The 57,671-nt window shown below is 47.9% G+C and carries 24 protein-coding genes and 12 pseudogenes (1 of these 36 only partly in view); 26 read left to right on the forward strand and 10 right to left on the reverse strand.

Going from position 1 to position 57,671, the window contains the following annotated elements:
- The 3 pseudogenes from JCM16496_RS04125 to JCM16496_RS04135 all read left to right on the forward strand — a co-directional run.
- A pseudogene (locus JCM16496_RS04125) lies at positions 1-1,695 on the forward strand (glycoside hydrolase family 127 protein) (it extends 311 nt beyond the left edge of the window).
- A 77-nt stretch (positions 1,696-1,772) separates the two neighbouring features.
- A pseudogene (locus JCM16496_RS04130) lies at positions 1,773-3,699 on the forward strand (alpha-L-arabinofuranosidase family protein).
- Between the two features lie 208 nt (positions 3,700-3,907).
- Positions 3,908-7,002, forward strand: a pseudogene (locus JCM16496_RS04135) (glycoside hydrolase family 2 TIM barrel-domain containing protein).
- 215 nt (positions 7,003-7,217) lie between these two features.
- On the opposite strand, the gene JCM16496_RS04140 reads toward JCM16496_RS04135, so the two are convergent.
- A complete protein-coding gene (locus tag JCM16496_RS04140) occupies positions 7,218-11,285 on the reverse strand; it encodes a hybrid sensor histidine kinase/response regulator transcription factor (RefSeq protein WP_025832494.1) in 4,068 nt (1,355 codons plus the stop codon).
- Between the two features lie 753 nt (positions 11,286-12,038).
- Between JCM16496_RS04140 and JCM16496_RS04145 the strand changes: the two genes are divergently transcribed.
- The 7 genes and pseudogenes from JCM16496_RS04145 to JCM16496_RS04175 all read left to right on the forward strand — a co-directional run bounded on the left by JCM16496_RS04145 (position 12,039) and on the right by JCM16496_RS04175 (position 24,611).
- Entirely contained in the window at positions 12,039-15,239 is a 3,201-nt protein-coding gene (locus JCM16496_RS04145) for a SusC/RagA family TonB-linked outer membrane protein (protein ID WP_244440237.1), read from the forward strand.
- Between the two features lie 12 nt (positions 15,240-15,251).
- Positions 15,252-17,236, forward strand: a pseudogene (locus tag JCM16496_RS04150) (RagB/SusD family nutrient uptake outer membrane protein).
- Positions 17,237-17,335: 99 nt separating this feature from the next.
- A complete protein-coding gene (locus tag JCM16496_RS04155) occupies positions 17,336-18,427 on the forward strand; it encodes a hypothetical protein (RefSeq protein WP_025832496.1) in 1,092 nt (363 codons plus the stop codon).
- Positions 18,428-18,451: 24 nt separating this feature from the next.
- A pseudogene (locus JCM16496_RS23455) lies at positions 18,452-19,576 on the forward strand (glycoside hydrolase family 88/105 protein); the annotation flags it as partial.
- 6 nt (positions 19,577-19,582) lie between these two features.
- Positions 19,583-20,580 (forward strand): annotated as a pseudogene (locus JCM16496_RS23040) (glycoside hydrolase family 43 protein); the annotation flags it as partial.
- 73 nt (positions 20,581-20,653) lie between these two features.
- Positions 20,654-23,113 carry a glycoside hydrolase family 2 TIM barrel-domain containing protein gene (locus tag JCM16496_RS04170; RefSeq protein ID WP_128809443.1) on the forward strand — a complete coding sequence of 820 codons (2,460 nt, stop codon included), beginning with the start codon at positions 20,654-20,656 and terminating at the stop codon, positions 23,111-23,113.
- 16 nt (positions 23,114-23,129) lie between these two features.
- Positions 23,130-24,611 (forward strand): glycoside hydrolase family 30 protein, encoded by a 1,482-nt coding sequence (locus JCM16496_RS04175; protein WP_025832500.1) that lies wholly within the window; start codon positions 23,130-23,132, stop codon positions 24,609-24,611.
- Positions 24,612-25,295: 684 nt separating this feature from the next.
- On the opposite strand, the gene JCM16496_RS04180 is transcribed toward JCM16496_RS04175, so the two are convergent.
- Positions 25,296-25,736: a DUF6078 family protein gene (locus tag JCM16496_RS04180; RefSeq protein WP_025832502.1), complete on the reverse strand. Its 441-nt coding sequence runs from the start codon at positions 25,734-25,736 to the stop codon at positions 25,296-25,298.
- A 142-nt stretch (positions 25,737-25,878) separates the two neighbouring features.
- On the opposite strand from JCM16496_RS04180, the pseudogene uxuA reads away from it, so the two are divergent.
- The 6 genes and pseudogenes from uxuA to JCM16496_RS04210 form a co-directional block, all read left to right on the forward strand.
- Positions 25,879-27,061: pseudogene (uxuA, locus tag JCM16496_RS04185) on the forward strand (mannonate dehydratase).
- 86 nt (positions 27,062-27,147) lie between these two features.
- A pseudogene (locus tag JCM16496_RS04190) lies at positions 27,148-31,268 on the forward strand (hybrid sensor histidine kinase/response regulator transcription factor).
- A 166-nt stretch (positions 31,269-31,434) separates the two neighbouring features.
- A complete protein-coding gene (locus JCM16496_RS04195) occupies positions 31,435-34,716 on the forward strand; it encodes a SusC/RagA family TonB-linked outer membrane protein (RefSeq protein WP_209441603.1) in 3,282 nt (1,093 codons plus the stop codon).
- A 23-nt stretch (positions 34,717-34,739) separates the two neighbouring features.
- Positions 34,740-36,797, forward strand: coding sequence for a RagB/SusD family nutrient uptake outer membrane protein (locus JCM16496_RS04200; protein ID WP_025832506.1), 2,058 nt, complete (start codon positions 34,740-34,742; stop codon positions 36,795-36,797).
- Positions 36,798-36,895: 98 nt separating this feature from the next.
- On the forward strand, positions 36,896-37,030 hold the full coding sequence (locus JCM16496_RS24565) for a hypothetical protein (RefSeq protein ID WP_262482754.1): 135 nt from the start codon (positions 36,896-36,898) through the stop codon (positions 37,028-37,030).
- Positions 37,015-38,037: pseudogene (locus tag JCM16496_RS04210) on the forward strand (glycoside hydrolase family 43 protein); the annotation flags it as partial. The gene JCM16496_RS24565 and the pseudogene JCM16496_RS04210, both read left to right, overlap by 16 nt.
- 87 nt (positions 38,038-38,124) lie before the next feature.
- Here JCM16496_RS04210 and JCM16496_RS04215 read toward each other — a convergent pair.
- The 3 genes and pseudogenes from JCM16496_RS04215 to JCM16496_RS04220 form a co-directional block, all read right to left on the reverse strand.
- Positions 38,125-40,449 carry a beta-galactosidase gene (locus JCM16496_RS04215; RefSeq protein ID WP_369346652.1) on the reverse strand — a complete coding sequence of 775 codons (2,325 nt, stop codon included), beginning with the start codon at positions 40,447-40,449 and terminating at the stop codon, positions 38,125-38,127.
- Positions 40,426-41,443: pseudogene (locus JCM16496_RS24855) on the reverse strand (glycoside hydrolase family 43 protein); the annotation flags it as partial. The gene JCM16496_RS04215 and the pseudogene JCM16496_RS24855, both read right to left, overlap by 24 nt.
- A gap of 148 nt (positions 41,444-41,591) precedes the next feature.
- Positions 41,592-43,361, reverse strand: coding sequence for a gamma-glutamyl-gamma-aminobutyrate hydrolase family protein (locus JCM16496_RS04220; RefSeq protein WP_025832511.1), 1,770 nt, complete (start codon positions 43,359-43,361; stop codon positions 41,592-41,594).
- 250 nt (positions 43,362-43,611) lie between these two features.
- Here JCM16496_RS04220 and fusA2 point away from each other — a divergent pair, with 250 nt between their 5' ends.
- From fusA2 to rprY, 3 genes are all read left to right on the forward strand, one after another.
- Positions 43,612-45,768 carry an elongation factor G2 gene (gene fusA2, locus JCM16496_RS04225; protein ID WP_025832513.1) on the forward strand — a complete coding sequence of 719 codons (2,157 nt, stop codon included), beginning with the start codon at positions 43,612-43,614 and terminating at the stop codon, positions 45,766-45,768.
- A 301-nt stretch (positions 45,769-46,069) separates the two neighbouring features.
- The gene (locus JCM16496_RS04230; RefSeq protein WP_025832515.1) at positions 46,070-47,614 is read left to right on the forward strand and encodes a sensor histidine kinase; all 1,545 of its coding nucleotides are present in this window, start codon (positions 46,070-46,072) and stop codon (positions 47,612-47,614) included.
- Positions 47,615-47,619: 5 nt separating this feature from the next.
- Positions 47,620-48,321: a response regulator transcription factor RprY gene (gene rprY / locus JCM16496_RS04235; RefSeq protein ID WP_025832517.1), complete on the forward strand. Its 702-nt coding sequence runs from the start codon at positions 47,620-47,622 to the stop codon at positions 48,319-48,321.
- Between the two features lie 89 nt (positions 48,322-48,410).
- Here rprY and JCM16496_RS22910 read toward each other — a convergent pair whose 3' ends face one another.
- The gene (locus JCM16496_RS22910) at positions 48,411-48,587 is read right to left on the reverse strand and encodes a hypothetical protein (RefSeq protein WP_165491355.1); all 177 of its coding nucleotides are present in this window, start codon (positions 48,585-48,587) and stop codon (positions 48,411-48,413) included.
- Between the two features lie 200 nt (positions 48,588-48,787).
- Complete coding sequence (locus JCM16496_RS04245) at positions 48,788-49,234, reverse strand: MarR family winged helix-turn-helix transcriptional regulator (protein ID WP_005830183.1); 447 nt, start codon at positions 49,232-49,234, stop codon at positions 48,788-48,790.
- A 159-nt stretch (positions 49,235-49,393) separates the two neighbouring features.
- Between JCM16496_RS04245 and rpsF the strand changes: the two genes are divergently transcribed.
- The 3 genes from rpsF to rplI are packed head-to-tail and all read left to right on the forward strand — an operon-like array spanning position 49,394 to position 50,478.
- Complete coding sequence (gene rpsF / locus JCM16496_RS04250; RefSeq protein WP_025832522.1) at positions 49,394-49,738, forward strand: 30S ribosomal protein S6; 345 nt, start codon at positions 49,394-49,396, stop codon at positions 49,736-49,738.
- 2 nt (positions 49,739-49,740) lie between these two features.
- Positions 49,741-50,013 (forward strand): 30S ribosomal protein S18, encoded by a 273-nt coding sequence (rpsR, locus tag JCM16496_RS04255; protein ID WP_004288442.1) that lies wholly within the window; start codon positions 49,741-49,743, stop codon positions 50,011-50,013.
- Positions 50,014-50,028: 15 nt separating this feature from the next.
- A complete protein-coding gene (rplI, locus tag JCM16496_RS04260; RefSeq protein WP_025832525.1) occupies positions 50,029-50,478 on the forward strand; it encodes a 50S ribosomal protein L9 in 450 nt (149 codons plus the stop codon).
- Between the two features lie 183 nt (positions 50,479-50,661).
- On the opposite strand, the gene rbp is transcribed toward rplI, so the two are convergent.
- The 3 genes from rbp to JCM16496_RS04275 form a co-directional block, all read right to left on the reverse strand.
- Positions 50,662-50,907: an RNA-binding regulator gene (gene rbp / locus JCM16496_RS04265; protein WP_005830186.1), complete on the reverse strand. Its 246-nt coding sequence runs from the start codon at positions 50,905-50,907 to the stop codon at positions 50,662-50,664.
- 333 nt (positions 50,908-51,240) lie between these two features.
- The gene (locus JCM16496_RS04270) at positions 51,241-51,453 is read right to left on the reverse strand and encodes a hypothetical protein (RefSeq protein WP_005833237.1); all 213 of its coding nucleotides are present in this window, start codon (positions 51,451-51,453) and stop codon (positions 51,241-51,243) included.
- Between the two features lie 157 nt (positions 51,454-51,610).
- Positions 51,611-53,284, reverse strand: a complete 1,674-nt coding sequence (locus JCM16496_RS04275) for a long-chain fatty acid--CoA ligase (protein WP_025832529.1) — start codon at positions 53,282-53,284, stop codon at positions 51,611-51,613.
- A gap of 85 nt (positions 53,285-53,369) precedes the next feature.
- Between JCM16496_RS04275 and mtaB the strand changes: the two genes are divergently transcribed.
- The 4 genes and pseudogenes from mtaB (at position 53,370) to JCM16496_RS04295 (ending at position 57,271) form a co-directional block, all read left to right on the forward strand.
- On the forward strand, positions 53,370-54,686 hold the full coding sequence (gene mtaB / locus JCM16496_RS04280) for a tRNA (N(6)-L-threonylcarbamoyladenosine(37)-C(2))-methylthiotransferase MtaB (RefSeq protein WP_025832531.1): 1,317 nt from the start codon (positions 53,370-53,372) through the stop codon (positions 54,684-54,686).
- A gap of 72 nt (positions 54,687-54,758) precedes the next feature.
- Positions 54,759-55,643, forward strand: coding sequence for a lysophospholipid acyltransferase family protein (locus JCM16496_RS04285; RefSeq protein WP_025832534.1), 885 nt, complete (start codon positions 54,759-54,761; stop codon positions 55,641-55,643).
- A gap of 48 nt (positions 55,644-55,691) precedes the next feature.
- Positions 55,692-56,707, forward strand: a pseudogene (locus tag JCM16496_RS04290) (glycosyltransferase family 2 protein).
- A 47-nt stretch (positions 56,708-56,754) separates the two neighbouring features.
- Positions 56,755-57,271 (forward strand): annotated as a pseudogene (locus tag JCM16496_RS04295) (methylglyoxal synthase).
- Positions 57,272-57,671 lie beyond the last annotated feature (400 nt).

Consider the following 57,671-nt stretch of genomic DNA (forward strand, 5'->3'; position numbering starts at 1 on the left):
CTACTCGCTCCAGACTTATCCCGACAAGAAGCTGGAACGTTACATAGACAGTGTGCTCGTAATCGTAGCCGCCGCCCAGGAGCCGGATGGGTACCTCTATACTGCCCGCACGATGAATCCGAAGCATCCGCACGAATGGTCGGGGCCGGAGCGCTGGAGCAAGGTGGAGGTGCTGAGCCATGAGTTCTACAACTTGGGACACATGGTAGAGGGTGCTGTGGCCCACTACCAGGCTACGGGTAAGCGCAACTTCCTCGACATTGCCATCCGCTATGCCGATTGTGTCTGCCGCAATATCGGTGAAGGGCCGGAGCAGAAGCGCCTCGTGCCGGGACACCAGATTGCCGAGATGGCGCTGGTGAAACTCTATACGGTGACGGGCGACCGCAAGTACCTGGACCAGGCGAAGTTTTTCCTCGATGCCCGCGGAACGACCGGCCGCAAGGATGCCTACAGCCAGGCACACAAGCCCGTGCTGGAGCAGGATGAAGCCGTGGGACATGCCGTGCGTGCGGAGTACATGTACTCGGGCATGGCCGACGTGGCTGCCATTACGGGAGACACATCCTATATCCATGCCATCGACCGCATCTGGGAGAACATCGTGAACAAGAAGATATACATTACCGGCGGTGTGGGAGCCCGTCATGCAGGCGAGGCCTTCGGCGACAACTATGAGCTGCCCAACCTGACGGCCTATAACGAGACGTGCGCCGCCATCGGCAATGTCTATACCAACTACCGTCTGTTCCTGCTGCACGGTGATGCCAAATACTTCGACGTGCTGGAGCGTTCGCTCTACAACGGTCTGATTTCCGGCGTTTCGCTGGACGGCGGACGCTTCTTCTACCCCAATCCACTGGCTTGCGACGGCAAGTACCGTTTCAATGCCGACCACACGATTACGCGCCAGCCGTGGTTCGGTTGCGCCTGCTGCCCCAGCAACATCAGTCGCTTCATCCTTCGCTGCCGGGCTATGTCTATGCGGTGAAGGATGACAAGGTGTATGTCAATCTGTTCCTCTCCAACCGGGCCGAGCTGAAGGTGAACGGGAAGAACGTGGTGCTGGAGCAGGAGACCTCTTATCCCTGGAACGGTGATATCCGCTTGACAGTGGCAAAGGGCAACCAGCCGTTCGTCATGAATGTCCGTATTCCGGGCTGGGTACGCGGCAGTGTGCTGCCGGGTGACTTGTATTCGTATGCCGACGGGCAGGAGCTTGCCTACCGCGTGTCTGTCAACGGTCAGGAGGTACGGGGCGAACTGCAGAACGGTTACCTCGGCATCGACCGCCGCTGGAAGAAAGGGGATGTGGTAGAGATTCATTTTGATATGCAGCCGCGTGTGGTGAAAGCCAATGACAAGGTTGCCGCCGACCGTGGCCGTGTGGCCATAGAGCGTGGTCCGCTGGTGTATTGCGCCGAGTGGCCGGACAATGATTTCAATATCTCCACCCTGCTGCTGAACCGGCATCCGAAGTTCCAACTGGTGGAGCGCCCCGACCTGCTTGGCGGTATCAACGAAATTACCACCCGTGCGCAAGCCTTGAGCTATGATGCCACGGGCCGCCTTGCCGCGAAGGATGTGAAGTTGACGTTGATTCCTTATTATGCTTGGGCGCATCGTGGTGAAGGCCGGATGGAAGTGTGGTTGCCGATAGAAGTGGGAGCCGCTTCGGCAGAACTGCAGGAATAAACGATGTATCTGCATCTAAGGATTTTATTATTTTTGTAAACTGTTTCCGCATTACTATAACATTTTACATTACTTATATGAAACAACTGATTACCACTCTTTTATTGTCTTGCGCCTTGGGTGCGCAGGCACAACATGTGATGACCGTCGACGTCGCCCGGCCTACGGCCAAGATACAGCCCACGATGTACGGCATCTTCTTCGAAGACATCAACTTCGGTGCCGACGGCGGACTCTACGCCGAGCTGGTGAAGAACCGCTCCTTTGAGTTCCCGCAGCCCTTCGTCGGCTGGATACCCTTCGGCAACGTCACGGTGCAGGACGCCGAGCCCTGCTTCGACCGCAATCCCCACTACGTGCGTATCGTCAATGACGGACGCCTGCTGCGTGCCGGACTCGACAATGAAGGCTATCGCGGCATCGGCCTGAAGCAGAGCGAGGAATACCGCTTCACCGCCTATACCCGTACTCCGGATGCCCGCCCCATGAAGCTATCCATCGAGCTGGTGAACTCGCGCGGTGAGAACCTGCTGAAGCGGGAAATCGAAATCAGCGGCAATAGCTGGCAAAAACAGACGGTTGTCCTCCAATCTCCTTTCACCGATGCCACTCGCGTCTGCGCGTGGTGTTGCTGACGGAGGGTACGGTAGACATGGACCACATCTCGCTCTTCCCCGTCAAGACCTGGAAGAACCGCGAGAACGGTCTGCGTGCCGACCTCGCCCAAGCGCTCTATGACCTCAATCCCGGCGTCTTCCGCTTCCCCGGCGGCTGCATCATCGAGGGTAACAGCCTTGCTACCCGCTACCAGTGGAAGCATTCCGTGGGCCCGGTGGAGAACCGTCCGCTGAACGAGAACCGTTGGAACTACACCTTCAAGCATAAGGCTTTTCCCGACTATTTCCAAAGCCTCGGTCTGGGCTACTACGAATACTTCCTGCTGAGTGAGGACCTCGGAGCCGAACCGCTTCCCGTCCTCAGTTGCGGCCTCTCCTGCCAGTACGAGAGCAACGAAGTGGTGCCCCTCGACGAGCTCGACCCCTACGTGCAGGATGCCCTCGACCTTATCGAATTCGCCAATGGTCCCGTTACTTCCACCTGGGGAAAGCTGCGTGCCGAAATGGGACATCCGGAGCCGTTCCACCTCAAGATGATTGGCATCGGCAACGAACAGTGGGATAAGGTATATACCGAGCGTCTGGAAGTCTTTACCAAAGCCATCCGCGCCCGCTATCCCGACATCAAGATTGTCGGCTCCTCCGGCCCCAACGCCGATGGTGACAAGTTCGACTACCTCTGGCCCGAGATGAAACGCATCGGTGTGGACCTGGTGGACGAGCACTACTACATGGCCCCCGACTGGTTCTTTGCCAATGCCGCCCGCTATGACAGCTACGACCGCCGAGGCCCCAAAGTCTTTGCCGGCGAGTATGCCTCCCACGATCACCCCACGGGCAAGGCCAACAATTTCCTGGCCGCCCTCTCCGAGGCCGCCTTCATGACCGGGCTGGAGCGCAACGCCGACGTGGTGCACCTTGCCACCTATGCCCCGCTCTTTGCCCATGTGGATGCCTGGCAGTGGAATCCGGACCTCATCTGGTTCGATAACCTCCGCATGATGCGCACCCCGAACTATTACGTCCAGCAGATGTATGGCATGAATGCTGGTACCGACGTTCTCCGTCTGCAGATGGACGGCAAGCCGGTGGCCGGGCAAGACAGCTCTATGCCACGGCCTCCCTCGATGCCCCTACGGGAGAAATTATCCTGAAGCTGGTCAACGCAGGCAGCACCCCGGTCCAAGTGCAAGTCAACTTCAACGGTTTGAAGAAACGCCAACTCATCGGCGGTTCGTGCACTTATCTGCAGAACTGCGACTGGCGTACGGTGAATACCTTGGAACAAGAAGCTCTCGCTCCCCGTATCCGCCCCGTGCAAGTCGGCGCGCAATCCCTTGACCTGGAGCTGCAGCCCCGTTCATTCAGCGTCTACCGCCTGCATTGACATCCTCTTCCGAAAGGCGGGGGAAGATGGTATACAATCCGTTTTCCCTCCCCTTTCCGGGGCATGAACCGTGGAAAATTGCTTCCGCGAGCAAATATTCATCCTTTTTGGGCTGATTCTCCTCTTGAAATAGCCCGATTTGCCTTATTTTTGTAACAGCATTCGGAGCATTCCCTATGCTGTTATTACTATTTTTAAACTAATCATCATGAAGAAACATCTCATTACCGGACTGTTTGCAGCCTTGGCCTTCTCTGCCAGCGCACAGTCCTTCAAAGAATGGCTCGATCCCGAGGTCAACGCCGTGAACCGTGCCCCCATGCACACCAACTACTTCGCTTATGAGTCGGCAGATGCCGCCACCCGGGGCTTGAAAGAACAATCGTCCCGTTTCATGACACTGAATGGCACCTGGAAGTTCTTCTGGGTGAAGGATGCCGATGCCCGCCCCACCGACTTCTGGCGTGTGGGCTACAATGACAAAGGTTGGAACGACATCCCCGTCCCCGGGGTGTGGGAGCTGAACGGCTTTGGCGACCCTATCTATGTGAATGTTGCTACGCCTGGCGCAACCAGTTCCAGAACAACCCACCGCAGGTGCCCGTCGAGAACAATCATGTAGGCTCTTACCGCCGCGAGATTACCGTGCCCGCCGACTGGAAGAACAAGGACATCATCGCCCATTTCGGCTCTGTCACCTCTAATATGTATCTGTGGGTGAACGGTCGTTATGTAGGTTATAGTGAAGACAGCAAGCTCGAAGCCGAATTCGACCTGACCCCTTACCTGAAGCCCGGCCAGAAGAATTTGATTGCTTTTCAGGTATTCCGCTGGTGCGACGGTACCTACCTCGAAGACCAGGACTTCTTCCGCTACAGCGGTGTAGGCCGTGATTGCTATCTTTATGCCCGCGACAAGAAACGCATTCAGGACATCCGCGTCACTCCCGACCTGGATGCCGACTACCGCAACGGTTCCTTGAGAGTGCAGCTCGATGTGAAGGGGGGCGGCAACGTCAGCCTTGAACTGCTGGATGCTGCCGGAAAGCAGGTGGCTACAGCTGCTGCCAAAGGCAGTGGCACTGTCCTGATAAATGTGGAGAATCCTCATAAATGGACGGCAGAAACACCCTACTTGTATACTCTGCATGCCACCCTGCAAGGCAGCAGTGAAGTGATTCCCGTTAAGGTAGGTTTCCGCAAGATAGAGCTGACAGGCAACCAGATTCTGGTCAACGGACAGCCTGTTCTCTTCAAGGGTGCCGATCGCCACGAACTGGACCCGGACGGCGGCTATGTCATCTCCCGTGAACGTATGCTGCAGGACATCCAGGTGATGAAGCAATTCAACTTAAACGCCGTGCGCACCTGCCACTATCCCGACAACAATCTTTGGTATGACCTTTGCGACCAGTACGGCATCTATGTAGTGGCAGAAGCGAATATCGAATCTCACGGGATGGGTTACGGAGAAGAAACCCTTGCCAAGCGTGATGATTATAGAAAAGCGCACTTGGAGCGCAACCAGCGCAACGTGCAGCGCAGTTTCAACCATCCCAGCATCATCTTCTGGTCACTCGGCAACGAAGCCGGCTATGGTCCTAACTTCGAGGCCGCCTACGACTGGGTGAAAGCCGAAGACCCCAGCCGTGCCTGCCAGTACGAGCAAGCCGGCAAGACAGGCAAGACTGACATTTACTGCCCCATGTACTATGGTTATGAGGGTTGCCGGAAGTATTGCGAGGATGCCTCCATGACGAAACCTCTCATTCAGTGCGAATACGCTCACGCCATGGGCAACTCCGAAGGAGGCTTCAAGGAGTACTGGGATTTGGTTCGCAAGTATCCCAAATACCAAGGTGGCTTTATCTGGGATTTCGTCGACCAGTCTCCCCGCTGGACGGGCAAGAACGGCAAGATGATTTATGCCTACGGCGGCGACTTCAACCGCTTCGACGCCAGTGACGGCAACTTCTGCGACAACGGCCTTATCAGCCCCGACCGTGTGCCCAACCCTCACATGTACGAAGTGGGGCGTATCTATCAGGACATCTGGACTACTCCGGCCGACTTGGAGAACGGTGAAATCAATGTGTTCAACGAGTACTTCTTCCGCGACCTCTCTGCCTACTACATGGAGTGGGAGGTGCTGAAAGGCGGCAAAGTGATGCGTACCGGTCGTGTGGACAATCTGAATGTAGCCCCCCGGCAGACTGCCAAAGTCAGACTGGACTTGGGCAAGACCTGCCAATGTACCGAATGGCTGCTAAACGTTTCCTACAAGCTGAAGAATCGCGAGGGGCTGCTTCCCGCCGGCCATGTGGTGGCCAAGGACCAGCTGACACTCAATCCCTACAAGGCTCCTTCCATGGAACTGAAGAACTGCGTGCAGAGCAATGTAGAGGTAGTGGCTCCCCAAGTGCAGGATAACGATTGGAAGTATCTTATCGTTTCCGGTGATGCGTTCCGGGTAGAAATCAACAAGCACAACGGTTACCTGACCAAGTACGAAGTGAACGGACAGAATATGATTAAGGACGGTGAGGCCCTGACGCCCAATTTCTGGCGTGCTCCGACCGACAATGATTTCGGTGCGGGCCTGCAACGCAAGTACATCGCTTGGAAGAATCCGGAAATCAAGCTGACTTCTTTCAACCAGCGTACGGAGAACAATCAGGTTATCGTAGAATCGGCTTATGACATGCCGGGTGTTTCCGCCAAGTTGGCCCTGACGTATGTCATCAACAACGCCGGTGCCATCAAGATAACCCAGAAGCTGACAGCCGACAAGAATGCCAAAGTATCGAACATGTTCCGTTTCGGTCTGCAGATGCCCATGCCCCGCAGTTTCGAAACAGTCGAATACTACGGACGCGGCCCGGTTGAGAACTATAGCGACCGTAACCACTGCACAGATTTAGGCATCTATCGCCAGAGCGTGACAGAGCAGTTCTATCCTTATATCCGTCCGCAGGAAAACGGAACAAAGACCGATATCCGCTGGTGGAAGATGTTGAATCAGTCCGGCAATGGCATCAAGATTGTGGCCGAAGCCCCCTTCTCCGCATCTGCCTTGCACTATACCATCGAGTCTTTGGACGAGGGTTTGGACAAGCAGCAGGGACACTCGCAAGAAGTGGAAGAGGCTGATTTGACTAATCTCTGTATCGACAAGGTACAAGCCGGTCTGGGTTGTGAGGACAGCTGGGGACGTATTGCACGTCCGGAGTACTTGGTGCCATACGCTGATTATGAGTTTACGTTCATCCTTTCTCCCGTGTGCCACAGCATCGGAATAGAATAACATTTACTGCGTACTGAGCCACTGGTTTCATAACATAGCAGCGGGTATGTCGAAACTGGTATTCACCACAGATTACACAGATTTGCACAGATAAGTATCTTTGATTATCAGTAGATTAATCTCATTCTGTGTTAATCTGTGTAATCTGTGGTGAATTCTGACACACCCGCTTTGCTATTGATACTTTACTTGCTTCGGCAATACCATGTGTCGTTTTATGTATTCTGTAGCTTCACATACTCCGACGGTGCCATTCCGAACTCACTCTTGAAACATTGTCTGAAATAGGTGACGCTACTGAATCCTATCATATAGGAGATTTCCGATATGGAGTATTTCCCGGAGAGTAACAGTCTCACCCCGTTCCTCATCTTTACCTTACGGATAAATTCGTTGGCAGACATATCCGCTACTCCCTTTATCTTCCGGTAGAGGGTGGAATGACTCATGCACATTTTATCGGCAATAAAGGCAATGTCCATCTTCTCCATTTCCAGGTTATCTTCGATGATTTGGGTGATGCGCTGCAAGAATTCGTTGTCCAATGGATTTAATATATCGGTGTTTTCTGTTGCCGGCTCCGTGGAATGTGGGATAACTGCCGTCAGGCTGGCTGCCAGTTTCTTGCGTGCTTCCAGCAGGTTGTTGATACGGCTGTGCAACAACTTGGCACTGAACGGCTTCGTCAGGTAGGAATCTGCACCGGCTGTATAGCCCTCTTCCTTATCATGCAGGGAGTCTTTGGCTGTCAGTAATATAATGGGGATATGACTGGTCCGTATATCATCTTTTACCGACCGGCAAAGTTGGATACCGTCCATCACCGGCATCATGATGTCGCTGACGATGATGCTGGGAATCCGCTCCTGCGCCAGTGTCCAGCCTTCACTGCCGTCTTCTGCCGTCAGTATATCGAAATCGTCGCTGAGGGAGTGGCGTATGTATTTACGTATGTCGGGGTTGTCTTCTACCACGAGTAGCAGTGGACGGGCATCTTCCGGTTGCTCTTCCGCTATCCGGTTCTCTTCCGTTGACGGGCTCTCTTCGGTTGCTGCCTTTGACGGATGTACATCGTTGTGCAGGGCATTGGGATAAATATTGTCTGTCAGGAGGCGTAATCTGAAGGTAGTACCTACTTCCAGCCGGCTGGTGACGTCGAGGGTGGCTTCGTGCAAGTCCGCCAGCCCTTTCACCAACGCCAGTCCGATGCCCGAACCGGAAGCCTGGTATTGGCTGTTGGCTTGGTAGTAGCGTTCGAAGATGTGCGGCAGGGCTTCCGGGGCTATTCCATGTCCGGTGTCGCTGACACTGATTTCCGTATACTTCACACCACTTTCTTCCACAGCGGCCAAGGTGAGCGTAATGTCACCTTCCGAGGTATATTTGGCTGCATTGGACAAGAGGTTGTTCAAAATAGTGGTCAGCATGTCCGCGTCATAGAAGAGTTGGGTTTCTTCTGTGTCGATGCAGACATGGAAGTTGACTTTGGGATTATGGTTCAGCTCTTTGTAACGCAATCCTATTTCCTGCACCAGCTCAGAGAGGTCACCCCGTGCCACGGATAATTTACGGTTTTGGGTTTCTGTTTTCCGGAACTCCAGTATGCCGTTGATAAGGTTCAGCAGACGGGCGGCACTGTCATGTATGATGCTGATTTTGTTGGCATGTTTGGGAGACAGGCTGTTGTCACTGAGCAAATTTTCCAGCGGCCCCAATATCAGCGTGAGGGGAGTGCGCAACTCGTGTGTGATGTTGGTATAGAAACGGAGGCGCTCGTCATTCAGTTCCTGCTTGTTCTGGCTGTTTTTACGTTCCACTTCAAGACTGCTCTCCAAGTCCAGCTTACGCTTATAGAAGCTGATTATGATATAGATAAAGGTAACGGCTATAAAGAGATATACCAATTTGGCATACCATGCCAGCCAGAAGGGAGGACGAATGGTGATGGGCAGGGTGGCTATCTTTTCCTCCCATTCCTGGTTGCGGAGCCGGGTCCTTACTTTGAAGCGGTATTTTCCGGGAGGAATGTTACGGAAAGTAACCTGATTCTCTCCTTGCGTACTATACCATACATCTTCCAGCCCTTCCATCATATAGGCGAATTCTACTTGTGGATTCTGGGTATAGTCCAGCACATTGAATGAAATCTTGAAAGTATTCGCGTCATACGGCAGTGCAATCTTCCCGGAGGCCAGTGGAAGTGATATTTCCACATCCTTGCTTTCCGTTTGTTTGCTATATACAAAGAAGCGAGTGATGGTGACGGGAGCTATGATTTGCGCGGCCGAGAGTGAGGACGGGTCGAAATGGCATGTGCCGTTTTGCGAACCGAAGTAAAGTTTGCCTTCAGCATCCCGTGCAGATGCTCCGTCCATGAAGTCGCCCAAGGGAATGCCGTCGCGGTGGTCGTAGTTATAGAACATCTTCTGACTTTCGTTCAGCCGGGATATACCGGCATTGGTGCTTATCCAGATATTACCGTCTCGGTCCTCGCAGACAGCACGTACTTGTGTATTTACCAGCCCTTCGGCATTGCTGAAGGTAAGATAGTCGTCGGGTGTCCGGGTATCTTGAAAGAGAATGGCACCTTCGCGTGTAGCTGCCCATACGCGTCCTTGCGAATCGTTTGTCAAGGAGTTGACTGCATTCGAAGGAAATCCGTTGTCTTTCTGATGATTCACCAGCCGCTTTCCTTGCGAGTCGAAGACGAAGATGCCTTTGCCGAAAGTCCCTACCCATAGTTTACCTTGTGAGTCGCGGCAGATGCCTTGTATGATATGGTCTCCCAACTGTTCGTTTACAGATTCTTCACGGGTCAGCTTTTCATTGTAGAAGGAGTATACCCCGTTTCGGCTGCCTATCCATAGCTTCCCGTCCGGTTCCTCATAAAAGCACCGTACGTCTGCAGGTTGTGAATCGCTGTCGTGGACTTGTATGAATTGTCTTTTTTCCGGTTCGTAGTAGAACAGTCCTGCTTCCCAGGTGCCTATCCATATTCTTTTCTTACTGTCCTCGCGGATGGCTCTGATGTAGGCATGCGGGTGTGAGGAGGAGGTTGGCAGGGGGATTACCTGTATTCTCTCTCCTTTCTTGTAAAGTGCCAATTCGCTTTCTCCCCCCATCCACAACTGTTGTTTGTGGTCTATACAGAGGCTCCACACTTGCTTGTAACGGGTTTTCCCTTGCTTCTCCGTCGTATAGCGCAACGTGCTGAATATGCTTGGTTCATAGCTGATGAAGTCCAGTCCGTCACGGTAATTGCCTATCCAGATGTTGCCGAAGGAGTCTTGCAGCATACGCCTCACGTATGGCCCGGTGAGCCCGTATTCATCGTTGGTGGCGCTAATGTTTCGGAAGCGGATATTCCGGGCATCCGTGAAGGTGTTGCTTTGCATGTTCAGTATGCTGATTCCTCCCATGCTGGTGCCAAACCAAAGGTCGCCGTTCTTCATCTGCTTGATGTCCATGACCGTTCCGGGAAGCAGGGAATACTCATCTTCCTCGTTATGCCTGAATGCGGTGAACTGCTGGGTGGCAGGATTGAAAAGGGCGGCTCCTTTGTTGGTTCCTACCCATACGTTTTTGTTACGGTCGATGCAGATGGAATAGACTTCATCGCCGGGGATGCTGTTTGGATTGTGCGGGTCGTGCCGGTAGTTGCGGAACGTATTTCTCTTCATGTCGATGATGCTTAGTCCATCGGTCACGTGTCCTATATAGAGATTGCCTTCTCCGTCATCCAGTCCGGTCCAATAGCGTCCGGGCAGTCCTTTTATGGTCTTATAGTTATATGCGGCAGAAAACTGGTTTTTCTGTGTATCATAGTGCTGTATCCCCATGTGATAGTGGGTAATCCAGATCCCTCCGTCCGACGCCCGGGCGAGGTAGGGAATGTCATTACTGGCAAGCTGGCTTTCTCCGGTCTTTAAGCAGGTGATTTTTTCCGATTCATAATCAAAGCAGCACAATCCGTCGCGTTGGGTACCTATCCATATCTTGTCTTGTTTGGGGTCGGCAAGCAGGGCGTTCAGCTCATTGCTGCTCAGTCCGGAATTGCTTTTATTGTAAACAATGAACTGCTGCCCGTCGAAACGGTTCAACCCCGATTCGGTAGCTATCCAGATATATCCTTTCCGGTCTTGGGTAAGACTGACTATATAGTTGTTGGAAAGTCCGTCGTCTACTCCCAAGTGGGATATACGGTAGGGTTGGGCCGATACGTTGGCAGATGCGGCCAACACACTTAGGAAGAAGACTATAAAGATAATGCCGGTGTGTTTCATGGTATGCTTTATTTTGATGGAACAAAAGTAGCACATTTCTTTGAATTATCTTTTTATGGAGGGAGGTAGAAATTCGGCATAATAGGGTTGAAAAATCGTCAAGTGCAGGCTTGTAGTTTGTGGTAGTGGCTGTTTTTTGTTTTTCTGTGAGCAATTTATCGGTTACTGCAAAAAGTGCACAGTGACTTTGCAGTGGTAAGTTGTTGGTGGTTAGTGCATTTATCTGCCGATTAAAAAAAGCAAATTCCCCGGCATTCGAGCATGCCGGGGATGGGTTGTTATAAGTGACAGGGATTAACCTATGCGTTATGTATAGCCATTGCATGAATTATTTTCGTCATCTCATATAAAAAATCGTCATGGAACGATAAATAAATGGTCAAAAATACACTTATTGATGGGCATGAATGATTTTCTGCCCTTTCTGCTTAATTTTTCTCTCCTTAATATTATAATGTTTCTTTAAGTTTGCGTTGGAAATCGAAAACAACTATTAAATCTTCAATACTTATGAAAACATAAAATTAACCTTTGTTGAGAATATCGGAAGTATAAAGCTCACCTTTATATATAGATAAGGAATAACAAGAGAGAAAATATCAATTACCTTACTCATCTAATAATAAAGAAAACGATGAATCTTAATTCTTTCAAAAGAAATCGCAAGGCTCTTACAGCCTTATTGATCTGCACGGGTTTCATAACAACCCATCCTTGGCGGCGTTTGCCGGGGATAATGTTCCTGCAGTGCAGATGGTCCAACAACAGAAACAATCTGTTTCGGGTATAGTAAAAGACTCCACGGGTGAACCGATTATCGGTGCCAATATCCGTGAAAAAGAAAATCCCAGTAATGGTACGATTACCGATATTGACGGTAATTTCAGTCTTAATGTGGCCCCCGGTGCTACATTGGAGATTTCTTTTATCGGTTATAAACTGACAGCAGTGAAAGCTACTGCAGGCAAACCGTTGAACGTCATATTGACTGAGGACAATGAAATGCTGGAAGAAGTGGTTGTGGTCGGTTATGGTACCATGCGCAAGAAGGACTTGACGGGTTCTGTGGTTCAGATTCGTCCTGACAAACTTGCCAATGAGGCTCCTAAAACCGTACAAGATGTGTTACGCGGTACTCCAGGACTGAATATCGGTTATAATGCCGATGCAAAGGGAGGCGGTACGATGATGGTGCGTGGACAACGCTCTGTTTATGTGACTGATAAGGAAACTCCTGCCAATGATACACATAATACGCCGTTGATTATTCTTGACGGAATGCAGTTCTATGGTGAGCTTTCCGAAATCAATCCGGAAGATATCGGCCAGATAGACGTGTTGAAAGATGCTTCGGCTGCTGCTATCTATGGTGCCAAAGGAGCTAACGGTGTTATTGTGGTGACTACCAAGAAGGGTAAGATGGGTAAACCGACTATCAATGTCAGTGCTACCCTTGGTATCAATACCAAGAGTGCCTATCGTGATGTATTCAACGCTTCTGAATACATGCAATACCGCGAGGATTGGTATAAAGTCGGTACATACGGCGTGAATCCGGCAACTGGCAAGTACGAAGCTTACCAGACTGGTCAGACCAATCCGGGCTATTATGATCATCCGGACAATTTGGGCCGATATGGAGTTACGCAGGACCAATGGATGGCTTACAGTAAGAATGAATCCGGAGAGTCGGCATTGAGCATTTATGCCAAGCGTTTGGGCTTGGAGGATGCTGTGCTGCGGAACTTCCTGGCCGGAAAGACTCACGATTGGTATGACCAGACTTTCCGTACCGGTATCAACCAGGACTACAATGCCAGTGTGTCCGGTGCCAGCGAACGTATGAGCTACTATATGTCTTTCGGTTATCAAAAGAATGAGGGTGCTGTCAAGGGTAATGATTACAGTGCCATGCGTGCCAACCTGAAGGTGTCCGGTAAAGTGACTGACTGGTTGGAAATCGGTGCCAATGTGAATTTCCAGGACCGCACGGATGGAGATATTGCCGTCAGTCTGGGAACCAACTACTGGGATGCCAATATGCTGCGCAACAGTCCGTATTCTGACTATACTAACGAAGATGGCAGTTTGGCACAGTATCCGATGGGTAGTACAGTGAAGCGTGGCTATAATTATGAATTCGACCGCCAGTATCTTGACTTGGATAAAGGCTATACGGTATTGAATACTATCTTCAATGCTAAAATAAAGTTACCGTTTAATATTACCTATGACTTTAATATAGCTCCTCGGTATGAATTTTTCCATAACTACTACTTTATGTCGGCCGAGTTGCCGGACAGCAGTCCTACAAGCCGTGGTGTAGACCGTGAGCATAGCAAGCGTTTTGATTATTCCTTGAATAACACCATTACTTGGGACCAGACTTTTGCTGAAAAGCATCATGTAATATTGACATTGGTACAAGAGGCTGAAGAACGCCGTTACTGGAATGATAAGATAGAAGCCCGCAATATCTTGCCTTCGGATGCATTGGGTTTCCATAATACTCAGAACGGAACCAAGGATAACAGTAAATTCAATACCAACGACACGCATGAAACGGCTGCCGCTTATCTGGGACGTTTATTCTACTCGTACGATGACCGCTATATGTTCACCGGTACTGTCCGCCGCGACGGTTATTGCGCTTTTGGTGCCAATAATCCGTGGGCTACTTTTCCGTCACTTTCCGTAGCGTGGTCATTTGCCAATGAAAAGTTCTTCAAATGGGAACCTATGAGTACCGGTAAGTTACGTGTGTCTTGGGGTAAGAATGGTAACCGCCAACTGAAAGACCCTTATCTTGCCTTGGCAAATCTGGCTTCGGGCACCGGGGGTACAATGGGATATTTTACCGGTTCAGACTATGTGGATATGAAATACCTCAGTGTAGACCGTTTGTCCAATGCTAACCTGCAGTGGGAGAAGACTTCTTCCTGGAACTTCGGACTTGATTTCGGTTTCTTGAACGATCGTATCAGTGGTAGTTTGGAAGCCTACTTTATGAAGACCAATGACATGATTATGAGCCAGCGTCTTCCTGGTTTTTGCGGATTCGGTGAGATTACCACCAACCTGGGTGAAGTGCAGAACAATGGTTTCGAATTCTCTCTGAACACTGTCAATATCAGTAACAGCGACTTTGAATGGCGTACTACGTTCGGCTTTGCTTATAATAAGAATCAAATCAAGCATCTCTATTATGAGTATGAGGATGTGTTGGATGAGAATGGTAAGGTGGTCGGTCGTAAAGAGCAGGATGATACCAGTAATAAATGGTTTATCGGCAAGCCTATCGGTGAGATATGGGATTATAAGGTAACGGGTATCTGGCAGACGGATGAAGTGGAAGAAGCTGCCAAGGTAGGTCAGAAACCGGGTGATCCGAAGGTAGAGAACTATTATACGGCTGATGACAAAATCAATGCTGACGGTAGCCGCACTCCGGTTTACAATGATAACGACAAGCAGTTCTTGGGTACTACGAATGCTCCTGTCCGTTGGTCTTTGCGTAATGAATTCACTATTCTGAAGAATATAGATTTCTCGTTCAACCTTTATTCTTATATGGGGCATAAGAGCCTTGAAGGTTACTACCTTAACAATGATAATGGAGGTTCCATGATGACCTATGGCTTCAATACTTTCAAGAAAGATTATTGGACACCCGAAAATCCGAGCAATACCTACGCACGCCTTGAAGCGCAGGGACCTGATGGCGCAACCGGTGCACAACGTCTTCATAACCGTAATTTTATTCGTCTGGATAATATTTCTTTGGCCTATACATTACCTCAGAAACTGACGAAAAAATGGCAGATTGACCGTGTGAAACTCTATGCTACCGTACGTAATGTAGCCACATGGGCTGCCGATTGGGAGTATGCCGACCCTGAAACCGGCGGATTGGCTACCCGCACCTATACATTCGGATTAAATTTAACCTTCTAAAAACTTGAAACAATGAAAAATAATATCAAAAATAAGCTTTCTAAAGGTTTCCTGGTTCTTATGGGAGCAGCATGTCTGTCAAGTTGTACAGATGATTTCTTGAAGCCTGACCCTTTGTCATTCTACGAACCGGAAACGACATTTACAACAGAATCCGGTCTGAAATCCGTACTTGCCATGTGTGACCGTCATCTACGTTTGTACTGGACTAACTATGAAGCCAACAATATACGCGTACCCATCGGTACCGAATATCTGTTCTCGGATGTAGCCATTTACGGTAAGACGGATAATGTGGGCGGAGCCTATGGAACGTGGGCTACCCGGTTGACACCGACAAGCGGTATAGCCAATGGTGACGACAATCAGATTAAATATTTCTGGGACCAGCACTATTCGGGTATTAAGTATGCCAATACGATTTTGAGCTACATTGATGCCGTAGAAGGCTGAGTGAAGAAAAGAAAAATGAGTATAAAGGCCGTGGCTATTTCCATCGTGCCTATCGTTATCTGGCTCTTGTATTCCAATTTGGTGATGTGCCTTTGGTAACAAAAATCCTGGATGGTCCGAAGCGTAACTATAAATCGACCAAGAAGGAAGCCATTCTGGAAATGATTACTCAAGATATGGAGAAGGCTGTAGAGTGGGTACCCGAACAAGCACAGACAGAATATATTGGCATGGTGAATAAGGGAGCTTGCCGTCAGTTGCTTATTAAATGTTATTTGGCTACCGGACGTTTTGCTGAAGCTGAGGCACAAGCTGACATCCTTATCAATCAGTCGGGCTATTCGTTGATGCAAGAGACTTTCGGTACTTTTAACGAAGGTGGCGAACCGGATACTTGGAAAATCACAGACAACGTGATTTGGGATTTGCACCGTCCTGAGAACAAATTGATTGCAGCTAACAAAGAGGTGATAATGGGTATGCCCAATAATACGGCAGATTCTCATACAGACTTTTTGACCATGCGTATTTTTGGTCCTATGTGGAGTGATAATGGCTATCTGTTGGCTCCCGACGGAAAAGCAGGTGCTGTGAATTATGCACGCAATCATGCGAATTATGACAAGAGTCTTGACTTTTTACGTGCTTTTGGCCGTGGTATTGCTACAGTCAGCGGTGCTACCGATTTCCAACAACATGGAATGTGGGTGGTGAATGGTATAGAAGATACGCAAGACTTGCGCCACAACCATGAAGTAGGCAACTGGGTACGTATGGAAGACCTGAAATACAATAATCCTGAGTCTGAATATTACGGCAAGAACTTGCAACTCTATGATGACAAGGGCAAAATTCTCTGTACAAACTTGATTCGTGACTGGTTTGATTTCCCGCATTACAAAATTTTCCTGGACGACGCTACCGCTGAAGCCAATCAGGGAGCCAATCAATTCAATGGTGCCACTACCGGAAGTAATGCAAACTGGTATCTTTATCGTTTGGCAGAAACTTACTTGTTGCGTGCAGAAGCTAAATTATATCAAGGCAAAGATGCTACATCGGATGTAAACGAAGTGCGCAGACGTGCCAAGTGCTCACAGTTTTATACTTCTGTAAATATTGGTGATATAGCCAATGAACGCGCCCGTGAATTATATCTTGAAGAGTGGCGTGCTATGGAGTTGAAACGTATTTCCTACTGTTTGGCATTGAGCGGCAAACCTGATGAATGGGGCAATACATACAGCAAGGACAACTGGGACAAGCAGTCGGGTACTGATGCAACCGGCGGTAGCTACTGGTACCAACGCCTGACACGCTATTCAGTTTACAATCAGAATCCTAATGGTATTACGTCCGGTCCTAACACATTGTATTTTACACTCGACAAGCGTAATGTATACTGGCCCATTCCTAATGATGCCATCACTGCCAATAACAAGGCCCAATTGGCACAGAACTATGGTTATGACGGTTATGATGCCAATATTCAGATGTGGGATAACTGGGAAGATGCAGTAGCTGATGAGGATATCACGGAATAAATGAGATTATATTAAATCGCTCATTTTCAATAGGTGTTATCGTAGATAGCCCACTCTTTGACCAGGAAGGGTGGGCTTTTTCATTTAATTTTAATAACCATGAGAAAACTGAACTACTTTATTTTCATTGCATGCGCTATGTTTTGCATAAGCACTCTTGGAGCTTGCGGCAATGATGAGAATGAAACTCCTGTTTCAATTGATATTCAGGGTATTTGTGGGGTTTATACTCCGCAACAAGTGAAAATGACCTTGAATGGTGAGGATACACCCGCTTTTGGAGGTGTTTCCTTAATAATGGAGCCTTTGGCAAGTAATTCTAAGGATGAGATGGAAGGGAGTCAGACAATGCTGTTGAAGCTACCTCCGCTTTGGCCGAATTTGGCTACAGTGAATGTGCAGCCGGCATTCGATAATATTACTTTGTATGTTGGGGCATCCGCTTCACCGGAGGAGGTTGTATTGGAAGGGATGTCCAAGCAACCTGAACATGAACTCGTTGTGAAGGGAGTTTATAAAGAGGGTATATTGAATTTGGATTTGACCTATTCTATTACTTCCTCAATGCTGGTAGGAAAGAAGTTCCTTTTCGAGTTTGGCAGGCAATCATTGGATTTTGGTTTTTTGAATCCTTCCTTATCATCGATAGAATGGAAGGGAAGCCAGATACCGGTGGAAGAATTTGTAAGCGATGCCATTACTCCTATATTAGATGCCATAGGCAGACGTCTGGGCGGTTCCCTTTGTGTGGAGCTCGTTCCGGAAGCTTCCGTACATTTGAGTATAAAACCAGAGGGGGCGGGTGACGTCATCACAGTTCCGGGAAAGCATGGCCTTTGTAACCTGAATAATGGTTTTGCTTATTTTGTGACAGACCAGGACGGTGCATCGTGGTTGACTGAAAAGATAATGGGAAGTTCATTCTTTAAGTATAATCTCTTCTTTTCTTCCATCAATGACTATTTCTATTTCGTACCAGTCTTTTATGTGAAGAATGTTCAGGACGAGCTGAAACTTGCCTTTGAGACTCCGGTCAATTCTTATTTTTATGGTTTGCTGTTTGAGTGGTTGGAAAATGCGGAGGCTACGGAACTTTCTTCGGAAGAAGTGGAAAAAGCATATAAACTGGTTCGGTTGTTGCAAGATAAAGCGGTGAGATTCATTCGATTGACGGGTACAGCTATTGAGTAAACTTGTATAATAGTCCTTTTTTGTATGAAGACATTTAATTTTCTTTTCGTTTTTCTTTTCATCCTAAGTACTCCGTTGCAGCTTTTCAGCCGGGATACGGAGTCTGCCGACGACTTGTTGCGTGTCATTCACAAGGTGAACCGTCATTGGCAGGAAAACAATTCTCCGCAGGTGCGCTCTTTTTGGGACAATGCTGCCTATCACACGGGAAATATGGAGGTCTATGCATTGACCGGTAATGCTGCCTATCTGAAATATTCCACCGATTGGGCGGAATACAACCATTGGAAAGGAGCTGCTTCGGACAATAAGGCGGAGTGGAAATACGGTTATGGCGAGACTCCGCAATATGTGCTCTTCGGCGATTGGCAATGTTGCTTCCAGACCTATGCCGATTTGTATGGAATCCGGGCTGACGACCGGAAGATAGACCGTGCCCGTGAAGTGATGGAGTATCAGATGGGTACCGATAAGCAAGACTACTGGTGGTGGGCTGACGGTCTTTATATGGTGATGCCCGTAATGACCAAACTGTATAAAATCACGAAGAACCCTCTGTATCTGGAGAAACTGTATGAGTACTTTGCGTATGCCGACAGTGTGATGTACGATCCGGAAGTTGGTTTGTACTATCGTGACGGCAGTTTTGTCTACCCCAAACATGCTATCCTCGGTGGCAAGAAGGATTTCTGGGCGCGTGGCGACGGCTGGGTACTCGCTGCCTTTGCCAAAGTGCTGCAGGATTTGCCGGAAACGGACAAACACCGTCTGCTCTATATGGATAGGTATCTTGCCATGGCGGGGGCTTTGGCAAAGTGCCAGCATCCCGACGGTTACTGGACCCGTAGCCTGCTCCAGCACGATTTTGCGCCGGGACCGGAAACAAGCGGTACGGCTTTCTTTGCCTACGGTCTGCAATGGGGCATCAATAACGGTCTGCTCGACGGTGCTGTTTATCAGCCGGTGGTAGACAAGGCCTGGAAATACCTGGTCACTGTAGCTTTGCAGCCCGACGGCAGTGTAGGGTATGTGCAGCCCATCGGAGGAAGCGCCATTCCCGACCAGGTGCTGAGTGCAGACTCTACGGCAAATTTCGGGGTAGGCGCTTTCCTGCTGGCTGCCTGCGAAAGATACCGTTACCTGCAGCGGGAGAGTTGGAAAGATGTGGATGGCAATTACATTAATGCCCACGGAGGGGGCATATTACCTTATAATGGCAGATATTACTGGTTCGGCGAACATCGTCCGGCGAAAGGTTTCTCCACGCAAGTCGGGATAACCTGCTATTCATCCGACGATTTGGCAAACTGGAAGTACGAAGGGGTAGCTCTGGCTGTGTCCGAGGAAGGGGGGACGGACATAGAACGCGGATGCATCATGGAGCGTCCCAAAGTGATATACAATGAAAAGACCGGCAAGTTTGTCTTGTGGTTCCACTTGGAATTGAAAGGTAGGGGATATGGACCTGCGCGTGCTGCAGTTGCCGTCAGTGACCGTCCCGAAGGGCCTTACCGCTTCATTTCTTCCGGTCGTGTCTGCCCGGGCAGGTGGCCCATGAATATGGCGGAAGAGAAACGGAACGCCACTTGGAAGATGAAAAATACCGGAAATGGTGGACACCGGCATGGCATGAGGCCATAGAGGAGGGGATGTTCGTGAAGCGTGACTGGCAAGGCGGACAGATGTCCCGTGACATGACTCTCTTTAAGGATGATGACGGCAAGGCCTATCATATCTATTCTTCGGAAGATAACCTGACCTTGCAGATAGCCGAGCTGACGGAGGACTACCTTTCCCATTCAGGACGTTACATCCGTATTTTTCCTGCCGGACACAATGAAGCGCCTGCCATCTTCAAAAAAGACGGTACTTACTGGATGATAACTTCCGGTTGTACCGGCTGGGCACCCAATGCGGCACGTTTGTTCTCGGCTCCTTCTATCTGGGGACCGTGGAAGCAGCATCCCAATCCCTGCCGGGGCGAGGGAAGTGAGCGGACTTTCGGCGGTCAAAGCACTTACGTTTTGCAGCTTCCCGGCAACCGCTATCTTTTCATGGCCGACATTTGGCACCCCAAGAGCCTGATGTATTCGGGATATCTCTGGATTCCGGTCCGGTTTGATGAAAAGGGGATACTTTATTTGGAAAAATAAGTACTTTATATCCTTCCGATTTGTGAAAAAGCTGTATTTTTGTTTTGACTCAAAAACGTTAGGAAACAATATTATGGATAAACATTTCTTTTCTTTGAATACCTTATCAGTCCTCATCGCTTGTCTGGTAATGGCTTCAGTTGATATTTCTGCTTCCGGACGCAAGGTCAGTATGGACGAAGGCTGGAAGTTTTATCGCGGCTGCGTGGCCAATGCCGAACAGCCTTCCTTCAATGATGCCGGATGGCGTGTTGTTAATCTGCCCCACGACTGGAGTGTGGAGCCGTTGCCGGTTCAGCGGGAAGGCCTGACGGTGGGACCTTTCTCACGGTTGAGCATCGGAGGTCCCGATACCGGCCAGACCGTAGGCGGGGAAGGATGGTACCGAAAAGAATTTGTGATTCGGCCTGAAGATGCGGACAAGGTGCATACACTCTACTTTGAAGGAGCCTACAATCAAGCGGAAGTCTGGATTAACGGACGGAAAGCCTGCTTCAACCCTTATGGATATATTCCTTTCAAGATACATCTCAATGAGTATTGCAAGTCGCCCGGGGCGGTGAATACGATTGCGGTGAAAGTAATCAATGAGGGTCTGAACAGCCGGTGGTATGCCGGTTCGGGTATCTACCGCCATGTCTGGCTGATAAAGACGGACAAGGTACATTTGGACGAGTGGGATACCTTTGTCGATGCTTCCAGGGTGGAGGGGAGAAAAGCGGAAGTGAATCTCCACACAGTGGTGCACAACACAGATATGAAGAAGGGGGAAGGCGAACTGGTTGTCAGCATTTTCTCTCCACAAGGAAAAGAAGTCTATTCTGCTGCCAGGCCGATAAAGGTGAATGGCAACGGCGAAACACCGGTTTCCTTGTCGTTCGATATAGACAGACCGTCGCTTTGGTCAGTCGATACTCCGAACTTGTACACAGCCTCCATCACGGTGAAGTCCGGCAATGGGGGGTCGGATGCAATCCGGATACCTTTCGGAATACGTACGATTGAATTCAGCGCCGAGAAAGGCTTCCTGCTGAATGGAAAGCCCTTGAAACTGCACGGCGGATGCCTGCATCACGACAACGGGCTGTTGGGAGCGGCAGCGATAGACCGTGCCGAGGAGCGCAAGGTGGAGCTGATGAAGGCAAACGGCTACAACGCTGTGAGGTGTTCACACAACCTTCCTTCCGAATACTTCCTGCAGGCATGCGACCGGTTGGGACTGCTTGTCATCGACGAAGTGTTTGACCAGTGGCAGCAGCCGAAACGTCCGGAGGATTACCACCGCTATTTTGACGAGTGGAGTGAACATGACATGTCGGTCATGGTCCGCAGAGACCGCAACCATCCGTCCATCATTATGTGGAGTATCGGCAATGAGATTGCAGAACGTGCTGACTCCATTGGCGAGGTGATAGCCCGGAAACTGACGGGCATCATCAAAGGGCTGGATGACACGCGCTATACCACCGCAGCCGTCAATGCTTTCTGGGACAGAAGACATTTTACCTGGGAAAAGGATTCGGAGCGGGCTTTCCGTCATCTGGATGTTTCCGGTTACAATTATCAGTGGAAGGAATATGAAAAAGACCACCGGAGTTTCCCCGACCGTGTGATGTACGGCAGCGAATCGGTGCCGAAGGAAGCGGCGCAGAACTGGAACTTGATAGACCGGAATCCCTATCTGATAGGCGATTTTGTCTGGACTGCCATGGATTATCTGGGTGAAGCCGGACTTGCCCATACGCTTGAACTTGCTCAGGGAGAGCATAGTCCCCAGTTTATGGGTTGGCCTTGGTACAATGCTTGGTGCGGTGACATAGACCTTTGCGGCGACAAGAAACCGCAATCCTATTACCGGGACATACTCTGGAGACGGAGGGATATCTCCCTGGCTGTGCAGCCGCCCGTGGCTCCGGGAAAAAGAGAGGACATCAACTACTGGGGCTGGAAGAATGAACTGTTGAGCTGGAATTGGAAAGGACTTGAAGGACAGACCATGACTGTAAATGTGTATAGTCGTGCCCCCAAAGTGAGGCTCTATCTGAATGACAAGCTGGTGGGGGAGAAGGAGGTTTCCCCCGATACTTATACAGCCTCCTTTGAAGTGGCTTACGAACCGGGACAATTGAAAGCTGTCAGCCTGATAAAAAAGAAAGAGACTGCCTCTGCGACGTTGACAACTGCCGGAGTCCCGGCCAGCATACGCCTGACAGCCGACCGTTCCAGCATCAAAGCCGACAGAAACGACCTGGCATATGTCAAGATTGAAGTACTGGATAAAGACGGACTCCTGATACCCGATTCAAGGCTTCCTCTGAAAATCGGTTTCAGCGGGAAAGGAACCGTTATTGCCTCCGGAAACGGGAGTGCGGATGATATGGAGAGCTTCCGTTCCTTGAAACCCAAGGCGTTTTGCGGAAGTGCCATCGCCATTGTGCAACCTACGGGTGAAGAGGGTACTGTGCGCCTGACCGTTTCGGCAGAAGGATTGCCGGAGGCGTCTATCGAAATAGATACTTATTTGAATAAATGATTGATAAATGAATACAATGAAGAACATTTTCAGCAGAACTTTTTGGGTGGGAGGATTGGCACTCTGTTTCTTCTCCGGCGTATATGCACAGACTTATACATGGGTGAGCAGTACGGAAGGCAGCGTATGGCAACAATCAAAAGTGAAATTACAATCAGAGCCCAGGCAGACTCCGATATTGGAAGTTAGCGGTACGGAGGAAGGAACCCCTTTCAAGGCATGGGGCACTTGTTTCAATGAGTTGGGCTGGGATGCCCTGAACATCCTTACTCCTGATGAAAAGGAGGACATCCTGAAGAAACTGTTCTTGCCGGAAGGAGACCTGCGCTTCACGATGGGGCGCGTAGCGATGAATGCCAACGACTATGCACGCAATTGGTATAGCTGCGACGAAGTGCCGGGAGACTTCCAGTTGAAGTATTTCAATATAGACCGTGACAAGCAGACGTTGATTCCCTATATCCGTTCCGCACAGAGATACAATCCGGACCTGACTTTCTGGATTTCCCCTTGGTGCCCGCCCAGTTGGATGAAAATCAATGGTGATTATCCGGTGCGGAGCAGTGAATATAACCGGCTTTCGCCCGATGCGGACTTTGCGCTTTTCGAGGGAAATGAGAAGAAGGATAGCGGCGTTTTTCCTGAACGGCTGGCCGTAAATGATTACATGATACAAGACTCCCGCTACTTGCAGACGTATGCCGACTATTTCTGCAAGTTTATCGATGCTTACAAAGAGCAAGGCATCCCCATCTCCATGGTGATGTATCAGAACGAGGCATACAGCTATACGCCTTATCCCGGCTGTGCATGGACTGCCGAGGGTACTATCCGTTTCAATGTGGAGTATCTGGCGCCGACCTTGAAGAAGCGCCATCCCGAAGTGGCGCTTTATCTGGGTACTATCAATACCAACCGCTTCGATTACATTGACCGGATTCTGTCCGACCCGCGCATGCCGCAAAGTGTGCAAGGAGTAGGTTTCCAGTGGGAAGGCGGGCAGATATTGCCCAGGATTCGTGCCAAATATCCCAATTACAAGTATGTACAGACCGAAAGTGAATGCGGCTGGGGCAGTTTTGACTGGAAAGGCGGTGAGCACACTTTCGGGCTGATGAACCATTACCTGGGCAATGGCTGCGAAGAATATACCTTTTGGAACTGCATCCTCTGCGATAATGGCGAGAGCCCTTGGGGATGGAAACAGAATGCGTTGATTCGGGTAGACACCAAGGCGCGTGCGGCAACTTTCACACCGGAGTATTATGCGGTGAAGCATTACAGCAAGTACGTGGTTCCGGGTTCACGCATTCTGGTTTATCAGGCTAAGAACGAGAATAATACGCCGGTACTGGTGGCACGGACACCTCAGAACAAATATGTGGTGATTGCAGGAAATTTCAATGAGGAAGCAAAAGAGTTGACATTGAAGTTGGATAATCGTTATCTGAATATTACATTGCAGCCACATTCTTTCAATACATTTCAGATGAACTAAAAGCATATTTTAGCTATGGACTATCTACAATAAATCCGCATCATAGCATTCGGAAATGATGCGGATTTGTTGTAAATGATGTGATTCTGCCTCAATTACGAAAGGGTGGAATCATTGCTTCCTTTTCCGGCAAATGCAATCCGTCAGATGCAGGCAAAAAGCTTTGCTTACAGTGTACTAAGGTACGATAATTATACTCATTCTACAAGCGATTCCTTACTTTTTTAGGTCGATTCCAGTGCTTTCTTGTGAGAAATCTGGTGTATTGGGTCGAAAAAGTATATGATTGGGGTTGCACTGTGTAGGCTGCTATGCCGGCTTTTGTTTGTTGAAACAACTTGTTTTCCTTGTTGAAACAACTCGTTTCCCTTGTTGAAACAATTGGTCTTCTATAATGAAACAACCCGTTTCCCTTTATGAAACTAATGGTATTTAACTCTGAAACTAAAAGTTTCGTGCTGAGAACTAAGCATATAGGTTTATTCTGCAGGCCTTGGACTAAGTGACGGATAAACGCCTGATGCTGCTCCTTGCCGTGGCGTGATAGATGGTTGTGAAGATTTTTATCTATCACGGGTATCTATCACGCTTTAACCGGTTTATAATCAAACGAATATCCCCCCTTGCGTGATAGCATGACAGATGTTTTTAGAAAATAAACTTTGTGAGAGATGTCCGGAAGCTTCAGTCGTAGTAGCTGTATTCTTCACTGTATCTCTCGAATTTCGGTTCTTCGGCAATCCCGTTTTGCTTGAAAACCTGGCGGATATAGGCTTGTGCCTTTGGGAATAAGGCTTGTTCCTGGCGGTAAAAGCGGTAATAGGCTGTCTTGCCGAAGTGTCCGATAAGCTGGTTTCTCATGGGGGCGGCACATTTGTGGGGTACGTTGTCCAGCAGATGCCGTATGCCCCATGCCACCCGGTACTTTTGGGCTTTCCGGAAATAGGGGCAACCGGTGGTATCGGCAGGGATACAGTTCGGGTTGATGATGCTTAAGGTGGGATATTGTGAGGTGCAATGGGTGGCAGCCAGATGATGCAGGCATTCTTCCTTACGGGTACACTGGCTGTGGAAGCAATGCGTAAAGCCATGAGGTACAGACTGATAGTCGAATTTATTTTCCATATGTTGTTTGCTTGTCTACGATTAGAGTGTAGAGTACGGCTGCAAAGGTAAGGAATAAAGCCGTATTTGTGTCCTAATATTCCGAATATGAATTATATTTGTAATTCAATTGGAGGTATTTTATGTTTTTAATAGAGGATAGATGGAAAAGACTTGGAGATGGTTTGGCAAGAAGGACAAGATAACCCTTGCCATGTTGCGACAGATAGGAGTGGAAGGTATTGTGACTGCCTTGCATGATGTGCCCAATGGTGAAATATGGACTTTGGAAGCCATTGAGGACTTTAAGGGCTACATCGAGTCCTTCGGGTTACGCTGGTCTGTAGTGGAAAGCTTGCCGGTGTGCGAGGAAATCAAGTATGCGGGGGCCGGGCGCGACAGGCTGATAGAGAACTATAAGGTAAGTCTGGCCAATCTCGGTAAAGCAGGCATCAGGACCGTCTGCTATAATTTTATGCCGGTGATTGACTGGATTCGTACGGATTTGCAGCATCCTTGGGAAGACGGAACTTCTTCTCTTTATTTCGACAGAATCCGTTTTGCCTACTTCGACCTCAAGATATTGGAACGGGAGAATGCGGAAGCTGATTATTCTCCGGAAGAATTGGATAAGGTTGCAGAGTTGGACAAGGTGATTACGGAAGCGGAAAAGGCGGAATTGGTAGATACGATTATCGTAAAGACACAAGGTTCGTAAACGGCAATATAAAGGAAGGCGACAAGAATCCGGTAGCTATATTCAAACGTCTGCTGGCGTTATACAAGGGGATAGACCGGGAGGCTCTGCGTGACAATATGCGTTATTTTCTGTCTGCCATCATGCCGGTATGCGAGGAATATGGAGTGAATATGTGCGTACACCCCGACGACCCTCCTTTCCAGGTACTGGGGTTGCCGCGTATTGTGACGGACGAGGCGGATATTGCCTGGTTTCTGAATGCAGTGGACAATCCTCATAATGGTTTGACCTTTTGTGCCGGTTCATTGAGTGCCGGCGAACAGAATGATACCCGTGAGCTGGCGAGGAAGTTTGCCAAGCGTACCCATTTCGTGCATTTGCGCAGCACAAAGCTATGCCGGGTGGAAATTTCATAGAAAGTTCCCATCTGGAGGGAAGGGGGCATCTCATTGATTTAATTCGTATCTTCGAGAAAGAGAATCCGGGATTGCCGATGCGTGTGGACCATGGGCGCATGATGTTGGGTGATGAGGACAAGGGGTACAACGCAGGCTATTCTTTCCATGGACGTATGCTGGCATTGGCACAAGTGGAGGGGATGATGGCTGTGGTGGATGATGAATTGTCCGGAAAATCAGAAGATTGAAGTATTTGTAGACAAAAAAGGAGTATAATTCTTCCTTAAAATAGATTGAACTTGCTATATTTGTCATGATTCCTAATGTCTGGTATATGAAAAATATAGTAAGTTTCTTTTGTCTGCATACGTGTCTTCTTTTGTTCAGCTTTTGGACAATGTATCCTGCTTTAGGCCATGCGGCTGACGGGGATATTATTTCGCGTTTGAAGTTCAAGCCGATTTCTACATTGGACGGGTTGCCGACGGATGAGGTCCAGAAAATATATCAGGATAAAGAAGGGTTTATATGGTTTGCTACCCGGTATGGTTTCTGTAAATACGACGGATACCAGATTACTGTCTATAAATCGAGCTTGAATGCTCCAGGCTTGTTGACCAGTAACAATATTTATTGTTTTGCCGATGATAATGACGGCTTCTTGTGGATTGGTACACAAGAGGGATTGAACACCCTTAATAAGAAAACCGGAGAAATACGTCAGTATACGGCGCCTGCCATTCCCAACAATGTAGTTTCGTGCATGTTGGTTACTCGGGAGAATGAGGTCTGGATTGGTACGGATTCCGGCTTATGCCGGTATGTGGCAGAGAAGGACTCCTTTATGATGTATGATGACAAGTCCACCGATGGGATGTTTCCTGTAGCCTCCATCAAATCGTTGTTCGAAGATTTGGATGGGGATTTGTGGATTGGCACTTGGTCCAATGGTCTTTTCCGTTATTCCCGGAAGGAGGATAAATTCTATGCATATCCTAAAATCAATGAACGTAACTCGGCGCATGTTATCTATCAGGATTCCAACCGGAAAATGTGGGTAGGTGGCTGGGATTGCGGATTATTTCTCTTGAATCATCCCAAGGATATGGCAAACGTGTCTTATACGCATTATTCGCATAGGATAGGGGATGATGCCAGCTTGTCGGACAATATTGTTTATGATATTGTGGAGGATGTACACACGCATACCTTGTGGGTAGGGACCCGGGTGGGGCTGAGTATTATGAAACAAGAGAATCCCGGTACATTCATTAATTATAAGTCATTGCATTCGGCATACCATATACCTTGTGATGAAATAAATTCACTGTTGCGCGATCGCTTCAATAATATCTGGCTGGGTTCCATTGGCGGAGGTGTCTTGATGGTAGACACGAAACAGCCTCCGTTTGCCTTTTATTCGCTGTGCCTACTACTGCTGTCCGTGCTTTGTTTGCCGATTCGGATAAAGACCTTTGGCTGGGTGCTGGGAGTTATGGGTTGGCTCGCAAAGATTATAAAACAGGGGTGTTGTCGTTCTTTTCCCATATTCCGGAATTCTCGGATATTCCTGGTGTACCCACAGTCAATTATATTATTCAGCGTAAGAATGGGGAAGTTTGGTTTGCTACCTATGACGGTGGTATCCTGATATATAAGAAAGGAGAAAAAGTGAAGGTGCTGACTGAATCCGACACGCCTTATCTTTATTCGGACTGTGTCTCGGCCTTATGCGAGGACAGTAAGGGGAATTGTTGGGTGGGCTGCCGTGGAGGTCTGGGAATCAGTTTGGCCGATGGAGGGCATTATAGCTTTGGAACACTATCTTTTGCCGGAGGCGGGCTGGCGGATTGGTATCATGTGAAGGACATTGTGGAGGATACGGATGGTAGTATCTGGATTGCGACAGCCAACTGTGGAATTATACATATTATGGGGAATGTGCAGCATCCCGAAACGTTGAAATGTAGTAACTATAGTTATAACAACGGGCAGTTGGCAACGAACTCGGTGTTGTGTTTGTATGTGGACAAGTCTGGAAGGCTATGGGCCGGAACTGAGGGAGGAGGGTTGTATTTATATGATTATAAGGGAAAGGCATTTATAGAAAAGAATCAGGAATATCAGCTGTCCAGTGACATGATAGGGTCTATAGAGGAAGATAAGCAAGGGTGTTTATGGATGGGGACCAATATGGGGCTGGTACAGCTTTTTGTGCCGGTGGACGAGAATTTGGCTACGGTCCGTGTTTATACAACGGCAGACGGTCTGCAGGATAACTTCTTCATATCACAGTCTTCTTGCAGCAGGGATGGCGAATTATTCTTTGGAGGGAATAAGGGCTACAACAGTTTTTTTCCTGCATCTCTGGAGGAAGACAATGAGGCCATGCCTTATCTGATTACGGATATAAAAATCTTCAACCGTCCTTTTGCAGCATTGGAACCGGAGGTCAGAGAACAGATTTCTTCTGTCATGCCTTCGTTTACGCGGAAGATAGAACTGCCTTACGGGTATAATAATTTCAGTATCGAATTTGCATCTCTTACCTATAAGAATCCCGGTTTGAATCGGTATGCCTATCAGCTTGTGGGTTTTGACAAGGATTGGCAGTATACGGATGCCAACCGCCGTTTTGCCTATTATAATAATTTGAAGAGCGGCACTTACAAGTTCCGTCTGAAAGCTACCAATGAGAATGGTATTTGGAGCCAGGAAATCCGCGAACTTGAGGTGGTGATATTACCTCCGTTTTGGGCTACATGGTGGGCTTATATCATCTATGCGCTGATAGGGGCAGCTGTTGTCTACTTCATTCTCCGGACGGCAAAGAATAGAATGCAGTTACGCAATGAGCTGCATCTTCGAGAGATGGAAAAATCAAAATTGGAAGAACTGAACCATGCCAAATTACAGTTCTTTACAAACATTACGCATGAACTGCTGACCCCGCTGACTATTATTTCGGCTACGGTTGATGAGTTGAAGATGCGATTCCCCGGGCATGATGACCTTTATACGGTAATGGGTAGCAATATCAGTCGGCTTATCCGTTTGTTGCAGCAGATTCTTGAATTTCGTAAGGCGGAAACCGGTAATCTGAAGTTGCGTGTTTCTCCGGGAGATGTGGCGGCGTTTGTGAAAAACGAAGCCGAATCTTTCCTGCCGCTTGTCAAAAAGCGCAAGATACATTTCTCTGTACTCTGTAATCCAGAGTCGATTATCGGTTATTTTGATACGGACAAACTTGACAAGATTCTCTATAACCTGCTTTCCAATGCTGCTAAATATAATAAGGAAGGTGGCTATATACAAGTCACGCTTATGCATGCCGAAGATAGGGATTTTGTCCGGCTGCATGTAAAGGATAATGGCAGCGGTATTTCAAAGGATAAACAGAAGACGCTTTTCAAGCGGTTCTACGAAGGGGATTACCGGAAGTTTAATACCATTGGTACGGGTATCGGTCTTTCTTTGACAAAGGATTTGGTGGAATTGCATGGAGGACGTATTGAAGTGGAGAGTGGGGAAGGGCAGGGAACGGAATTTATCGTGACTTTGCCCGTAGACCGCTCTTACTTTAAAGAAGAACAGATTGACGAAGAAGCTGTACTTCCGGTACAGAAAACCGTTACTTATCTTGAAGAGGAGGAGGATGCGGACAATGTTATCTCAGAAAAGTCCAAAGCGCATACTATACTGGTGGTGGAAGACAATGAGGAGCTTTTGCAGTTAATGGTCAGGCTGCTGAAGCGTGAATATAATGTCCATACGGCTGAAAACGGTCAAGAGGCTGTGACTGTGCTTGACAATGAGGATATTGACCTGATAGTTTCGGATGTGATGATGCCCGTGATGGACGGTATTGGGTTCTGCAGATACGTGAAGAACAAGTTGGAACTCAGTCACATTCCCGTAATTCTTCTGACAGCCAAGAACAAGGAGGAAGATCGCGCTGAAGCTTATGAAGTGGGTGCGGATGCTTTTATCAGTAAACCGTTCAATCTGGCTGTGTTGCATGCGCGTATCCGCAATCTGCTGAAATACAAAGAGCGCAAGGCGCATGATTTTAAGAACCAACTGGTATTCGAAATCAAGGAATTGGATTATACCAGTATTGATGAAGACTTTATGCAACGTGCCATTGACTGTGTAAACCGTCATCTGGAAGATTCTGAGTTCGACCAACCACAGTTTGTGGAGGAGATGGGTACCAGCAAGTCTACCCTTTATAAGAAACTGAAATCCCTGACCGGACTAAATACTTCTGCCTTTATCCGTAACATTCGTCTGAAAGCGGCTTGCCGCATTATGGAAGAGAAGGGAAGTTCCGTACGTATTTCCGATTTGGCGTATGCTGTCGGTTTTAATGACCCGAAATATTTCAGTTCTTGTTTCAAGAAGGAATTCGGTATGTTGCCGACGGAATATCAGGAACGCTTCATACAATCATAGATTAAGTCAAATTATGCTTCAATTAGGTCGAATAACTAAAATTCTACCTCGTAGAAGTATTATTGGAGGTCCTTCTATCAGCATTCGCCTACATTTGCCATTGTTTTCACAGTTAAAATGAAGAGTGAAAGTGAAACAATTAATGTTTAATCTTAAAGTTTATACAATGAAGAGACAGAGATTCTTTGAAGGACTCGGGCTGAAAGTGTATGTCACTTTGGCCATTTGCATGGCCCTTCTGTTGAATGTTCAGTTCTTGAACGCACAGAGTTCGACAATCAATGTAAAAGGTGTGGTTAATGATGCGATGGGACCGGTGATTGGTGCCAGTGTAGTGGAGAAAGGGAATACGACGAATGGAACAATTACTGACATTGACGGTAATTTCTCCTTGAGGATACCTTCCGATGCTACTTTACTGATTAGTTTTATCGGTTATAAGACGCAGGAGATTCCAGTAGCAGGAAAAACATCTTTCAATGTGCAGCTGGCGGAAGATTCCGAGATGCTGGATGAAGTGGTGGTAGTGGGTTTCGGTACACAGAAAAAGGTGAACCTGACTGGTTCTGTGGGGCTGGCTACGGCAAAAGAAATTGAAGCCCGGCCGGTAGCGAATGCCACGCAGGCATTGCAGGGCTTAGTACCGGGCTTGCAGATTACGACCAATACCGGTGAATTGGACAAAAATATGTCCATCAATATTCGTGGTAACGGTACTATCGGTGACGGCTCAAGCGGAAGTCCGCTGATTTTGATTGACGGTATGGAGGGTGACATCAATACGGTGAATCCGCAGGATATTGAGAATATTTCTGTATTGAAGGATGCAGCTGCTTCCTCTATTTATGGTTCGCGTGCACCGTTCGGCGTTATCTTGGTGACTACTAAGAAAGGTAAATCAGGTAAGCCGACTATCAATTACAATAATAGCTTCCGTTTCAACAGTCCGGTGAATTTGCCGGAGATGATGGATTCCTATACTTTTGCCAACTACTTCAATGAAGCTGCACGCAACGGTCAGGACAATGCCCAGTTCTCTGATGCGGTAATGCAACAGATGCTTGATTTTCAAGCTGCGGGAGGTACTAATCGTGGCGGTTTGCCTACTGATGGTAATGTATGGGGGAAACCGGCAGGCGACCCGTTTACTACGGCGTATGCCAATACGGACTGGTTCTCCGAAATCTATAAAGGGTCTTCCTTCTCGCAAGAACATAACTTCAGTGTGAGTGGTGGTGGTGACAAGTTCAACTATTATGCTTCATTGGGGTATCTGGATCAGAATGGTTTGCTTCGTCATGGTTCCGATGATTTGAAGCGCTATAATGCTACCGCCAAGTTTGGTGCCGAACTGACCAAATGGTTAAAGTTCAATTACAGTTTGCGTTATGTCCGCCAGGACCTTGGCCGTCCTACAGCTTTTGGTGGTGGCTTGTATGAAAAAATCGGTCGTCAGACTTGGCCTAATCTTCCGGTTTATGATGAAAACGGCTATTATTTCAATAGTAATGCCGAGACACCTGCCATGTCATTGGCGTTGGGTGGTGAGCGTGATGTGCAGACAGATAAGGTTTATCATCAGGCAGGTTTGGTATTCGAGCCCGTGAAGAATTGGATTACCAATGTGGAATTCAATTATAGTACCAATTCCATAGATACGCGTGAAACCGGACTTCCTTGCTATAACCATGATGTGAACGGGAATGTTGTGGATACACAAGGAACCACCAGCCTCTATCAGGACTATAAGAAAGAAAATTATATGAACTGGAATATTTACTCCACTTATTCTCTTACTCTAAATGATGATCATAATTTCAAAATAATGGGCGGTTTCCAGTCTGAAGAGATGCGTCAGAAGTTTTTCAAAGCCAAAGGATATGGCTTGCAGGTAGAGGACCTTCCGGAACTAGACCTGATTTCGAATATTGACGGTGCTGGTAAGGATAAGGTACCCGAAGTGGGCGGTTATCGCAACGAGTGGGCTACAGCCGGTTTCTTTGGTCGCTTGAACTACGATTATAAAGGCCGTTATCTGGCAGAGGCAAATCTGCGCTATGACGGTACTTCCCGTTTTCGTCGCGGCAACCGTTGGCAGGTATCGCCTTCCTTTTCTTTGGGTTGGAACATTGCCCAGGAAAACTTCTGGGAAGACTTTGCGGATGTTTGCAATCAGTTGAAGTTCCGTTTTTCTTATGGTGAACTGGGAAATATGAATACAAGCGGCTGGTATCCTACTTATCGTACAATGACATTGGGACAAGCAAACGGAAGCTGGCTACAGAATGGACTGAAACCCAACACTGCTTATGTAGGCAGCCTTATTAGTACAGCTTTGACTTGGGAAAAAGTGCGCACTTGGAACGTCGGCCTTGACTGGGGACTGTTCAATAACCGTTTGACCGGTTCATTCGATGCTTATATCCGTTATACGGATAATATGGTAGGTCCGTCTGTAGAGCTGCCTGCTACATTGGGTATTGCAACTCCCAAGACCAATAACTGTGACTTGAAGACAAAGGGTTGGGAACTTACTATCGGATGGCAGGACCGTACAAACTTTGGTATGGGATATGGCATCAAGTTCAATGTTTCTGATGCACGTACTTATATTGACAGATATCCCGGTAATCCGACAAATTCTGTTGGAACAGGAACTTATATTGCAGGTCGTGAGATAGGTGAAATCTGGGGTTTTGAAACCGTAGGAATTGCCAAGACAGATGCCGAAATGCAGGCACATTTGGATAAGGTAGGCGGACAAAACGCGCTTGGTTCCATCTGGGCTGCAGGTGACATTATGTATGCTGATTTGGATGGAAAACCGGGTATCACCAAAGGTGCGCAGACTTTGGAGGATCATGGTGATTTGAAGGTGATAGGCAACAATACTCCCCGTTACCATTTCGGTCTTGACTTGAATGCCAATTACAAGGGATTTGATGTCCGTCTCTTCTTCCAGGGAGTGATGAAGCGTGATTATTGGCAGGGTTCCAATATCTTCTGGGGCGTTGGTCAATGGGGTATGTGGTGGTCAACCGGCTTAAAAGAACACGAAGACTATTTCCGTGATGAACCCGTCGGACTGGCCGGCCATGAGATTGCTGCCAATATCAATTCCTATTATGCACGTCCGAGATTTGACAGTACCCAGAACCAGGAAACTCAAACCCGCTATCTGCAGGATGCGTCTTATATCCGTTTGAAGAACTTCCAGCTTGGCTATACATTGCCTGCTTCCATCATTCGTAAAATTGGTATCACCAACTGCCGTATCTTCGTATCAGGCGAAAATTTGTGGACGGGAACCAAGCTGAGTAAGTTGTTTGATCCCGAAACAATCAGCGGCGGTAATACGGACAACAATGCTTCTGCACCTATTAAGAGTGGTGGTAATGCATATCCGCTTTCAAGAACTTGGTCTTTTGGACTTAGCGTATCACTTTAATCCCATAAATAAAGAAGAATATTATGAAATCGAATTATAGATATATTGTAAAAGCGTTCATTGCAATGGCAGCGATTGTCGGAACGACTTCCTGCGATGATTTTCTGGACAGAGAGCCGATGTCAAGCATTTCTCCCGAAACCTATTATTCCACTGCGGCCCAGTTGGAAGCCAATCTGAATGATGAATATCCCAATGTCCTTCCGTCATTCGGCCAGTGGACTTATGGCATCTTCGGTGAAGACAAAGGAACCGATAACCAGATAGAAGTGAATGCCAATGACCGTTACACCCAGGATCGCTGGAAAGTGCCTCATAGCGAAAGTGACAATTGGAAGTTCGAACGCATTTATCGTATTAACTTCTTTTTGTCTGAAGCACTTCCCAAATTCGGTGAAGATATGAGCGGTTCACAAAATACAATTTCCGGGAGTGTAGGCACTATCAAGCACTATATCGGAGAAATGTACTTCCTGCGCGCTTACGAGTACTTCAAGAAACTCCAGCTTTTCGGTGACTTCCCGATTATAGACCAACCGCTTGCCGATGATATGGAGGCTCTCCGTGAGGCCAGCAAACGTTTTCCACGTAATGAAGTGGCACGTTTCATCATTTCTGACCTTGACAAGGCTTATGCTTACATGAGTGATGTTGATATGGCAACAACCCGTATCAATAAGGATGCTGCAATGCTGATTAAGTCGCGTGTGGCGCTGTTCGAGGCTACTTGGTTACAGAATTTCAAGGGTACGGCATTCGTACCAGGTGGAGAAGGTTGGCCGGGAGCATCTCTTTATAGTAATTACCAGTATCCGGGTGGAAGTATTGACAATGAAGTGAAGTTTTTCTTGGAACAGGCCGTGGAAGCTTCCAAAATTGTAGCAGATAAATACAAGGGAAGCTTGACGGAGAATACCGGTGTGCTGCAACAATCAGCTGATGCCCCGTCAAATCCTTACTTTGATATGTTTGCGCAGGAAGATCTTTCAGACGTGAAGGAAGTACTGTTGTGGCGCCAGTATGCCCGCGGACTCTCTACTCATAACATCAATGCCGCTGCCGGACGTGGTAATTATCGTATCGGTCTGACCCGTGGATTCGTACAGAATTTCCTGATGGAGGATGGTACTCCAGTTTATGCTCATGGTTCTTATGCGGATGGTGACGGCTATTATATGGGCGACAAGACGATTGCCGATGTTCGTGTAAATCGTGACCCGCGTCTCAGTATCTTCCTGAAAGAACCGGGACAGAAGAACATTCTTTTTGAAGTTGATAATAATGAAGGTACAGAGGTAGTGATGGAGGAACCCTATCCGGCCATTACGAGTGGTGACGGTGAGCGTGGCTATGCTACCGGTTATGCATTGCGCAAGGGTGGCTCATTCAACCGTAAGTATTATGCCAATGGCGGTGGTTATACGGCAGCTGTATGTTTCCGTGCGGCTGAGGCTCTGCTGAATTATATGGAAGCAAGCTATCTGCTCAATGGAATGCTGGATGCTACGGCTCGTGAATATTGGACTGTACTTCGCCAGCGTGCCGGTATCAGTACTGATTTTGACAAGACTATCGCTGCAACGGACATGAGTAAGGAGGCTGAAAATGATTGGGGAGCCTATACGGCCGGGAGTATCATTTCTGACAGAACTCTGTATAATATCCGTCGTGAACGCCGTTGCGAGTTTCTGGCTGAAGGTCTTCGTTACATGGACTTGTGCCGTTGGCGTTCTATGGACCAATTGATTGCTACTCCCAGCCATCTGGAAGGAATGCATTTGTGGAATACTCCGATGGAGGACTGGTATCTGGATGATAAAGGAAAATCCACTTTGATTGCTGACGGGACAGACAAGGCTAATGTTTCATCGAAAGATAAGAGCGAGTATCTCCGTCCGTTCGAGAGAAGCAGCAACCAGTCTGCCTATAACGGCTGCACTTGGAAGATGGCACATTATTTGAATCCTATTATGATAAAACAGTTCCAGTTGACAGCCTCTTCGGGAGCGGATGTATCGGCTTCTATTCTTTACCAGAACCCTTATTGGCCGGTGGTAGCTGACCAGCCGGCTGAGAAATAAAGGTATTTTTCAATAGGTATTTGATTTAGGGAGTAGGATACACTTTCCGGTGCGAAGGTATCCTGCTCCCTTCTTTATAAATAGAAACAAGACAGAATATGACTCATTTGAATTTCAAGTTTTTAGTGGTATGCTTGGCTGTCGTGGCGTCAGTCGTCGGCCTGCAGGCACAAAATGATGTCCCCATAAGGGGGAAGGTGAAATCGTTCCAGCCGGAGTATGGAATGATGTAAACGGGGAGTACATTAATGCACATGGTGGTGGTATACTGTTATTTGACAGTAAATATTATTGGTTCGGTGAACACCGTCCTGCAAAAGGATTCTCTACGGAGGTAGGAGTAACATGTTATTCTTCTGCCGATTTATGTAATTGGAAATATGAGGGGGTGGCCTTGTCTGTATCGGAGGAAGCTGGCAATGAAATAGAGAAAGGCTGTATTATGGAACGCCCCAAGGTGATTTATAACGAAAAGACGAAGAAATTTGTCATGTGGTTTCATCTGGAACTGAAAGGGAAGGGCTATGAGGCTGCCCGTGCGGGAGTGGCTGTCAGTGACTCTCCGGCGGGACCTTACCGTTTTGTTTCTTCAGGTCGTGTTTGTCCGGGAGTATTTCCGCTGAATATGACGGAGGAAGAACGGGACATGCAGTGGAATATGGAACAGTTTGAAGAATGGTGGACGCCTGAGTGGAGAGAGGCTGTCAATAAGGGGTTGTTTGTGAAACGTGACTTGAAGGGAGGACAGATGTCCCGCGACATGACATTGTATGTTGACGATGATGGAAAAGCCTATCATATCTATTCTTCGGAAGAGAATCTGACCTTGCAAATTGCTGAGCTGACTGATGACTATCAAGGGCATTCCGGAAAATATATCCGTCTCTTCCCGGGAGGGCATAATGAAGCTCCGGCACTATTCAAACATGACGGTACGTATTGGATGATTACTTCCGGTTGTACGGGATGGGAGCCCAATGAGGCACGTTTATTTTCAGCATCCTCCATCTGGGGACCGTGGAAACAGCATCTGCATCCTTTCATTGGTAAGGGGGCTGAAAAGACTTTCGGCGGTCAAAGTACCTTTGTCATTTCTACTCCGGAAAATAGATTTGTCTTTATGGCTGATGTCTGGAAGCCGGAGAGTTTGATGTATTCACAGTATATCTGGCTGCCGATTGCTTTTGATGATACTGGTAAACCGGTTATCGAATGGAAAGAAAGTTGGAATCCTCGCTGATATATTTGAGAAAAAAAGGAAAGGAGCTTGCCGCGATGACGGGGCAAGCTCCTTTTTTAACAAGCTCCTTTTGATAAATCCGTCCGGCTAATAGTTGAAAGCCTTGGATTTTACGTAAACCTTGAAGTCTTTGATTCCACCCGGTACCTCGCTTTCCATTCTGGGTAGATATTGTATGCCGGTCAGGGTGCGGGTACTCCCCAAGTCAATCACGACAGCATGCGGGTATGGAGTGTCTTTTGTTGTGCTCCAATAGGTTGATTCCTGGAGGTCGAAGATTTTGTCCGCAGAACAGTTGACGTGGGATACGTCTTCGCTGTCGGCATAATTGACAATCCAGGGTTCGCGTGACAGACGTTCCCCATTCTCGTTCAGCAGATACATTTCGGCAATGCAAGCCAGGTCTTTTCCATCTTGTGCACTTAAGGCTTCCAGGCAGACATAACGTCCGGTGACGGGTTGGCCGAATTTGCGTTCTTGCCAACCGTTGCCGGGATTGAAGCTGTCGGAGAGGACGGGCTGCTCACCGGACAAGTCGAGATTTTCACCCTCATTGCGGTGCGTCAGCGGTTTGGTGACGAGCAGTTGGTCCAGCAATGGCTCGCTCAGTCCTTCGGACTTGGCTTCTTTGGGACCGATGATGTCGAAGACAATCACTTCATTCTCGCCTTTCTTCAACCAGCATCCCGGGATGTAGAGGGTCTGTTGCGGGCCGATTTTCCAAATGCGTCCCATGGCGTGCCCGTTGACGTAGACAAGTCCCTTGCCCCAAGTCTCGAAGTTTAAGAATGTGTCGCTGGGCTTGTTCACCTTAAAGGTGGCACGGTAGCAACCCGGAATGCGTTGTCCTAACTCATCTTTCAGTGAGCCAATGGGCTGGAACTTCATGTTCTTATAGAAATCGTATGTATCTTCAAGGTTATAGACTTCCCAATCCTTCAGGTTGCAGGTGAAAGGACGACCGTCGATGTCTACGGTAAGTTCTACGCTTTGGGTGATACCCTTGAAGTCCTTGATGGCACGTCCAAAGTTGATGCGGCCCATGGCTTCTACCAGAATGTCGAGGCGTGCACCTTTGGGGCAGGCGGGGAATTCCAGTTGCTTTTCACCGTTGCGGCGGTCCAGTTTGCCGATGTATTTGCCATCCAGGAAAACTTGGGCATAATCGTGCGCATCGTTCACAGTGAGCAGGGACGGGGTTTTCATCTCGGGCAGTGTGGTGCGGTAGAGAATACTTCCGAATCCCTGGTTATATTCCTCCATGGTACGGATATTGCGGTCTTTCTTGGCAGCAGGAAGATTGTCGAACAAAGGAGCCATCTCTGTAAATAGGAAAGACGGAATACGGATGGGCTTGATTAAAGCGGGAACTTTAGCCTGCTTCTCGCCATTCATGTATTTGGATAATGCTTTTCGCAATTCCCAGTATTTGGGAGTAGTCTGTCCCGATTCGCTGATGGGGGCGTCGTAGTCGTAAGAGGTTACGTCAGGGGCGAATCCGGGTGAGTTGGCTCCTGCCCAGTGTCCCCAGTTGGTTCCTCCATGGGTCATGTAGAGGCTGAAGGAGATGCCTTTGGACAACATCTCGTCGATACCGGCAATCATGTCGGCAGCCGGACGGGTTTCGTGGTTGGCTCCCCACTTGTCGAACCAACCGCTCCAGAATTCGGAGCACATCAGCGGACTGTCAGGACGGAGCTTCTTCAGCGGTGCAAACTGCTGGTCGATGTTGGCTCCTGTACCGAAGTTCATGGTCCATACCAGGTCATGGAGCCCGTTCTTGGTGAAGTTGGACGCCCAGTCGCACTGGAACAGTGCTACGCCGGGGTAATTGGCGCGTACGATGTCACGGATTTGCGATACGTAACCTTTGTCTTCCCCGTAGGAGCCGTATTCGTTCTCTACTTGCACCATGATGATGGGGCCTCCGTTCTGTATGGTCATACCGGCTACCTGCTCGGCAACGGCTTTTTCGAAGATACCTACACGCTCCATAAAGTAGGGGTCGGATTCGCGCAGGCGGATATCTTTTTTCTTGAGTAACCACCAGGGCAGCCCGCCCATTTCCCATTCGGCACAGACATAGGGCCCTGGGCGCAGGATGACATACATATCGTTCTGTTGGCACAGACGGCAGAATTCTGCCAAGTCATTCTGCCCGGTGAAGTCGAATACACCTGGTTGAGGCTCATGAGAGTTCCAGAAGACATAAAGGCAGACTGTGTTCATGCCCAGTGCCTTGCACATTTTGATGCGTTGGTCCCAATAGGCCTTGGGGATGCGTGGATAGTGCAGCTCTGCGGCTTTGATGACAAACGGCTTGCCGTTCAATAGGAATGTCCCTTTGCCGGCAGAAAAGTCGCCTTGTCCTTCCCATTGGGTACGCGGGTCCCAGCTGTCGCGCCAGGGTATCGTGATTGTTCCGTCCTTGCCGAACTCAAGCGGGAGCCATACGTAGCGCGAGTCCTCAAGGTCTTTCTTTTTCCAGCGGTCGAACATGGCGATGTAGGCATTTCCTTTTCCATAGACTTGCTGCACGTAAGTGCTTTGTGCATAGAAGGTCTTGTCTGCATCAGGACCGGTACACGGATTGCCGATGGTAGTCCATTGCCCCATGATGGAGTCGGTCACAGCCAACTCGGCAACATTGGGTCCCAGCCGGTACAACCGGAAGAGAGCATATAGTACTTGCCGTTATACTTGAATACGGCGGGTGCTTCGCGGCTATGCTTCACGAAATTGCGTGTATAGCGACCGGTGGGCTTCAGGTAGTCATCCGTTAGCTCGCTTATATATAAGGTAGCGTTGTTTTCCGAAGAGTAGAGCTGATATGCCTTGCCGTTATCATCAACAAACACTGTTTGGTCGCGGCTCATCGCACCGTTGGGACGGAAGCTGCCTACATAGGTGAATGTCCCGGTAGGAGAATCGCTGACCGCTACGCCGGCACATGCTTTACTGTAGTCGGCGCTTTCCACATGCGCCCACATGACGAATTTCTTTGTCTTTTCGTTGTAAATCACTTTGGGACGTTCCAACACTTTGCTGGGGTGCAGGTCGTGTTTCTCGTCGTCTTTCACGGCAGGAAGTACGATACCCTCAAACTTCCAGTTCAGCAGGTCTTTCGAGGAGTAGCAGCTGACACCGGTTACGTCGGTGCGGTAGCATTCCCACGTACCCATTCGGGCAGGATGGTTTCTCCTTTTTTGTATTCGCCATACCAATAGTAGGTTCCTTCGTGGTAAAGAAGGCCGCCGCCATGGGCGTTGATAGGATTGCCGTCGGTGTCTTTCCATACTTCCCCGGGTATGATTGCGGCATTTTTCGTTTGTGCTTTTGTCTTTGCAGATGGCAGGCAGCAAAGGCAGGCCAGCAATGCAAAACTCCAAATAATTTTCCTTTTCATTTAAGAATTCGGTATTAGATAATTAATAAATCGTTTTATGTTTTGGGCAAAGATATGCGAAAGTTGAGAAATGGAAGGTATGTAAATGTGTCAAAAAGGAGAGATTATAGCTCTAATCTCTCCTTTTTGTGATGTTTTTCTGTCTTTTCTATTTGGTTTGTACTTGTTTCATCACCCGGAGGAAATTTCCACTCCATATCTTGGCGATGTCTGTTTCTGTAAATCCATGTTCCAGCAGACGGACGGTGATATTGATGAAATCATTGTCCCCATTGCATCCTTTGACCCCGCCTCCACCGTCGAAGTCCGAGCCGATTCCCACGTGGTCTATGCCTGCCACTTCAACCATGTGCAGCAGGTGTTTCATGAAGTCCGTAAGGTTGGCTTTCTTGGCATCTGGGTTCAGAAACTCGTCTACCAGGCAGGCTTGAGCCACGCCGCCATGTGCGGCAAGGGCGCGTAGCTGTTCGTCGGTCAGGTTGCGGTCGTGTCTGTAGATGGCGCTTGCAGAGGAGTGGGAGGCTATGACCGGTGCTTTTGAATATTTCAGTACATCCCAGAAGGTGCTTTCGGCTGCATGGGAAAGGTCTATCATTATTCCCAGCCGGTTCATCTCTTTCACCACTTTCCTACCGTAAGGACTTAAGCCGTTCCAACGGGCAGTCGTGTCCGAAGAACTGTCGCAGATGTCATTGTTGCGGGTGTGGCAAAGGGTGATGTAGGTAACGCCTGCATCATGGAAACGGGTGATATTCTTCAAATCCTTGCCGATGCCGTATCCGTTTTCGATGCCAATATAAAAAGCTTTCTTTCCTTCGGTCTTGAGCCTGGACAAGTCATTGGGCGTGCGGGCTATGGCACATTGCTCCCCGTTCATCTCCACTTGTCGGTAGATGTGGCGTATCAACTCATTCACTCGGTCAATGGCTTTCCGACTGTTCTCTTCATCGCACGGGCCTTGGTGCACCCAGCATGCCAGGTATTGTCCATCCAGTTTTCCTTCTTGCATCTTGGGCAGGCAAACCTGCGTTTTTTCACGCGTACCTATATTATAGGAAACGTCAAAATCAAGTGGGGTGTCTGTATGCGTGTCGAGGGAGAGGATGCGACGGTGAATCTCTTTGGCATGCCGGTAGGTAGCTGCCTTTTGAACCAGAAAATGGAAGAATCTGGCAGAGATGCTGTCGCCTGCCGTAGCCAGAGCTTCGGGATGGAATTGCACACCCCATATCGGATATTCGTGGGAAGACTCTATAGCTTCGGGAATACTGTCTGACGACCAACCCGTTACGCTGAATCCCGGGGCAACTTGCTTGACCGCCTGGTGATGGTGGGTATTGGTGAAAAGTTGTGTCTGTCCGGTTATGGATGCCATGGCAGAACCGGGAGTGAGGTGGACGGTATGAGTTGGTATACTGCTCGGCTCCTGCTGCTGGTGGCAGACAGTGGTGTCGGGATGCTGGGTAGGGATGTCCTGATAAAGGGTTCCGCCGAAAGCTACATTGATTAACTGTTCTCCCCGGCAGATGCCAAACATCGGAATGTTACGCCGGGCAGCCAGGCGGATGAGTGTTATGTCGTATACATCACGCAGGGAGTCCACCTCTCCCAGCTGTTCGATGGGCGATTCATTGAAATAGGAAGGGTGGATGTCTCCTCCTCCTATCAGGATGATGCCGTCCAGCCGGTTGGCAATGTCTGTCAAGACAAGGCTATCGGTAGTGATGGGAATCAGTATAGGTGTTCCGCCTGCCTGGATTATAGACTCGGTATACGTCATCTGTGTGGATGAGCTTCGGCCCGGATGTGAGCAGGAAATGCCGATGAGAGGGGTTTTCCCGGTTGTTTTTTGATTGGACTGTCCCATTGCCAAATATGGACATAGGGCGAGCAGCGCTGTTAACAGTAGTTTGTTCATGGTTTTCGGGGGGATTCTTTTTACTGCAAAGTTATAAGAAATATTTAAGCCATCCAAGAGGTGGGATAACTAGTGAATTCGGGCAGTTTATTGGCAGAAGAACATTATATTCTTTGTTGGTGGGGGGAAGTGTGTTATATAACATGCTTCCCGATGTTGCTTTTCTTTGAATTAATGCCTAATTTGCGCCTCACAAAAAGTTAACGGCATCATCGTATGTCAGGTTATTCACTTAAAATCTTAATATATCATGAAAGTATATCAGACGAATGAAATTAAGAACATTGCCCTCCTTGGCAATGACGGCTCGGGTAAAACCACTCTCACAGAAGCGCTGCTCTTTGAGAGTGGTATTATAAAACGTCGCGGCAGAATTACTGCCAAGAATACAGTCAGCGATTACTTCCCGGTGGAGCAGGAATACGGCTATTCTGTGTTTTCCACCGTTTTCCATGTGGAGTGGAACGGTAAGAAACTGAATATCATTGACTGCCCGGGTAGTGATGACTTTGTAGGGGCTGCCATGACGGCGCTCAACGTTACCGATACTGCCATACTGCTGCTAAACGGACAATACGGTCCCGAAGTAGGTACGCAAAACCATTTCCGCTATACCGAGAAACTGGGCAAACCGGTTATTTTCCTGGTAAACCAGCTCGATAATGAAAAGTGCGATTATGATATGGTGCTTGAGCAGTTGCAAACCATATACGGCCCGAAGGTGGTGCCCGTGCAATATCCGCTGGCTACCGGACCGAACTTCAATTCGTTGATCGATGTACTTTTGATGAAAAAATATTCATGGGGACCCGAAGGTGGCGCTCCCACCATCGAAGATATTCCGACCGAAGAAATGGAAAAGGCTACAGAACTGCACAAGGCTTTGGTAGAAGCTGCAGCCGAACATGACGAAGGCCTGATGGAAAAATTCTTTGAGCAGGACTCTTTGACAGAAGACGAAATGCGCGAAGGTATCCGCAAGGGATTGGCTTCACGTGGTATGTTCCCGGTATTCTGCGTCTGTGCTGGCAAGGATATGGGGGTACGCCGTCTGATGGAGTTCCTGGGTAATGTGGTGCCGTTTGTGGACGAAATGCCACCGGTGCACAATACACGCGGTGAGGTGGTGAAGCCGGATCCTAACGGACCGACTTCCTTGTATTTTTTCAAAACTGCCGTTGAGCCGCATATCGGTGATGTTCAATACTTCAAGGTTATGAGTGGTAAGGTGCACGAAGGTGATGATTTTACCAATGCAGACCGCGGTTCCAAGGAACGCATCGCGCAGATTTATGCTTGTGCCGGTGCCAACCGTATCAAGGTAGAGGAAATGGTAGCCGGTGACATCGGCTGTACGGTGAAACTGAAGGACGTACATACCGGCAATACATTGAACGGTAAGGGCTCTGAAAACCGTTTCAACTTCATTAAATATCCGAACTCCAAATATTCACGTGCTATCAAACCGCTGAACGAGTCGGATACGGAGAAGATGATGGTTGCTTTGAACCGTATGCGCGAGGAAGACCCGACATGGGTGATAGACCAGTCCAAGGAACTGCGTCAGACCATCGTGCACGGGCAAGGTGAATTCCACTTGCGTACCTTGAAGTGGCGTCTGGAGAACAATGAAAAACTGCAAATCAAGTTTGAAGAACCGAGAATACCGTATCGCGAAACGATTACCAAAGCAGCCCGTGCGGATTATCGCCATAAGAAGCAGTCGGGTGGTGCAGGCCAGTTCGGTGAGGTCCACCTGATTGTTGAGCCTTACTACGAAGGTATGCCGATGCCTGAAACCTATAAATTCAATGGTCAGGAGTTCAAGATGAACGTCAAGGGTACCGAAGAAGTTCCATTGGAATGGGGTGGCAAGCTGGTATTTGTCAATAGTATTGTGGGTGGTTCCATTGACGCACGTTTCATGCCGGCCATCTTGAAGGGTATCATGTCACGTATGGAGCAGGGACCGTTGACCGGTTCGTATGCTCGCGATGTACGTGTCATAGTATACGACGGAAAGATGCATCCGGTTGATTCCAATGAAATCTCCTTTATGCTGGCGGGACGGAACGCGTTCAGTGAAGCGTTCAAGAATGCAGGCCCGAAGATTCTGGAACCTATTTATGACGTGGAAGTATTTGTTCCGTCGGACAAGATGGGTGACGTGATGGGTGACTTGCAGGGCCGCCGTGCCATGATTATGGGTATGAGCAGCGAGGCCGGTTACGAAAAACTGAGTGCCAAAGTGCCTTTGAAGGAAATGTCATCCTACTCTACGGCACTTAGCTCACTGACCGGTGGGCGCGCTTCGTTCATCATGAAGTTTGCCAGCTATGAACTCGTTCCGAGTGATGTGCAGGATAAACTGATTAAGGAATTTGAGGCCAAGCAAGCTGAAGAATGATTTTTAAGGGGTTGGTAGTTTGGCTGTTGTAACTACCGGCTGCTAATATAACAATTGTTAAAGCCGTTGTTACTTCATGGCAAGTAATGACGGCTTTTTTCATTAACGTAGATTAAGAACATGCGGAATTGTGAATTGAATGATTAATTTTTTATTAAATTTGCAAACCAAAGGCTTGTGTTTTTGTTATAATGCTCATAATACAACCTAAAAAATGGTCTTCGGTTAATTTACGAGAACGTCCGGTTAAATCAGGTTAATAGGTTAGGAGTGTTAATTAGGGAGTGTTAATTTTGTGACTATGAAAAAGTCAACTATATGGATATTAGGTGTTGTTATGGGGCTTTCCTTCCTTAGTTTGCTGTATCTGCAGATAAGCTATATTGAGGAAATGGTGAAGATGCGTAACGGACAATTTGAAGAGGCGGTGAAGCGTGCGTTGATGGCTGCTTCGAAAGAGGCGGAGTCCGCAGAGGTTGTGCGCTGGCTGAATGAGGATATCTCCGAGGCGGAAAAGAAGGCATGGGAACAGTCGCAAAGCAGTAGCGGAGTGATGCGTACCCAGCGGTTTGTGATGACGGCTCCGGATGGCAGTGTCCGTTCTTCGGTGGAATTGAAAACTTTCAGCAACGAGTCTTCTGAATTGCCAAGAGCAATGATTTCACGCAAACATGGGGCAAAAACCATTCCCCAGACTTCACGCTCGCAGATAGAGATGCTTAAAAACCGCTATCTTTACCAGCGTGCATTGGTGGATGAGGTGGTGTTGCAGATGGTGTACAATGCCAGCGACAAGCCGATTGAGGAGCGTGTCAATTTCAAAAGTCTGGACCAGTATCTAAAAGCAGGTCTGATAGAGAATGGTCTCGGTGATATGGATTATCACTTCAAGGTGATAGACCGGGAAGGCAGGGAGGTATACCGTTGTGCGGATTATAGCGATGCAGGGAGTGAAAGCTCTTATTCGCAGCCATTGTTTTTGAATGACCCGCCGGCTCGTATGAGTATCGTCAAGATACATTTTCCGGGAAAGAAGGATTATATCTTCGATTCGGTCAGGTTTATGATACCGTCGATGATATTTACTTTTGTACTGCTGGTGACATTCATCTTTACGATTTACATCGTATTCCGCCAGAAGAAGCTGACGGAAATGAAGAATGATTTCATCAACAATATGACGCACGAGTTCAAGACGCCGATATCGACGATTTCTCTGGCAGCGCAGATGTTGAAAGACCCGGCTGTGGGCAAGTCTCCGGCCATGTTCCAGCATATATCGGGTGTCATCAATGATGAGACGAAGCGCTTGAGGTTCCAGGTTGAGAAAGTGCTCCAGATGTCGATGTTCGACCGCCAGAAGGCTACTTTGAAGATGAAGGAACTGGATGCCAATGAACTGATAGCAGGTGTCATCAATACGTTTACACTGAAAGTGGAGCGTTATAATGGAAAGATAGAGTCGGAGCTTAAGGCTACGGACCCGATGATTTTTGCCGATGAGATGCACATCACCAATGTAGTTTTCAATCTCATGGATAATGCCGTGAAGTATAAACGTCCGGACGAGGATTTGCAGCTGACGGTGAAAACTTGGAACGAGCCGGGCAAACTGATGATTTCTATTCAGGATAACGGCATCGGCATCAAGAAGGAGAATTTGAAAAAGATATTCGAGAAGTTCTATCGCGTGCATACAGGTAATCTGCACGATGTGAAAGGCTTCGGCTTGGGACTGGCTTATGTGAAGAAGATTATTATGGATCATAAGGGAACTATCCGGGCAGAGAGCGAACTGAACGTAGGAACTAAATTTATTATTGCATTACCTTTATTAAAAAATTGATTGATATGGACGAGAAACTGCGTATTTTATTGTGCGAAGACGATGAAAATCTTGGCATGCTTTTAAGAGAATATTTACAGGCAAAAGGTTACTCTGCCGAGTTGTGCCCTGATGGAGAAGCCGGATATAAGGCTTTCTTGAAGAATAAATATGACTTGTGTGTGTTTGATGTGATGATGCCGAAGAAAGACGGATTCACATTGGCACAGGAAGTGCGTGCGGCCAATGCCGAAATACCTATTATCTTCTTGACGGCAAAGACGTTGAAGGAAGATATTCTGGAAGGTTTCAAGATTGGTGCCGATGACTACATCACCAAGCCCTTCAGTATGGAAGAGTTGACTTTCAGAATTGAAGCTATTCTGAGACGCGTTCGCGGAAAGAAGAACAAGGAGAGCAGCATCTATAAGATTGGTAAGTTTACATTCGACACGCAGAAACAGATTCTGGCGACTGCTGAGAAGCAGACTAAACTGACCACCAAAGAATCCGAACTGCTGGGTTTGCTTTGTGCGCATGCCAACGAAATTCTGCAGCGTGACTTTGCGTTGAAGACTATCTGGATTGATGACAACTATTTCAATGCACGTAGTATGGATGTATATATCACAAAGCTGCGTAAGCACCTGAAAGAAGATGATTCGATTGAAATCATCAACATTCACGGAAAGGGATATAAACTGATTACTCCGGAAGCTGAGTCTTGATGAGACTCGGCTCTCTTTGGGAGGGGGGAATAAAAAAGACGGTTTGCATGTATATGCTAACCGTCTTCTTTATTTCTTTCCTTTTGATATTAGTCGGCAATTCTCTTGTTGATAACAATGTAGGAAATCAATCCCACTACAACCAAAACGGCAGAACTGCCCAAGATGGCATTGTTGTTAACGTTGCCGGTAAAAGAACATGCAACCAGGATTACAGCTCCTATTACGACTAATATCAATCCCAGATTTTTTAATAAGCCTTTCATGTGTGTGTATTTTAATTAGATTATTATATTCTTTCGTATTCTTGTCACAAAGAAAAGCATAATTCTTTAACAAGCGAAATTATTTTTGCAAAAAATCCATATTTTAATGAAGAATGAAGAATGAAGAATGAAAAATGAAGTTTCATCCCCTTGTTTTCTCCTTTCTTAATCCTTAATCTTTAATCCTTAATCCCTATACTTTAGTCCTTGGTATTGAAGAAAATCTTCCTCAGCACCTCCTGGCTCACACTGAGCTCTTCGATGGTGATGCCTTTCAAGGCTTCTTTGAGGGTCTGGTTGGCAATGACGCGCGCGCGTTCTTCCAGCTCCTTGCCGTCCTTGGTCAGGTGTATCAGATTGGTTCGGCGGTCTTTTTTGTCCGATATGCGCACGACGAGATGCTGACGCTCCATATTGTCTATCAAACGCGTCATGCTGGGCTTGTCTTTGAAAGTTGCATTACACAACTCTTGTTGCGTCACCCCGTCCTTTTCCCATAAGAAGATGAGGACGGTCCACTGTTCCGGAGTAATCTCCAGACCGTTCTGGCGGAAGTTGCGGGACAGCTTTCGGTTAATGGCAGCCGACACTTTACCGTTCAGTATGGCAAAGATAAGGCGGATATCGAAGTTAAATTGCTCTATCATGAAATTATTGTTTAAACAACTTTGCAAAGATAGTGCAAGCCGAAGACAATTCCTATATCCCTACACAAAAAAACATTAAATGTTTGTAGTTCAAAATAAAATGTCTACCTTTGCACCGCATTTTTAAAACGAATAATTTATTTATTTAATTAAACGAGTATGAATCAATACGAAACCGTTTTCATTTTGACTCCCGTTTTGTCTGATGTTCAGATGAAGGAAGCGGTAGAAAAATTCAAAGGCATCCTTACTGCTGAAGGTGCTGAGATTGTAAATGAAGAAAACTGGGGACTGAAGAAGCTGGCATATCCTATCCAGAAGAAGTCAACAGGTTTCTATCAGCTGATTGAGTTCAATGCAGAACCTACTGTTATTGAGAAATTGGAAGTAAACTTCCGTCGTGACGAGCGCGTTATCCGTTTCTTGACTTTCAAGCAAGATAAGTACGCTGCTGAATATGCTGCGAAGAGAAGAAGTGTTAAATCAACTAAAAAGGAGGATTAATCATGGCACAACAAGTTCAATCAGAAATCAGATATTTAACTCCGCCCTCAGTAGACGTTAAGAAGAAGAAATACTGCCGTTTCAAAAAGAGCGGCATTAAGTACATCGACTACAAAGATCCCGAATTCTTGAAGAAATTCTTGAATGAGCAAGGTAAAATCCTTCCGCGTCGTATTACCGGTACTTCTTTGAAGTTCCAACGTCGTGTAGCTCAAGCTGTGAAGAGAGCACGTCACTTGGCGTTGCTGCCCTATGTAACTGACATGATGAAATAATAGGAGGAGGAAAGTATGGAAATTATATTGAAAGAAGACATCGTAAACTTGGGTTATAAGAACGACATCGTAACAGTAAAGTCTGGCTACGGTCGTAACTACCTCATCCCGACTGGTAAAGCTGTCATCGCTTCACCGGCTGCAAAGAAAATGTTGGCTGAAGAGCTGAAACAACGCGCTCATAAGCTGGAGAAAATCAAAAAGGATGCTGAAGAACTGGCTGCTAAGCTGGAAGGCGTATCATTGAAGATTGCTACTAAGGTTAGCTCTACTGGTACTATCTTCGGTTCTGTTGGTAATATCCAGATTGCTGAAGAGTTGGCTAAATTGGGTCACAACATCGATCGTAAGATTATCGTTGTTAAGGACGCAGTGAAAGAAGTTGGTAACTACAAGGCTATCGTTAAGCTGCACAAGGAAGTTTCTGTAGAAGTTCCTTTCGAAGTGGTTGCTGAAGAAGCATAAGAAAAAGACTTTATAATGATAAGAAAGCTTGGTTCTGGTAAAGGACCGGGCTTTTCTATTTTGGGGCGTATGTGTGGGGGCTTATTGAGGGATACGTATGTCTCTTTGCGAGGTTACTAATGCAAAAAAGAGCATATCCACTCAGGGGTATGCTCTTTGCCTTATTGTCAGCCAATAATTCTTTTAGTTTCTTGGCAATGCTTCTTTCACTACCATTTGGCGGCCTACATATTCTGCTCCATTCAATTTGTTGATTGCTTGTTGGGCTTCAGCAGCTTCGGGCATCTCTACGAAGGCAAAACCTTTTGATCTGTTTGTATTACGGTCCATAATCAGTTTTACTGATTCTACTGTTCCATACTCTTCCATTACTTGTCTCAAATCTGATTCCCTAACGTTGTAGCTAAGGTTTCCAATGTACATATTCATAAAATACAAAAATAAAAAATTAATAATTCAATAAAGGAGTCTTAGGAAGTTGTAGTCAGAAATGAAAATTCTCAATGTGGTTAATCGAGGAGAGACATAGTGAAAAGCAGATCGTAATAAACCTCTTATTGTTTTGTTGATGCAAAGTAACGGCTTTTATTCGGTATATGCACTATACTTTATCATTTATCTGCCATATAATACCCTTTTTTGTGAAATAAGACCAAGACTTAACAATTAGAAGGGAACGGAAGGAGAGGATAGGGCATAAAAAAAGTCTGGTGTGCTTGTATGCACGTCAGACTTTCAATTCTCTCGAGTGTTGTACTGAAATTATTCAGCTACAACAGCTGCGCTATCTACTGCTACAGTGTCAGCTGCTGCTGCGGCGGCGGCTGCTTCAGCTGCGGCTGCTTCTACAGCTGCGATTGAGTCAGCGATACGGATAGAATCTGCAGTTGCTTGTTCAGCGTTAGCTGCTTTGTTGCCACAAGATGCGAAAGATACTGCTACGATAGCTGCAGCCATCAAAACTAATTTTTTCATTTTCCTTACTTTTAAAACGTAATACAATCAATTGCTTTATTAAAACGTTGCAAAGGTATGTACTTTTTGAATATGTTGTTCTCGAAACCCCAACTTTTTTTATATTTTTTTTGGAGCTTCGGTTGTTTTTGAAGCTATTCGTATGTTTTACAACATGTTAATCTACGGCAATGCTATTGTATAAGTATCTCTTGATACTTCTTTTGGGTGTTTTCTCAAATTCTGTCGGATAAAGTTGGATTTGGCTTACCTTTTCGTAGGCTGCCACGCTGTTATTCAGATTTTTGAGATTTTCATCCATAATGGTTTTAAGGTTATCCGGCTGGTTCAGTCCCAAGGAATCCAGGGCTTCATAGTCGGCATATACCAATGCTACTAGTTTCTTGTTCCGTTCGATGACAAGGCTTTCCAGGACGAAAGGCATGTTATTGAGCCGCGCTTCTATTTCTTCGGGGAAGATATTCTGTCCGCTGGAACTGAGAATCATGGTCTTGCTGCGTCCGCGGATATAGAGGTTGTTGTTCTCGTCCAGTGTGCCCAGGTCGCCGGTGCGGAGCCATCCGTCTGCGGTGAAGACTTCTTTGGTGGCTTCCGGATTCTTATAATAGCCGGTCATCACGTTCTCGCCGCGTACTTGTATTTCGCCGAGTTTGTCGTCCGGGTTTTCCTTGTAGATACGGGCTTCCATGATGTCGAGTACCCGTCCGGAAGAAGTCGGGACAAATTCATCCCAGGGAGCGTAGCTGATGAGAGGAGCACATTCGGTCATGCCGTAGCCGATGGTGAAGGGGAACTTGATGCGGTGGAAGAATTCTTCCACTTCCGGGTTCATGGCTGCACCTCCTATGATGACTTCCTTGAAACGTCCGCCCAGTGCGTCAATCAGTTTCTTGCGGATTTGCCCGTATATCTGTCCGTCAAGCAAGGGAATGCTGAGCGCCCATTTCATGGTCTTTTTGTTGATGATGGGCTGGATTACGTTCTTGTATATCTTTTCAATGACAAGGGGTACGGTGATAATCAGGTTGGGTTTCACTTCCTCGAAAGCTTTCATCAGAATCTTTGGGGAAGGCACTTTTCCCAACAGTGTGACGTGTGTGCCGACGGCCGTGGCGGTAAGGAAATCGAATGCGCAGCCGTATGCATGTGCCAAAGGCAGGAAAGAGAGCACTTTGTCCCCTTTCTTCAGCAGCCCGGTACGTATGCCGAAGGTGACGTTGCCGGCCAGGTTGTTTCCCGTCAGCATGACGCCCTTGCTGAATCCGGTGGTGCCCGAGGTATAATTCAGCAGCATGACCTTGTCGTTGGAAAGGTCCGTATAGACAATATCTTCTTTGTGGAAACCGTTCGGATAAACTTTTCCCATCTCACTGTTCTGGTGCTTGAGGAAACGTTGGATGGTTTCTCCGTCCCGTTGATACAGGCAGCGGAAGTCGCTCAGCGAGAACACGCCGCGCAGCCCGTTGAGCCGTTCTTCTTCCAGATGTTCCCAAATGGCATCGCTGGTAAAGAGGAACGTTGATTCGGAGTGGTTTATGATATGATGTACATCATTGGGGTTGAAATCTTGCAAGATGGGGACTACGATACCGCCATAGGTAATGGTAGCCATGTAGGCGATACACCAGCGGGCATTGTTCTTGCCGATGATGGATATTTTGTCACCGCGGCGCAGTTGGCAGTGTTTGAAGAGAAGGTGCAGTTTCGCAATTTCTTGCGCCACTTCGCCATAAGTATAACCCTCGTTTTCTCCATAGTCGGTATAGCAGGGGAGGTCCCAATTCTCGCGGAAACTATGCTCGTATAGTTTGATAAAGTTCTCTTGTATCATTGCACAAATTTTAGTTGAATGTGCAAAAGTAGGAAAAATAGATTAATAATGTATATCTTTGCGGCATAAATGTGTTTATAAGCTCATGATAGATACCAATATATTTCAAGATAAGACGGCGGTTTACTATACGTTGGGGTGCAAACTGAACTTCTCGGAGACCTCTACTATCGGTAAAATTTTGCGGGAAGCGGGCGTACGTACGGCGCGCAAGGGTGAGAAAGCGGATATTTGCGTAGTGAATACCTGCTCGGTGACGGAAGTGGCGGACAAGAAGTGCCGCCAGGCTATCCACAAACTGGTGAAGCAACATCCGGGCGCATTTGTCGTGGTGACTGGTTGTTATGCCCAGCTGAAACCGGAGACGGTGGCAAAGATAGAAGGTGTGGACGTCGTGCTGGGAGCCGAGCAGAAGAAGGACCTGCTTCACTATCTGGGCAATCTGCAGAAGCACGAGACCGGCGAGGCCTACACTTCCGCTTTGAAGGACATACGTTCGTTTGCCCCGTCTTGTTCGCGTGGCGACCGGACCCGTTTCTTCCTGAAAGTACAGGACGGCTGCGATTATTATTGTTCCTATTGCACCATTCCCTTTGCCCGCGGACGTAGCCGTAACGGCAGCATTGCTTCTATGGTGGAGCAGGCCAGCCAGGCGGCTGCCGAAGGTGGAAAGGAAATTGTATTGACCGGTGTCAATATCGGAGACTTCGGCAAGTCTACCGGTGAAACTTTCTTCGACCTGGTGAAGGCGCTGGACGAGGTGGAAGGCATTGCGCGTTACCGCATATCCTCCATCGAGCCGAATCTGCTGACAGATGAAATCATAGAATACGTATCCCGTTCCCGGCGTTTCATGCCTCATTTCCATATACCGCTGCAGTCGGGCAGTGACGAGGTGCTGAAGCTGATGCGACGCCGTTACGATACTGCCTTGTTTGCCTTGAAGATAAAGAAGATAAAGGAAGTGATGCCCGATTCCTTTATAGGGGTAGACGTGATTGTGGGCACCCGTGGAGAGACGGAGGAGTATTTCGGGCAGGCTTATGAGTTTATCAAGAGCCTGGATGTGACGCAGCTCCATGTCTTTAGCTATTCGGAGCGTCCCGGCACGCAGGCCTTGAAGATAGACCACGTGGTGGCACCCGAAGAAAAGCATCGGCGGAGCCAGCAATTGTTGGAGCTTTCGGACGAAAAGACCCGTACTTTCTATGTGCGCCATATCGGGCAGACAATGCCGGTGTTGCTGGAACGTCCCAAGCCCGGACTGCCGATGCACGGCTTCACTTCCAATTATATCCGTGTGGAAGTCCCTCACGATGCGGCCTTGGACAACCAGCTCGTGTCTGTGCGCCTGGGCGATTTCAATGCCGACGGCACCGCACTCATGGGAGCAATGGAATGAGGAATGCCGCCTTTGCAATTTATAATTTGTAACTTATAATTTGTAGCTTGTAACTTATAATTAACTGACGAAGTGAAATCAAAAATTGTCTATTGGCTGACTTATGCGGGTATGTGGCTTGTGGCACTTTTGCCTTTCCGGGCGCTTTATGCGTTGTCCGACGGGCTGTACTTCTTGATGCGCCACGTCGTGCATTATCGGAAGAAAGTCATTCGCCGCAACCTTCGCAATTCCTTTCCGGAGAAGTCGGAGACCGAATTGATGGAGATAGAGCGCAAGTTCTACCATTATATCTGCGACTATATGCTGGAAGAGGTGAAGATGCTGCGCATCTCTTTCGAGACACTTTGCCGCCGGATGGAGTATGATAATAAGGAAGACTTCCTTGCCATGATGGAGAAGCATGGAGGCATTGTATTGTTGATTCCCCATTATGCCAATTTTGAGTGGATTATAGGCATGGGGGCCATCATGTATCCGGGCGACATCCCGGTGCAGGTATACAAACCGCTAAGCAATAAGTATCTGGACGAGATGTTCAAGCATATCCGCGCACGGTTCGGAGGATACAATGTGGCGAAACATTCCACGGCACGCGAAGTGATAAAGCTTCGCCGTGAAAGCAGGCGGATAGCCATCGGCCTGATTACGGACCAGTCGCCCAACCGCAGCGAGGCCCATTATTGGACCACTTTCTTGAATCAGGATACCGTGTTCATGGATGGCGCCGAGCGCATTGCCAAGCTGATGGACTTCCCCGTCTTTTATTGTGAGCTGGAGCGGATATCCAGGGGATATTGTAAAGTAAGTTTTGATTTGGTGACCGAAACTCCCAAACAGACGGCAGATGGCGAGATAACCGAGTGCTTCGCCCGTCGTCTGGAGCAGACCATCCGGCGAGAACCGGCTTATTGGTTCTGGTCGCACAAGCGCTGGAAACTGACACGCCAGCAGTGAACGTTGTGATTTTAATGTCTTACTATAACTAATCCTCTCCTTACTTGTATGGATAAAATAGCTGTCGTGATATTGAACTGGAACGGATGTGACATGCTCCGTTCCTTCCTTCCCTCTGTGGTACGCTTTTCGGAAGCGGACGGTGCCGTGGTGTATGTGGCGGACAATGGTTCTACGGATGCCTCCGTGGCAATGCTCCGTCGCGAGTTTCCTTCTGTGCACTTGATTCTGCTGGAAGAGAATCACGGTTTTGCCGACGGATACAACCTGGCATTGAAGCAGGTGGAGGCAGAATATGTAGTGCTGCTCAACTCCGATGTAGAGGTCACGCCACATTGGCTTGTCCCGTTGGCAGAGTATATGGATGCCCATCCGGAGACGGCGGCTTGTCAGCCGAAGATACGCAGTTGGCGCAACAAGGAGCGGTTTGAATACGCCGGTGCTGCGGGAGGTTTCATCGACCACTATGGCTATCCCTTCTGCCGCGGTCGTATCATGGGCGTGGTCGAGGAGGACAAGGGGCAATACGACACGGTGATACCCATTTTCTGGGCTACGGGGGCGGCTCTGTTCATCCGTCTGGCAGATTACCGGGAAGCGGGTGGGCTGGACGGACGCTTTTTTGCCCACATGGAGGAGATAGATTTGTGTTGGCGGCTTCGCGCCCGAGGCAGGCAGTTGGTGTGCGTACCGCAAAGCGTGGTGTTTCATGTGGGAGGAGCCACTTTGAAGAAGGAAAATCCGCGCAAGACCTTCCTCAATTTCCGTAACAACCTTGTCATGCTTTATAAGAATTTGCCGCAGGAGGACTTGGCATCCGTGATGCGTGCGCGTGCGGTGCTCGATTATGTGGCTGCGTTCAGTTTCATGCTGAAAGGCCAGTTACCCAATGCTTTGGCCGTATTCCGTGCGCGCCGTGCCTACCACTCCCTCCGCACTTCATTGGGAGCGTCGCGCAAAGAGAATCTGAAAAAACTACGCTTGCCGTAATACCGGAACGGACAAAAAGCAGTATATTGGCGCAGTTTTATTTACATGGAAAGAAATTCTTTTTCCAATTGTAGGAACTGTTGCCTTTTATAATTGTTCAATCTATTAAAGGTTTTGGATTATGGAAAAATTAGTTAGAAAAATCGGATTAGTGGCACACGACGCCATGAAGAAAGACCTCATCGAGTGGGTGTTGTGGAACTCGGAATTGCTGATGGGGCATAAGTTCTATTGTACGGGCACCACGGGTACCCTCATCCTCGAAGCTCCGGGAGAAACATCCCGATGTGGAGTGGGATTTCACTATCCTTAAATCCGGCCCTTTGGGCGGTGACCAGCAGATGGGCTCGCGCATTGTGGACGGAGAGATTGACTATCTTTTCTTCTTCACCGACCCGATGACCCTTCAGCCTCACGATACGGATGTGAAGGCGCTGACCCGCCTTGCCGGTGTGGAGAACATCGTGTTCTGCTGCAACCGCAGTACGGCAGATCATATCATTTCCAGCCCGTTGTTCCTCGACCCGACGTATGAACGTACCGTTCCCGATTACAGCAACTACACCAAGCGGTTTGCAAACAAGCCGGTGGTGGCCGAAGCGGTGGAATCCGCGAAGAAGCGGAAACGGAAGAAATAGGCTGAATGAGCATCACTGCCGGAATTGAATTCTGTTCATTCCGACGGTGATGCTTTGTAGTCTATTTTAGTACTTTCTTATATAGAGTTTTAGCTTTTGTATCAGAATTGATAGCCTGCACTGAACTGATAGCCATAGTTGCGGAGGTTACACAGTTTCTGTGAGGTCTTGAGAAAGTATTGCTTTATCCTTATCCGTAAAGCAGCATTCGTACAAATCTTTATATATCTTTCCTGCTTTCTCGTACAATTGTACATCATGAGTGGGGTTGTCTGAGCACTTGTCGATGATACGTATATGATGTCCTCACGGAATGCCGCTTGGCATAGCGTATGTTTGTTTCCGAAAGTCCCTCTATACCGGGCATTTCCTTGCGCAAGTTTGCACTAAGGGTGGCATG

Origin of the sequence: Bacteroides rodentium JCM 16496 (assembly GCF_000614125.1) — a bacterium.
Lineage (GTDB): Bacteria > Bacteroidota > Bacteroidia > Bacteroidales > Bacteroidaceae > Bacteroides > Bacteroides rodentium.

What these genes read in the sequence shown, in the direction of transcription:
- JCM16496_RS04140 (WP_025832494.1), bottom strand. Translation starts at nt 11,285, where the DNA reads ATGAAACACACCGGCATTATCTTTATAGTCTTCTTCCTAAGTGTGTTG.
- JCM16496_RS04145 (WP_244440237.1), top strand. Translation starts at nt 12,039, where the DNA reads ATGGTCCAACAACAGAAACAATCTGTTTCGGGTATAGTAAAAGACTCC.
- JCM16496_RS04155 (WP_025832496.1), top strand. Translation starts at nt 17,336, where the DNA reads ATGAGAAAACTGAACTACTTTATTTTCATTGCATGCGCTATGTTTTGC.
- JCM16496_RS04170 (WP_128809443.1), top strand. Translation starts at nt 20,654, where the DNA reads ATGGATAAACATTTCTTTTCTTTGAATACCTTATCAGTCCTCATCGCT.
- JCM16496_RS04175 (WP_025832500.1), top strand. Translation starts at nt 23,130, where the DNA reads ATGAAGAACATTTTCAGCAGAACTTTTTGGGTGGGAGGATTGGCACTC.
- JCM16496_RS04180 (WP_025832502.1), bottom strand. Translation starts at nt 25,736, where the DNA reads ATGGAAAATAAATTCGACTATCAGTCTGTACCTCATGGCTTTACGCAT.
- JCM16496_RS04195 (WP_209441603.1), top strand. Translation starts at nt 31,435, where the DNA reads ATGAAGAGACAGAGATTCTTTGAAGGACTCGGGCTGAAAGTGTATGTC.
- JCM16496_RS04200 (WP_025832506.1), top strand. Translation starts at nt 34,740, where the DNA reads ATGAAATCGAATTATAGATATATTGTAAAAGCGTTCATTGCAATGGCA.
- JCM16496_RS24565 (WP_262482754.1), top strand. Translation starts at nt 36,896, where the DNA reads ATGACTCATTTGAATTTCAAGTTTTTAGTGGTATGCTTGGCTGTCGTG.
- JCM16496_RS04220 (WP_025832511.1), bottom strand. Translation starts at nt 43,361, where the DNA reads ATGAACAAACTACTGTTAACAGCGCTGCTCGCCCTATGTCCATATTTG.
- fusA2 (WP_025832513.1), top strand. Translation starts at nt 43,612, where the DNA reads ATGAAAGTATATCAGACGAATGAAATTAAGAACATTGCCCTCCTTGGC.
- JCM16496_RS04230 (WP_025832515.1), top strand. Translation starts at nt 46,070, where the DNA reads ATGAAAAAGTCAACTATATGGATATTAGGTGTTGTTATGGGGCTTTCC.
- rprY (WP_025832517.1), top strand. Translation starts at nt 47,620, where the DNA reads ATGGACGAGAAACTGCGTATTTTATTGTGCGAAGACGATGAAAATCTT.
- JCM16496_RS22910 (WP_165491355.1), bottom strand. Translation starts at nt 48,587, where the DNA reads ATGAAAGGCTTATTAAAAAATCTGGGATTGATATTAGTCGTAATAGGA.
- JCM16496_RS04245 (WP_005830183.1), bottom strand. Translation starts at nt 49,234, where the DNA reads ATGATAGAGCAATTTAACTTCGATATCCGCCTTATCTTTGCCATACTG.
- rpsF (WP_025832522.1), top strand. Translation starts at nt 49,394, where the DNA reads ATGAATCAATACGAAACCGTTTTCATTTTGACTCCCGTTTTGTCTGAT.
- rpsR (WP_004288442.1), top strand. Translation starts at nt 49,741, where the DNA reads ATGGCACAACAAGTTCAATCAGAAATCAGATATTTAACTCCGCCCTCA.
- rplI (WP_025832525.1), top strand. Translation starts at nt 50,029, where the DNA reads ATGGAAATTATATTGAAAGAAGACATCGTAAACTTGGGTTATAAGAAC.
- rbp (WP_005830186.1), bottom strand. Translation starts at nt 50,907, where the DNA reads ATGAATATGTACATTGGAAACCTTAGCTACAACGTTAGGGAATCAGAT.
- JCM16496_RS04270 (WP_005833237.1), bottom strand. Translation starts at nt 51,453, where the DNA reads ATGAAAAAATTAGTTTTGATGGCTGCAGCTATCGTAGCAGTATCTTTC.
- JCM16496_RS04275 (WP_025832529.1), bottom strand. Translation starts at nt 53,284, where the DNA reads ATGATACAAGAGAACTTTATCAAACTATACGAGCATAGTTTCCGCGAG.
- mtaB (WP_025832531.1), top strand. Translation starts at nt 53,370, where the DNA reads ATGATAGATACCAATATATTTCAAGATAAGACGGCGGTTTACTATACG.